We start from the raw sequence: 57,671 nt of genomic DNA, 5'->3' as shown, positions 1-57,671 counted from the left end.
TCTTACTCAAACATCTATTCTTTCCGATTTTGTAATTTCAGAGAGATTAAATGCGTATATTCAGAAGCGCAAAGGAATGGATACATGGAGATTGTTTCTATATATAGAAAATTATCAAGTATTAGGGTATTCTTTTTTGCACACACCTTTAAGTACAGAGTGGAATGATTCATTACCAACTTACAATAATGAGGCTAGAGAAAGTTCTACCTATGTAGAGTCGGTTGCTAGAGGGAGGGGTATTAGGGGTATTCTGCTTGCTTCTCAAAAAAAATATTGTTCTGAGCAAAATAAAAAGATGTGGTGTGTTATAGAGGCTGTAAATGAAGCTTCGATTAAATCTACAAAAAAATCTGGTGTAAACTACATAGAAAAAAATTATTTACTAAAGTTCTTTGGAAGGAATATTTTTTCAATATTGACCAATACACTGAGCTTTTTCTTTCTTTGGGGAGAAAAGCGTGCAACTAGGTAAAGAGATTTAAGAAGAATGATTTATTACATTTTACAGCCGTTTAGTGATCAGGCGATTGTAATAGCTAGATTCATTAAAGAAAACTCTTCTAAAAGGGTTGTCGGTGTTCTTTTACTTGATGAAAAGAAAGGAAAGAGCGATGAGGTATATGATGATATTATTACAGTGCGAACTTATGATGAAATTAATGATCTTGGAGTCATAGTACCAACTGGCGCACCATCTACAGAAGCATTATTAAGAAAAGGAGATGTTCAACTTGGAAAAATAAAAATGAAAAAAGAAAGTCTAGGTGTTTTTGATAAGGTAAACTTTTTAAATCATTGTCGACAGGTATCGTTACCTATTCCATTAATGTTAGAGTTTAATGAGCTAAAAAGCAGCTCTTTTCCATTGTTCTATAAGGAAAAAAATGAAAAAGGTGGTGGCTTAAGAGGGAAGGCTAACCGTTTTTCTGATGTAGAAAATCTTCCTCATGAAAATTTAATATTTCAAGAGCTAATTGATAGTAAGGGAACCTATGGCGTAGCTTTCTTGGCTAAGAACGGCAGAATTCTTACTTCCTTTTCTCACTTTGAAGAAGAAAGTTATCCTCGAACAGGAGGTTCGGCGACTATTATAAAAAAAATAGAAGATAGTCGATTGGATCAATTAACCCAAAAATTTGTTGAAACTTATAAGTATGATGGATGGGGGCTAGCTGAGTATAAATACTGTCATAAACGCCAAGATTTTGTATTCATGGAAGTAAATGCTAAGTTTTGGGCTTCTTGTTTATTTACATTTAAAAATAATCCAGAGTTTTTGGACATGCTCTTTGATATATCTATAGAAAAAGAAGATATTAATACAATGATCTATATTAATAGATTATTGAAAACAGGCTTATTGAATACATTGAAAGTATTATATAGTTATAAGGGTGCAAAAAAAATCATTCTAAAGCCTTTTATTAAGACTATTATTTTAGGTGTATTTATTGATTTAAAATTAGTTAAACTTTGATGGATTGGTTTTGGAGTTATATTATATATGTTTAATCAAAGCCAAATAGGTTGGTTAATTGGCCTTTTAAGAGAAAGATATTCAATTGACCTAAAAATTGACCTCTTAGGTGGGAATCTTTATCTTTACAATGAAAATATAACTTCTGCTATTGTTTTTGATAATCCCAATGAGGGTTTTCGTACATTTGGATATTCAAAACTGGGATGTAAACAATGGGATCCTAATGAAGAGGGTTTCATTGATCTATTGGGTTGTGGGATAAGTAGTCCAGGTTTAGGTGAGGGTGTTGTATTTGAGACTGTTGGCGGAAATACATACTGCCATTATGATATTTTAGGGCTGGCTTATTGGTGTTTAAACCGCTTAGAGGAAATTGGAGTAGAAACATTAGATAATCATGGTCGATATTTTTATAAAGAAAGTCATGCTTTTCGTTATGGTTATTTAGAATTTCCAATTGTTGATCAATGGTTGGATATATTAAGACAAGTAATTTTGAGAAGTTGGCCTGAAATTAAATTAAAAGAACATAAGTATGAGATGGTGGTAACACATGATGTTGATCGACCATCTCGTTATTTATTCTGTAAGAGTTTTAGCCAGTTTTTTAAGTTCGCACTTTATGATTTAAAAGTTGATAAAAATTTGCTGGCTTTTGTAAAAAGTTTTTGGTCATATGTGAATAAAGAGGAGCTTCACCCCTTTGATCCATATAATACTTTTGAATGGATAATGGATGTTTCAGAAAGAAATAACATTATAAGTCGTTTTTATTTTATTTGTGGAGGGGATACAATTTTAGATGCTGATTACAAAATAACAGACTCAGCAATTATTAGGTTAATTGAGCGTATAACTAATAGAAATCATGAAATAGGGTTACATCCAAGTTATGGAACATATCTAAGCAAGAATATGATTCATAATGAAATAAGAAATCTACGAGAAGTTCTGCCAGATTATAATCAAGATGTTGGTGGTCGTATGCATTATCTAAGATTTAAATATCCTGATACGTTAAGAAACTTGGAGGCTGCTGGTCTTGTATATGATAGCACTCTTGGTTATGCAGAACATATAGGCTTTAGATGTGGAACTAGTTTTGAATATGTGCCATTTGATCCTGTTGAAAATAGAATCATTAATATAAAGATCATACCTTTAATTTTTATGGATGTTACTTTGTATAGCTATATGGGGTTGAAATTAGATGAAACATCTTTGAGAAGAGTACAGGAGCTAAAAAGAAAGTGTTATATATTTGGCGGTAGGTTCACTATTTTATGGCATAACTCAAATTTTACAAAGTTGATGCAAAAAGAGTTTTATGAAAAACTTTTTAAATTATAGTTTTTGGGGACATATTAGAGTCATATATTTAATAGTAAGTAGGATTGAAACATTGCGATGAAGCCAATTAATTTGAAATTTTTATACCCGTCTCAGTTTTTTTTCTCTATTTTTATATTGACAGTTTTTATCACTTTAAATATAAGCGCGGCAATTTCCGGTGGTGGTAATACATATATCCCAATTTTATTATTGTTTATACTCTCTGCAGGTTTTTTTCTTCCTTTTAAAATTATTAATGGGACTTTTCGTGTTTATAAAAAATTTATATTTTTATTGATTTTTATCTTTTATTTTTTTCTTAAAGCTGTTTTTCAATATGATGATTTAAGTCGTTTTTTTGCATACACATTAGGAACATCGGGTGGAATAATACTTTTTTATATGATTGGGTGTCTAGTCTCAAATCTTTTTTTTAAGATATATGATTTGAAAAAATCCTTTCAAATTAATTTGCTTCTATTTTTGTTATTAATTTTTTTTAATCTATGTTTATATTATATATTTAAGTCTATATACTCTAATCTCCGGGTTGATATTCTTCTAATTTCTGACTTGGATGCAGGTTATCAACGCTCTGGGGATCTTATTACAATTTTGTTTGTAATAGGGAGTTTTATTGTTTATTATTTATTTGAGAGTATTAAGGGGCTTTATTTAAGTGTAGTGACGCTGGTTTTGTATTTGTTTATGTTATTTTTTGTGGTAATGAGCTCGCAATTAATAGGTTCTAATAAAGGTTTTGTTATTCCTTTAATAATATCAATTATTTTATTTTATTGTATTTTTTTTAAAGTTGAAATGGTAGATAAGGAAAAATTTAGATATTTTAAATTCTTAGCTATAGCTTTGCTATTGTCTGCTGTTTCGTATGTGGTGATAAATATAGATTTTGATGCATTACGATTTTCTGGTTATGGTAGTGGTGAAGAGTCGTCATTAACTAGCCGTATTCAGATTTTTAAAAATAACTTTTACACTCATTTTTCATATTCACCCTATATAGGCCACTTGGAGGTTGACTCAAAATTAACTGGGGCAGGAACGTATGTTCATAGTTTCTTGTTTTTCTGTTTAACTCATTTCGGTATAATAGGTTTGGGTATAATAGGTGTTTATTTAGTGCTTTGTTTTAATTTCTTAAGTGGTAATAGTAATATACAGGTTTTTAAACGATATGTTTTTGTTTTTATTTTGGCTTTTGCTGTAATTGCTACTTCTTTGTTTTGGCCTGTTATTTGGTTTGTTATAGGTTTGTTGTGCCCCGTATTTGTTTGTGCTAATAGTGAGATTAAAAAATGAAAAATGTTTTAAATATTGTTCTTAATAATTTCACTAATGATAGTAGAGTATTGAAAACAGCAATGACACTTAATGAATTAGGATATCCTACAACAGTAGTAGCATATCATGATGATGGATTACAAGAAGAAGAGCTTATTCAAGGTGTTAAGGTAAAGAGATTAAAACTAAAAACAAAAGAATGGGGTAAACATCCATTTATTCAACTCCTCAAATTTTTTGAATTTATTTTTTTTACAATTTTACTATCTAGACGATATGAAATTGCTCATGTTAATGATTTACAAGGATTAATAGTTGGTTTTTTTCTGAAAATCTTCAAACCTAGTTTAAGAATTGTTTATGATTCACATGAGTGGCAAATTGACCATGTTCCTTACCAGTCTGAAAGAAGAAGGCGGTTTTTGTATGTAATAGAAAAAATATTTATAAAAGTTGCTGATGTAATTATTGTAGTTAGTGATTCAATTGCTAATGAGTATGTAAAAGTTTATGGTGTTAAAAAGCCATATTTATTGTTAAATTGTCCTTATTATTCTAAGGTCTCTAAAACAGATATATATCGTGAAACCTTTGATATATCAGAAAATGTAAAGATATTTTTATATCAAGGTGCTTTGAAAAAAGGGCGTGGAATAGAGTCATTAATAGATGTTTTTAAATCTATGAGTGATGAACCAATTTGTATAATTTTTATGGGGTATGGTGATCTTGTACCATATATTAGACAAGCTGAAAAAGCATCAGAGAATATTTATTATCATGATGCAGTAAGTCCTGACGTTGTTTATCGCTATACAAGTGCTGCTGATGTAGGTATTTGCTTAATTGAAGATTGCTGCTTAAGTTATCGCTATTGTTTGCCAAATAAGCTCTTTGAATACACAATGGCAGGATTACCAGTTCTGGTTTCTGAGTTACCTGAGTTAAGTAGCTTTGTTCGATCAAATGGTAATGGAATGGCTGTGGATGCTAATAATATTGATCAAGTTCATCATGCTTTAAAAAAATTGAGTCAGGACTCATCTAGTTTACAAGAAATGACAGCTAATGCTAACGAATTAGCTAAAATTTATAACTGGAATCAGCAAGCGAAAGTTTTGGAAGAAATTTATCAAGACCTCTAACATGTTATCTGTTTGAAATTTTAGGAAATATAATATGATTTATGATGTTGTACATCTAACTACAGTTCATTCTAGAGGTGATACAAGGATCTTTGTAAAGCAATGTAGCTCATTAGCTAAATATTACAAGTTAGCATTACTAGTTGCAGATGGTCTAGGCAATGAAAATAAGAATAATATAGATATCATTGATATTGGTAAGTATTCTGGGCGTTTCAATCGTCTATATAAAGGAGCTAAAGATATTTATGAAAGAGCTTTGATGTTGGATGCTAGTGTTTATCATATTCATGATCCTGAACTAATTCCAATTGGAGTAAAGTTAGAAAAATCTGGAAAAAAAGTCATTTTTGATGCACATGAGGACTTTCCTAAACAAGTATTAACAAAGCCATATTTACCAATGTTTTTAAAGCGTATTGTGGGTTTTTTTGCTATTTTTGGTGAAAAAATTTATTGTTCAAAGTTGAGTGGTATAATTGGGGCGACGCCATATATAACGACAAAATTTTCTCGAATTAATAATAATGTTATCAATATCAATAATTTTCCTAGAATTGATGAATTGCAGACAATAAATAATCCTAGACGTAAAATTGGAACAGTATGCTACATCGGTGGTATTTCTGTTGAACGAGGGATTTTAGAAATTTTAGAAGCACTTTTATTAACAAAAAACAAAGCACGTTTAGCTTTAGCTGGAAAGTTTTATGACGCGCAGTTAGGTGTAGATATTAAAAAATTAATTGGATGGGATAGGACGGAATTTCTAGGCTTTGTTGGACGTAAAGAGATAACAGAATTACTATCTACTGTACAGGTTGGAATGGTTACTTTACACCCTACCCCCAATTATTTGGATTCACTGCCTGTAAAACTCTTCGAGTATATGTGTGCTGGTATACCTGTTATTGCATCTGATTTTCCATTATGGCAAGACATTGTCATAAAAAATAAGTGTGGGCTTTGTGTTGATCCAAAAAGTCCACAGGAGATAGCGGATGCAATAGACTATCTCATTGAAAATCCGACTATTGCAGATGAAATGGGAAGGAATGGTTTTCGAGCTATACAAAATGAATTTAATTGGGCTATTGAAGAACAGAAGTTACTCAAGTTTTATGAAAGCATTTTGAATGAGGATAAGACCAACTAAATTCTTTTACAGCTTAAGTGTAAGAAACTAATAGGTTCTTATGGAATGTAGGTTTGTCGACCAAAATATAGTTACTTTAAGTCCAGATAGTGTAAGTTTTTAGGTTTTAAGATAAGGGGACAAACCACATGATGATATTATTAATGGATTCGTTTGAAGGGTTGAGAGAGTGAAAAAGGTTTTATTGGTGTTTGGTACACGACCAGAAGCAATTAAAATGGCACCTTTAGTATTAAAATTAAAAGCCTTTAATCAGGATTTTGAAACCAAAGTGTGTGTAACTGGTCAACATCGTCAGATGTTAGATCAAGTTTTAGAGCTATTTAATTTGAAGCCTGATTTTGATCTTAATTTAATGAAGCCAAGGCAAACCTTATCTGATGTGACCTCTGGCGTTTTGAAAGGCCTCGAACAGGTTTTTGCAGAGTGGACGCCTGATCTGATTCTTGTTCATGGTGATACCGCAACAACATTTGCAGCCTCACTAGCGGGTTATTATCATAAAATTAAAATTGGTCATGTAGAAGCAGGCTTACGAACAGGGGATCTTTACTCACCTTGGCCAGAAGAGGCAAATCGTCAGCTTACAGGCGTTCTCGCAAATTATCACTTTGCGCCGACGCAATCTTCTTATCAGAATTTGATTAAAGAAAATGTTGATCCAACATCTGTAGTGGTTACAGGGAATACAGTAATAGATGCTTTACTACAAGTTAGAATCAAAGTGGAGCAAGAACAGAACCTTATTCAGAAGTTTGAGCAAGAGTTTAGTTTTTTAGATAAAAGTAAAAAATTAATTTTAGTCACGGGGCATCGTCGTGAGAACTTTGGGCAAGGTTTTCTCAATATTTGTACAGCTTTGGCAAACCTTGCAAAAAAATATCCAGATATTCAGATCGTTTACCCTGTTCATCTAAATCCAAATGTACAGCAACCTGTAAATGAGCTGCTAGCCAATATTGATAATGTTTTTCTGATCGCACCTCAGGATTATCTGCCATTTGTTTATTTGATGAATCGTAGCTATTTAATCTTAACTGATTCAGGTGGTATACAAGAAGAAGCTCCTTCTTTAGGCAAACCTGTTTTGGTAATGCGAGATACCACAGAACGACCTGAAGCTGTTGATGCGGGAACAGTACGTCTCGTGGGGACGGATGTGAATGCGATTGAAGGTGCCGTAAGTGAATTATTGGAGAGTACAACAGTCTACGCCAGCATGGCGGAAGCGCATAATCCTTATGGGGATGGAACGGCTTGCCAGCAAATTATTGATTTTCTGAAAGTGAATTTAATTTAATTTTTAACCATTTAATTTTAAAAGTATTGAATATGAGCAACTCATTTAAGCATATTTGTGTAATTGGACTAGGCTATATTGGTTTACCTACTGCAGCGACATTTGCAGCACATGGTGTAAAAGTAACAGGTGTTGATGTGAATCAACACGCAGTTGATATGATTAACCAAGGAAAAGTACACATCGTTGAGCCTGATCTAGATGCGTTGGTTCGTGATGTCGTAGCACAAGGAAAATTGTCGGCACAGATTACACCGACAGAAGCGGATGCTTATATTGTTGCTGTACCGACACCATTCAAAGATGATTATCAACCTGATCTAAAATATATTGAAGCTGCATCAAAAGCTTTGGCCCCATTTTTAAAGCCTGGTAACTTAGTGATTTTGGAATCCACTTCACCTGTAGAAGCAACTGAACAAATGTCGGAGTGGTTAAGTGAAGCTCGCCAAGATCTAACTTTCCCTCAAACTCATGGTGAGCAGGCAGATATTTTAGTTGCTCATTGTCCTGAGCGTGTATTACCAGGTAAGGTTTTACAAGAGTTGATCAGTAATGATCGTATTATTGGTGGAATGACACCACGTTGCTCAAAGGTAGCATGTGATTTGTACAAAACCTTTGTAAAAGGTGATTGCATTGAAACAAATGCCCGTACAGCGGAGATGTGTAAGCTAACAGAGAATTCTTTCCGTGATGTGAATATCGCTTTTGCAAATGAGCTTTCGATTATTTGTGATAAGTTAGATATCAATGTTTGGGAGTTGATTTCTTTAGCGAATCGACATCCGCGCGTAAATATTTTGCAACCAGGACCTGGTGTCGGCGGGCACTGTATTGCTGTTGATCCTTGGTTCATCGTTGCGAAAACGCCTGAACAAGCTCGTTTAATTCGTACTGCACGTGAAGTCAATGATGCTAAACCTGAATGGGTGATTGATCAGGTTAAGATTAAAATTGCTGAGTTTTTACAGGCGAATCCATCTAAGACAATTAAAGATGTAACTGTTGCATGCTATGGTTTAGCTTTTAAACCAGATATTGATGATTTGCGTGAAAGTCCAGCGCTAGAGATTACTAAAAAGTTAGCAGAACAGGGATTAAATATTTTAGCGATTGAGCCAAATATTGATGAATTACCTGCGAATATGTCTCTAAATGTTCAGTTGACTCAATTAGAAGAAAAGGGTAAAGCTGATATCCATTTAATTTTAGTTGACCATAGAGAGTTTAAAACCTCACTTTTTGTTAGTGACTCGTATGTTGTTGATACTAAGGGTTTATCTTTTTGATGTAGTTAACTAGGTAACTGTTTAGGAGTATGTAATAGTTGCCCATTATTTTAGATTATTTAAACACCGTCGAATTTTTAGGTGAGTTACTAATTGTCCTTTAATATTAGTATTTTTATGGAACTTAGAAGTAACGATTAATTGGAGCAGTAAATGAATTTGCTGATTATAAGTTTTTTCTATAAACCTGATTTATCAGCAGGTTCTTTTAGAACAACAGCTTTGGTTGAGAGTTTAAAAAGAAACTATCCAGATGCAAAAGTGGATGTTATTACGACTCTACCAAACCGTTATAGTGATTTTGCTGAAGAATGTAAAAAATTTGAATATGATGGAAATGTTACGATTTATCGAGCTGATGTGAGTACACGATTCTCTGGCATACTTGGTCAAATTATTAGCTTTTTTTTCTTCTTCTTCTTTACTCTAAAAATAATTATGGGGCGGAACTATACGCATATATATGCAACATCCTCTCGTCTCATGACAGCCTTTCTAGGCGCAATCGTTTCCTTTTTGAAAAAAGTTCCCCTATATTTAGATATACGAGACATTTTTATCGATACGGTAGAGGATGTTTTCCCAAAAAAAATGACGTTCTTGGTTCTGCCGATTCTCTCTATAATTGAGAAGTTTACGATCAATAGAGCTCAAATCGTAAATGTGGTTTCTCGAGGCTTTCTTCCTTATTTTGAAAAGAAGTATAAAAATAAAAATTATCGTTTTTTTACAAATGGAATCGATGCTATCTTTTTAGATCAATACAATAAATATACTTGCCATAAATGTAATGATCCCTTAGTGGTTGTTTATGCTGGTAATTTTGGTGATGGGCAAGGTCTGCATAAGATTATTCCTCAGTTAGCGAAGCGTTTAGAGGGACAGGTGTTGTTCCAGCTTATTGGTAATGGTGGAAGAAAGGGAGAGTTAGAGCAGACATTGAATAATTTAAATGTAAACAATGTACAACTTCTTCCACCAGTAAATCGTGCTGAATTACTAAAGTATTATGATCATGCAGATATTCTATTTCTTCATTTGAACGATTACGATGCTTTTAAAAAGGTAATACCTTCTAAGATTTTTGAATATGCTTGTTACAATAAACCAATTTGGGGTGGCTTGTCTGGATATATCGTCGATTTTATTGATGAAAATATGGAGTCCGCACATGTTTTTCATCCATGTGATGTCGATGATGCAATCAATAAATTCAATGAAATTGATTTTGAAGTGCGTCCACGCGAGGCATTTATTCATAAATATACACGCCGTAACATTATGGATGCATTAGCAGATGATCTTATTGAATTAAAACATTACTAATATTAAGAAGGCTGTTTATGATGTTGTTAAATAAAATATTAGTTACAGGCAGTAATGGTTTTCTTGGTAAATTCCTTTGTCAGTATTTATCTGATAAAGATTATTCTGTTATTGCGCATACACGTACTCCTCAGATTTTTAGTCATTCAAACATTGAAAATATTAATTTTGATTTAAATGAGAACTTAGAAGAATTTAATTTTAAAGGTTTTGAAGCAATCATACATTGTGCTGGTCGTGCCCATGTGATGAATGAAACTGAGGCTTCCCCTTTAGATGCATATCGACGGATTAATGTGGAGGGAACGTTGAACCTTGCCAAAAAGGCGGTTCAAAGTGGAGTAAAACGTTTTATTTATTTGAGCAGTATTAAGGTTAATGGCGAAGAGGCGACCGAGCAGAAACCTTTTACTGCTGATGATCCTATTTATACAGATGATCCCTATGGTTTGTCTAAATACGAAGCTGAACAAGCTTTATTGAAATTGGCAGAAGAAACTAGTTTAGATGTCATTATTATTCGACCCGTGCTGATTTATGGACCAAATGTAAAAGCTAATTTTAAAAGTATGGTTTCACTTGCTTCAACGAAGATTCCTTTACCGATAGGACTTTTAGATAATAAACGCAGTATGGTGAGTGTGTATAACCTAGCTGATCTAATACGTGTATGTCTCACGCATCCAGATGCAGCTGGGCAGGTTTTTTTAGCAAGCGATCAAGATGATATTTCAGTAAAGCAGCTGTTTGATCAACTGGCATCATGCCAAGGGAATAAGCTTATTAAAATACCTGTGCCGAAAAGCTTAATTTACTTGTTAGCAAGTCTGGTTGGTCGTTCTGCGGTGGCATCTCGATTGTGTTCTGAATTAGTCGTCGATACTTCAAAGAATACACAAGTTCTCGGTTGGAATGCACCATATTCGACAGAGCAAAGCTTGGCTAAAATGTTTAAAGAAATGGAACCGAATTGATATGTTTGTACTCGCTTTTTTTTTACTTGCTTTTGTGCTGACCTATCTCATGCGGATGTATGCACTTAAGCAAAATATTATCGATAGCCCCAACGAGCGAAGTTCGCACAGTATTCCAACACCACGAGGCGGAGGTGTGGCTGTCGTCATCAGCTATCTCCTGGGGATAGTGCTGCTTATCTATCTAGGAGACATATCTCAACATGTTGGCATCACTTTAACTTTAGCTGGTTTTGTTATCGCACTGCTGGGTTTTTTAGATGATCATGGTCATATCAATGCTTTGGTACGATTAGCGATCCACTTTCTAGTAGCAATTGGTGCTGTTGTATCATTGGGTGGTTTTTCTGAAGTTGCATTATTTAATGGCAGTGTTCAACTAGGATGGTTTGCGAATATTATTGCAGTGCTGTTTCTAGTGTGGTTGCTGAACCTGTATAACTTCATGGATGGTATTAATGGTATTGCAAGTATTGAGGTAATTACAGCGACAGTAAGCATGGGCGTAATCTATCTTCTATTTACATCTGAATTATCAAGTCAGTCACTGTTTTTATTAGCAGCTTGTGCAGCGGGTTTTCTACTATGGAACTTTCCCAAAGCTCGTATCTTTATGGGAGATGCATGTAGCGGCTTCTTAGGGTTAATTCTGGGTATTCTTGCATTAATAGCATTAAAACAAGATGCTGTTCTATTCTGCGCATGGATTATATGTTTAGGTGTATTTATTGTAGATGCTACTTTCACTTTAATTCGTCGGGTAATAAATGGTCACAAAATGTATGATGCACATCGAAGTCATGCATACCAATACGCATCTAGAAAATATAATAGTCATACCGTTGTGACACTTGGAGTGTTGGTAATTAATGTTTTATGGTTATTGCCGATTGCCTATTTAGCAACACAGCATTATTTAATGCCAGAGTTACTGATTTTAATTGCTTATATTCCATTGATTGTTTTAGCCATATATTTTGGTGCAGGTAAAACAGAAAATGCTTAAGCAAGATGTTTTGTTGATTTTAGGTGCTGGTGGTCATGGTAGATCTGTTGCAGAAGCAGCATTGTTATCGGGTCAATGGGGTAGCATTGTATTTGCGGATGATAGTTGGCCGCAAAGAGTGGAAGTTGCTGGTTTCCCGATTGTAGCTAATATAGATACAATTCCAACGCTTATCTCTACGATTACTGCAGCAATTCCTGCAGTGGGCAATAATCAGGTTAGGCAGGCTTGGTTTCAGAAGCTAAAAGATTTGGGAATTCCTATAGCCACAATTATGCATCCATCAGCGATAATTGGCTCTAGAGCTATGGTAGGAGAAGGTGTTTGTATTCTCGCAGGATGTATTGTGGGGGTTGATGTTAAAGTGGAAGATGGCGTAATTGTTAATTTAACATCTGCCATTGATCATGACTGTAAAATAGGAATGTTTTCCCATCTCAGTGTTGGCGTTAAAATTACAGGAAATAAAGAGGTTGCACCTTTTACTTTTCTAGAGGCGGGCTCAATTATTGCACATTAAAAGTGTAATAGGATTGAAAACAAAATCAAAGAATACTAGAGGATATGAGACCTATATCCTACTATTTTAACTATTGCGTATTTGATGTGTAAAAGTTATTTTCAGTTACACTAGAAGTGCGTATAAAGATCGAACTGAATGTAGGATGATTAGAAGATCACTGTGAAAAAGATTATTCATCAATTTGCCTCAGCGCCAAGATTATATAAACAACTTTTCCTCGTTTTTTTGGATATTTTAGCCTTTCCTATTATCTTATGGTTATGTTATTCGATTCGTCTGTTTGATATTGGTGCTAAAGTCATCCCTGGTATTGATCATGGTATTTTTCTTGTTAGTTTGATTGCAATTTTGAGTTTAGGCCTTACAGGAGTGTACCGGTTTATCGTATGCACCTTTGATGAGGTCTTTATTGTTAAATTGGCGATTGCTGTAGCTCTTACCATGATTGCTTTATATGTATTAAATGCATGTACTCAAGCTTATGTTCCAATGTCGATCCCATTCATGTTCGGTTTTATGATGTTTGCGTGGGTTTGGGCGAGTCGTGCATTTATTCGTTTTGTAGTGAAAGCATCTTTCTATTCTGAACTTGGACGTAAACGAATCGCTATTTATGGTGCGGGTGATGCTGGTCAACAAATTGCAGCTGCATTAAATCGTTCTGATGATCATTTATCGGTGTTCTTTATTGATGATTATGCATCATTACAAGGGCAAATTGTTGGTGGCTTAAAGGTTTATTCTGTAGAAAAGGCGTTACAACGGTTTGAGAAAGATCATATTGATGAAATCCTATTAGCGCTTCCTTCAGTTGGTCGGGTACGTAAAACTGAGATTATTCAACAATTCGAGTCAGCACGTCTTAAAATTACTGAGCTGCCAGGGTTAACCCAGTTAGTGGATGGTGAAATACGTGTCTCTGATATTCAGGAAGTGGATATTATTGATTTACTGGGACGTGATCCCGTACCGCCGATTGCACATTTGCTTGTTAAAAATATTCAAAATAAAGTTGTGATGGTGACAGGGGCGGGTGGTTCAATTGGCTCAGAGTTATGTCGCCAAATTATTAAAAATCAACCCAAACTTTTGGTGTTATATGAACTAACAGAGTTTGCACTTTATGATATTGATAAAGAACTGCGACGAACTGCAAATTGTGAGATTGTGCCCATTTTAGGAACGGTACAAGATCAGCAAAAGCTAGAGCGCATTATTGAACAATATCAAGTACAAACTGTATATCATGCAGCTGCATATAAACATGTGCCTCTAGTTGAATGTAATCCAATTGCGGGCTTAAAAAATAATGCGATTGGTACTGCAAATAGTTTGAATGCCGCAGTGAAAAAAGGTGTAGAAACCTTTGTTTTAATTTCAACAGATAAGGCGGTCCGTCCAACCAATGTGATGGGGGCTTCTAAACGTATGGCTGAGCTTTATTGTCAGGCTGTTGCTGAGACAAAGCCAAATACACAAATCAGTATTGTTCGTTTTGGTAATGTCTTGGGTTCCTCTGGTTCTGTTGTACCGTTGTTTAAGCAACAAATTGCTGCAGGTGGTCCAATTACGGTGACCCATCCAGATGTAACACGTTATTTTATGACCATTCCTGAAGCATCACAGTTAGTAATTCAGGCTGGTGCATTAGGTTCAGGTGGTGATGTGTTTTTATTGGATATGGGAGAGCCGGTTCGCATTCAAGACCTTGCCCGCCAAATGATTAAACTCAGTGGTTTAAAAGTACGTGAAGCAGGCTCTTTAGATGGTGATATTGAAATTGCTTATAGTGGTTTAAGGCCTGGTGAAAAATTGTATGAAGAGTTACTAATTGATCAGGAAAATACAGAATATACGCAGCATACGCGAATCCTTCGTTCTTTTGAAAAGCATTATCCTTTAGAAGAAATTCAAGAAATTTTTGCTAGAATTAATCAAATGACAGCGATTGATCATGATGTTGATTGGGCATTGACCCAACTTGAACATTATGTTGATGGTTATATGCGTAGTGGCGAAGTCAGAGTAAATTAATTTGAGAAAAGTTATGATTAAAAGAGCAATTTTACCAGTTGCAGGATTAGGAACGCGTTTTTTACCAGCGAGTAAGTCGATACCTAAAGAGATGGTAACGGTGGTAGATCGTCCAGCAATTGAATATGTGGTGCGTGAAGCCGTTGAAGCGGGGATTGAGCAGATTATTTTAGTCACCCACTCATCTAAAGCATCAATTGAAAATTATTTTGATCGTAATTTTGAGCTTGAAACCACGTTAGAGCAAAAAAAGAAATTTGATTTACTCAAAGAAATCACTGATATTCTGCCAAAACATGTCAGCGTCGTGAGTGTGCGTCAACCACAGCCTTTAGGGCTTGGGCATGCAGTGCTTTGCGCAAAAGATATTGTCGGTGATGAAGCTTTTGCTGTTTTGCTACCTGATGTGTTGGTTAAAGATACTGCGACAGAAAATGATTTATCGCTTATGATTCAACGCTTTGAACAGTCGCAAGCTGCGCAAATTATGGTGGAAGCAGTGCCTGACCATTTGGTGGATCAATACGGTATCGTAGATGTGGCAAGCTCTCCGAATGAAGGTGAGAGTACTGTTATGCAAGGAATTGTAGAGAAACCTGCGGTGGGAACAGCGCCTTCGAATTTATCTGTTGTGGGGCGTTATATCTTACCTGCTAAAATTATGGCAATGTTAGAGAATACGCCGCGTGGAGCGGGTAATGAGATTCAATTGACAGATGCTATTGCAAGCCTACAACAACTTGAATCTGTTGAAGCCTACCGAATGAAGGGGCAGACCTTTGATTGTGGTAGTAAGATTGGTTATCTTAAAGCTGTATTACACTATGGTATTGATCATCCAAAGCTGGGTGAAGATTTTAAGGGCTTAATTCGTGAGTTAGCCCTATAGATTTAGGGTTAACAGTTATGAAAATCGCAGTTTTTGGTAATACCTTATATGCTGGGGTAATGTCTGCGCTATTATCTGAATCTGGGCACTTTGTTTATTGGTGTTCCGATACTCAGAAACAAGAGAATGATTTGCAATATGCATTTCATGATGAAAATGTTAGCCGCTTATTAGAAAAACAGTTGAAAAGTGGTTTCCTTAAATATGCTGCTCTTCAAAATCTCCCTCTAGATATCGATGGATATTTATTTAGCTTTAATCAAACTCAAGAAGCTTTTGTCTTTGAGCTTTTAGAGACTCTTAAGCAAAGAACCATTATTCATCCTAAGTTGATGATCAATGCTTCTACCTTTGGTTTGCATGGCACTGAAAAAATGCAGCAGATCCTTTCAGAGGATGATTGGGTTTATTTACCAGATACGATTCAGGAAGGTAATGCCTTACAAAGTTTAACCCAAGCGAAGCAATTAATTGTTGGGTGTTTGGATAGTCAAGTCCAGAGCAAAGTCAAAGAGTTATTACGACCTTTCTTTCCATTAGAGCAACAGTATTTATTCATGCCAATTTTGGATGCGGAGTTTACCAAACTCAGTATTTCAGGCATGTTAGCAACACGAATTAGCTATATTAATGATTTAGCGGTGGTTGCTGAAAAACTCGGTATTGATATCGCTTCGGTTAGACAGGGTATGGCTGCGGATAATCGAATTGGTGCTGCCTATTTGTATCCTGGCGCAGGCTTTGGCGGGGAGAATTTTTCTCATGATGTTTTAACACTTGCTAGTACTGTGGCTAATACGGGAGTCAAAAGCCAATTACTCGCGCAAGTTTGGGACATTAATGAGCAACAAAAAGAAATTCTATTTCGTAAGTTGTGGAATTATTATCACGGTGATTTGCAAGGTAAAACCATTGCAATATGGGGAGCTTCCTTTAAGGAAAATACCTCAAGTATTCAACAATCACCCATACATCAGATGTTAAAAGCATTGTGGGCACAAGGCGTGACAGTTCGTTTACATGATCCACAGGCTTTAGATGAAGTCGCCATGATTTATGGTCAAAGATCAGATTTAGTCCTCTGTGCAGACCAATATGATGCAGTTTGTCATGCTCATGGTTTGTGTGCTTTAACTGCATGGAAGCAATATTGGAGTCCAGACTTTAAACAATTAACTCAGTTGATGGAACATCCTTTGATTTTAGATGGGCGTAATATTTATGATCCGCGTTATGTAAAAGCACAAGGTTTTGCTTATATGGGAGTGGGGCGCTAAGTATGATTAAACATACACAACCTTTCCTCATCGCGGAGGGCGCTTCTGTATATGAAGAGTTATCCACGTTAAAAGAACATTTCATAGATATTCACCTAAATACGCTATTTACATCAGATACGTCACGTTTTCAGCATTTTTCTGTTGAATATGATGAGGTTTTCTTTGATTTTAGTAAGCATCGGATTGATCAGCAGATTTTGGATAGATTGGTTGATTTGGCGCATGCACAGAACTTGGGTCAATGGATTAATAAACTGTTTTCAGCTGAAAAGATTAATTATACTGAGCAACGCGCAGCGATGCATTGGGCATTACGTTTACCCCAAGAGACATCTTTACAGCCTGAAATAACTGCACAAGTACATTCTCAGCTTGACCATATGTATGCTTTAGTTGAGAAAATACACGCTGGACAATACCGTGGTGCTACGGGCGAAGTGATCCAAGATGTGGTTAATATTGGGGTTGGTGGGTCAGACCTTGGCCCATTGATGGTGACCCATGCGTTGTCTGATTTTAAAGTGCCAACAGCTAAACCTTTAGCAGTGCATTTTGTTTCCACGATGGATGGGAGTCAGTTATCTGATTTATTACATCAGTTACGGCCAGAAACAACACTTTTTATTATTTCATCAAAGTCATTTGGCACCATCGATACGCTCTCTAATGCGCAAACAGTTCGTCAGTGGTTAGAGAAAGCTTTAGGTAGCAATGATAAAATTCTGAAAAATCATTTTATTGGGGTTTCGACTAAACCTGAAAAAATGACGGAATGGGGCATTGCCACTGACAAGCAACTGCTACTCTGGGATTGGGTGGGTGGCCGCTATTCACTTTGGTCATGTATTGGTTTACCAATTGCATTAACCATCGGTGTGGATGGTTTTAAACAATTGCTCGCGGGTGCACACGCCATAGACCAGCATTTTCAAACCGCTCCATTTCATCAAAATATTCCAGTTTTAATGGGCTTGTTAGGCGCATGGAATAACAACTTCCTTGATATTCAGACACATGCTGTATTGCCCTATGATGGGCGTTTAAAATATTTTGCTGCATATTTACAGCAGTTGGAAATGGAGTCGAATGGTAAATCGACCCAGCGAAATGGTGAAAAGGTTAACTCCGCAACTTGCCCAATTGTGTGGGGTGAGGTTGGTCCTAATGCACAACATGCATTTTATCAACTATTACACCAAGGCACACACTCTGTGAGCTGTGATTTTATTGCACCTGTGAAACGTTATAATGCTAATCAATTTACTTATGTAGAAAATGCAGCTGCATTGGTTGAGCAACATCATTTGGCATTATCCAATTGTTTAGCACAATCACGCTTGTTGGCGTTTGGTAATCAGGCACTTGCTGCCAATGAGCTGCAAGATCTTCCAACTTATAAGCAATATGATGGTAATCAGCCTAGCTCAACGATTTTGCTGAAAGAGCTAAATCCTTATAGTTTGGGGATGTTGATTGCAATGTATGAGCATAAAGTATTTGTGCAATCTGTGTTGTGGAATATCAACCCTTTCGATCAATGGGGCGTTGAAAAAGGTAAGGAAATTGCCAATCAGCTATTACCGATTCTTAACCGTGAGCAAGAGGATTTATCTACATTTGATGCCTCAACACAAGGTTTGCTTAAAATATTGTTAGGAAAGACGGATGGCTAATATTTTAGTCACAGGTGGCGCGGGTTATATTGGTTCACATACCTGTTTAGAATTACTGAATGCAGGCCATGAAGTGATTGTTTTTGATAATCTGTCGAATGGTTCTGGAGAGTCTTTACGCCGTGTAGAAAAACTGGCGAATAACAGTTTGGATTTTGTACAAGGTGATATCCGTTGTCAGGATGAACTTGATCGGGTTTTTCAAAATTATCAGATCGATGCTGTGATCCATTTTGCAGGCTTAAAAGCTGTGGGTGAGAGTCAACAAATACCCTTAACATATTTTGATCATAATATTGCAGGGAGTATACAACTCTTCAAATCGATGCAAAAAGCAGGTGTTTTTAGCTTGGTCTTTAGTTCCTCTGCAACAGTATACGGTGAGTTAAATCCTTCACCTTATCAGGAAGACATGCCTCTGAGCTTGCCGAATAACAATTATGGTTATACCAAATTGGTTATTGAGCAGATGCTAGAAAAAATGGCGCTGGCAGATGCAAGATGGTCAATTGCTTTACTTCGTTATTTTAATCCTGTCGGTGCGCATAAAAGTGGGCAGATAGGTGAAGATCCTCGAGGAATCCCGAATAATTTAATGCCTTATGTGACTCAAGTTGCTATAGGACGTCGTGAAAAACTATCTATTTTTGGTCATGATTATCCAACTAAAGATGGTACTTGTGAGCGGGACTTTATTCATGTGGTAGATTTGGCGAAAGCCCATGTGCTGGCGTTGTCTAATCGTCTAAATAATCAAGGCTGCCGAGCCTGGAATATTGGAACAGGCGCTCCAATATCTGTTTTGCAAATTAAAGAAACGTTTGAGAAAGTGAATGGGGTTCAGATTCCGACAGAATTTGCTGAACGGAGATCTGGTGACTTACCCGCATTTTATGCGGATGCTTCGCGAGCTAAAAACGAGCTTGGTTGGCAGCCCCAATATACGCTGGAAGATATGCTGGCAGATAGCTGGAACTGGCAGAAACACAATCCTAACGGTTTTAGCTGATTCTCGTCAGTCATAAAAAAGGAGCTTTGAGCTCCTTTTTTATGACTTGGAATTAACCTTGGATCAAAGTCGTTAATTCATCAACATAGTGTTGCATCGGTTGTGGATTTTTATCTGCACGGCTCTCGATATTAAGTCGAAGTAATGGCTCTGTATTTGACGCACGTACATTCAAGCGCCAAGCACCGAAATCCAGACTCACCCCATCAGTACGGTCTACTTGAGGATTCTGATTTGCATAATGGTCAAAAATCTTTTGTACTGTCGCTTGGGTATCTGCCACTTTAAAATTGATTTCACCACTACATGGGAATTTGGCAATCATGTTCTCCACCAGCGTTGAAAGCGACTGTCCTGTTTCTGAAAGTAATGCAATGGTGAGTAACCACGGAATCATGCCACTATCGCAATAAGCAAAATCACGGAAATAATGGTGGGCACTCATTTCACCGCCGTAAACTGCATTGTGTTCACGCATCACATCTTTAATAAAAGCATGCCCAGATTTTGATTGTACCGCAACGCCTTGATATTGATTGACAATATCAAAGGTATTCCAGACTAGACGTGGGTCATGCACGATTTTCTCGCCTGATTGCTTGATCAGGAAGGCCTGTGCCAATAAACCGACGATGTAATAGCCTTCGATAAACTGCCCTTTTTCATCAAACAGGAAACAACGATCAAAGTCACCATCCCAAGCAATGCCCATATCGGCTTGATGTTGCAGTACGGCATTACGGGTGCTGTCACGGTTTTCAATCAGAATCGGATTCGGAATACCATTTGGGAAAGTACCGTCTGCTTCATGATGAATTTTAATAAATTCAACTGGAATATTGAGTTGCTCGAATTTTTGTTCAATCGCATCGATCACATGACCTGCTGCGCCATTACCTGCATTCACCACTAGTTTGAGTGGTTTAATTTTTTGTGGGTCAATATAAGTGAGTAGGTGATCAACGAACTCAGGCAAAATATTATAGTGTTGAGTTTTTCCTTTTTGTGCTACTTCGGTGAATTGACCTGATTCAGCTAGTGTTTGAATTTCTTTGAGACCTGTATCTGCACTAATCGGACGAGCATTTTCACGGACCAGTTTCATTCCATTGTAATCCATTGGATTGTGACTGGCGGTGATTTCGATTCCCCCTTGTACATCAAGGTGGAAAGCGCCGAAATATACTTCTTCCGTGCCTGTCATCCCTAGATCAAGGACATCGATACCTGCATCATTTAAACCACGAATCGTTGCTTGTTTTAAACCTTCGCTGCTGAGGCGGATATCACAACCGACTACAACTTTATTAGGTTGGTAGATTTGCCCATAGGCACGACCAATGTTATAGGCAATCTCTTCATTGAGTTCTGTACCGAGTTTGCCGCGAATATCATAGGCTTTAAAGCAAGTCAGTTGAGTCATATTGTTCAATTCATAGTGATGTGATTTGAGTTGTGAACACATTATACAGATATCACCAAGAAGTCATATTTATAGTTCTTTATCCGCTAATTTAAATTGAGCTTGATTTTGAATAGTTGTCGTGAAGCTAAAGGTTTTATAAGACTTTAGTCGGATAATGGAGAAGAACAACATCAGAAAAGTATTGATTTGGTTTAATTATTATTGGTAATACCAATTTTGTTGTAGTGGTGGGGTTGATCCTTTTAATTCATATAATTAAGATGCATAAAGATTGTGGTTAGGCAGTATTCTCTTATTTTTAAATTATTGGTCATACCAATGATAAGAAGATTCGTTAAATATCGAAGTGAAAACAAAATGACGCCGAGCATTTCAAGGAGATGAGAATGCTAAATGTGTGGCAACAAATTTATGATCCTTTAAATAATATTTGGTTATCTAGTGCAGTTGCGCTGATTCCGATTATTTTCTTCTTTTTGGCTTTAGCCGTATTTCGTTTAAAAGGCAGTGTTGCGGGAACTTGTACCGTCATTATTGCAATATTGATTGCTTTATTCTTTTATCAAATGCCAGTTGAAATGGCATTTGCTTCGGTTATTTATGGCTTTATTTACGGTTTATGGCCAATTTCGTGGATTATTATCGGGGCAGTGTTCCTGTATAAAATTTCAGTCAAAACTGGGCAGTTTGATGTCATTCGCTCTAGTATTTTATCGATTACCGAAGATCAGCGTTTACAAATGCTATTGGTCGGTTTTGCCTTCGGTACTTTCCTTGAGGGGGCTGCTGGCTTTGGAGCTCCTGTCGCAATTACTGCTGCACTCTTGGTGGGTTTAGGCTTTAAACCGCTTTATGCTGCGGGACTTTGCTTGATCGTGAATACCGCTCCTGTGGCTTTTGGTGCCATGGGTATTCCAATTATTGTGGCGGGACAGGTTTCAGGTGTGGACACCATGGAAATCAGTCAGATGGTAGGGCGTCAATTGCCGTTTTTAGTCATCATTGTCTTGTTTTGGATCATGGCGATCATGGATGGCTGGCGTGGTGTGAAAGAAACTTGGCCTGCAGTTCTTGTAGGTGGGAGTTCCTTTGCCATTGCACAATATCTAACTTCGAATTTCTTAGGTCCAGAACTTCCTGATATTACTGCTGCGATTGCTTCATTGGTGAGCTTAACTTTGTTATTCCGAGTGTGGAAACCGAAACATATTTTCCGTTTTGATGGTGTCGAGCAACAACGTGCAGCATCAGCAGAAAGTGCGCCACAGCGCTATAGCATGGTGCAGATTGCCAAAGCATGGTCGCCATTTATGATTTTAACTGTCATGGTGACGATTTGGAGTATTCAACCATTTAAGGCTTTATTTGCTAAAGAGGGTGCCTTAGCAGACTGGATTTTTAAAATCGAAGTACCTTATCTACATAAGTTGGTCGAAAAAATGACGCCGATTGTGCCTGAAACCACCGCTTATGAGGCGATTTATAAGTTTGATTGGTTCTCTGCGACAGGTACGGCTATTTTTATTGCTGCGATTATCACCATCATTTTCTTAAAAATGAAAACACGTGAGGCTGTTGCAACCTTTGGTGAAACATTAAATGAATTAAAAACACCGATTTATTCGATTGGGATGGTGTTGGCCTTTGCCTTTATTGCCAATTACTCTGGTCTGTCTGCGACCTTGGCTTTAGCATTATCACATACTGGTCATGCCTTTACTTTCTTCTCACCTTTCTTGGGCTGGTTGGGTGTATTTCTGACGGGGTCCGATACCTCATCCAATGCATTGTTTTCGGCCTTGCAAGCGACCACTGCTCAGCAAATTGGGATTCCAGAAGTATTGCTGGTGGCAGCCAATACCAGTGGCGGTGTAACTGGCAAGATGATTTCACCCCAATCGATTGCGATTGCCTGTGCAGCAGTGGGTTTGGTTGGAAAGGAGTCAGACTTATTCCGTTTCACGGTAAAACATAGCATCATATTTACAGTTTTTGTTGGCATCATCGTCACGGTTCAGGCTTATCTGGTGCCGTGGATGATTCCATAACTCTAATTAAGGAAATGTGATGAGAATCTCCGATCAAGTGGTCATGAAATTACAGGCACTCATTGAGCAGCGCCAAATGAAAAAAGGTGATCGTTTGCCAGCCGAGCGCCAGCTTGCGATCAGTTTGGGGGTGTCTCGTCCGTCCTTACGTGAAGCGATCCAACAGTTAAATAGTCAAGGCGTGCTCAGTAGTCGTCGTGGTGATGGCACCTATATTCAGCAATTGCCAGAGCAGTGGCCACAACAATTGATTGTGAATCCAATCAGTCATTTGATTGAAGAAGATCCGCTGTACCGTTTTGATGTGCAGGAGGCGAGGTTGTTGTTGGAAGGTGGAACTGCATGGTATGCGGCACTACGTTCGACACCAGAAGATCGCGCCAAAATCCATCATTATTTTGATGAGATTAGTCGTTATCAAAATGCAGGCGATTCAGCTCAGGCGGCAGTGGCGGATGCTGAGTTCCACTTAGCGATTGCCGAGGCCTCACACAATATTGTGCTGATCCAGATGATGCGTAGTCTGTTTGACTTATTGCAATACAACGTCTTACTGGGACGCAAGAAAGTTTATAACGATCCTGTGAATGGTGACTTATTGAGTGAGCAGCATTTTCAGGTGATGGATGCGATTGATCGTAAAGATCCAGAGGCTGCACGCCGAGCGGTGTGTGGTCATATTGAATTTGTGATTAATCATGTACGTGCTCTGGACGAAGATGAAGCTCGTCAGAAACGTGCAACACGTTTACCAAGAGTTGATTCAAAATGATTATTTCTTCTGGCAATGATTATCGTGCTGCGGCACAACGTCGTTTACCGCCCTTTTTATTTCACTATATCGACGGTGGTGCCTATTCGGAATATACCTTAAAACGCAATGTACAAGATCTTTCGGAGATTGCTTTGCGCCAACGAGTGCTGAATGACATGTCAGCCTTGAGTCTGGAAACCAAACTGTTTAATGAAACATTATCAATGCCAGTGGCTTTGGCACCTGTCGGTTTAACCGGCATGTATGCACGTCGAGGTGAAGTTCAGGCAGCTGTGGCAGCGGATAAAAAGGGTATTCCATTTACGCTCTCAACAGTCTCGGTCTGTCCGATTGAAGAAGTGGTACCAGCGATTCAGCGTCCAATGTGGTTTCAGCTTTATGTATTGCGTGACCGTGGTTTTATGCGTAATGCCTTGGAACGTGCCAAAGCCGCAGGTTGTTCGACTTTGGTGTTTACGGTGGATATGCCAGTGCCGGGTGCACGCTATCGTGATGCCCATTCAGGCATGAGTGGGCCAAATGCGGCGATGCGTCGTTATTTGCAATCGATGTTTCATCCGCATTGGGCATGGAATGTGGGGATGTGTGGTCGTCCACATGACTTAGGCAATATCTCAAAATATTTAGGTAAACCGACAGGGCTTGAGGATTATATTGGCTGGTTAGGCTCTAACTTTGATCCATCGATTTCATGGAAAGACCTCGAGTGGATTCGTGAGTTTTGGGATGGCCCAATGGTCATTAAAGGGATTCTGGATCCTGAAGATGCTAAAGATGCTGTGCGTTTTGGTGCAGATGGCATTGTGGTGTCGAATCATGGTGGTCGTCAGCTGGATGGTGTGATGTCTTCTGCGCGTGCTTTGCCTGCGATTGCTGATGCCGTCAAAGGTGATTTAGCGATTTTGGCAGACTCTGGCATTCGTAATGGTTTAGATGTGGTGCGGATGTTAGCCCTAGGTGCAGATACGGTGTTATTGGGCCGTGCTTTTGTGTATGCCTTGGCGGCAGCAGGCGGGCAAGGGGTGTCGAATTTACTGGATTTGATTGATAAGGAAATGCGGGTGGCAATGACGTTGACGGGTGCTAAGTCGATTCAGGAGATTAATAGGGATTGTTTGGTACAGGCAAGTAAATTGGGTGTGTCACTGGCAGAACAGGCGTAGCTTAAGCGAGATAAAGTAATAACCCCTGTTTTAGTTACTGCCTCATAATGGGGTGACTTGCTTATGTCTGATGTATAGGCATTTGTCACTTTTGAAGGATCAAAAGTAACCAAAAATCCTCTATTCCGATGACGGTACTTCCCTGCTACCGCATCGGAACAGGCGGCATCCTTGCCGCCAATCGCGATAGTATCTGTAAGGGATTTAAATTTTAAAATTGTATTTTTTAATATAATTTTCAGTGCATTACGTGGATGATCCAAAGGAGCCATCATGCAAACATTTTCTCCCAAAGTGGTGATTGACCGTTTACAGCAGATTGTTGGGCGGCAACATGTGTTGAGTGATGATCAAAGTACCCGCCAGTATCGTCAAGGTCGCCGTTTTGGGGAGGGCAAAGTCTTTGCTGTGGTCATTCCTGGTACTTTGTTGGAACAATGGAAAGTGCTGCAAGCTGCTATCGAAGCAGATTGTATTGTGATTATGCAAGCTGCCAATACGGGGCTGACCGGCGGTTCAACACCGTATGGCGATGATTATGACCGTCCGGTGTTGGTGATGAGTACGCGCCGTTTAAAGGGCATTCAGGTCATCCATGAGGGTAAGCAGGTAATTTGCTTACCGGGTGCTACGTTGGACAATCTAGAACATGTGCTCAAAGGTTATGATCGGGAGCCGCATTCGGTGATCGGTTCTTCCTGTATTGGCGCATCGGTGCTGGGTGGTGTCTGTAATAACTCTGGCGGTGCCTTGGTACGTCGAGGCCCTGCCTATACAGAACTGGCGCTGTATGCACAGGTTAATTCTGCTGGCCAATTAGAACTGGTGAATCACTTAGGGGTGAATTTAGGCACAACTCCTGAGGAGATCCTGACCCGTTTAGAGCAGCAGCACTATCAGGTGACAGATATTTTAGACGATCCCGATAAACAGGCATCCGATCAGCGTTATGCACACGATGTGACTCAAGTTGATGAAGATACGCCAGCGCGTTTTAACGCAGACCCATCACGTCTGTTTGAAGCCTCGGGCTCGGCAGGTAAAGTCTGTGTGTTTGCGGTACGTCTCGATACCTATGAAAAAGTAGAAAGTAGTGTATTTTATATTGGATCGAACGATGCTGATGATCTGACTGCAATTCGCCGTTATTTACTGACCTCATTGCCCAGTTTGCCGATTGCAGGGGAATATATTCACCGCGATGCCTATCATATTGGCGAAAAATATGGGAAAGACACTTTCCTGTTTATTGAAAAATTTGGCACAGCCTATGTACCGAAAGCCTTTGCACTCAAGGATAAGGTCGATGGCTTCTTAGAAAGGTTGAAGATCACAGGATTGACTGATCATATTTTACAAGTGATGACTTCCTTGTTGCCGAGTCATTTACCCAAGCGCATGACCGAGTATCGAGATCGCTACGAGCATCACCTGATGTTGCGAGTCGAAAACAATTGCAAAGCACAGACCGAGCAATTTTTACAACACTATTTTGCAGTACATGCCTCAGGCAACTTCTTTCTTTGTGATGCGGAGGAAGGACGTAAAGCCTTTTTACATCGTTTTGCGGTGGCCGGTGCAGCGATTCGTTATCGTGATACCCATCGAGATGAAGTCGAAGACATTGTGGCACTAGATATTGCATTGCGCCGTAATGATCATGAATGGGTCGAGCAATTGCCTGCGGAGATGGAACAGCAGATTATTCATAAACTTTATTATGGACACTTTTTTTGTCATGTTTTCCATCAGGACTATATTCTTAAAAAGGGCAATGATCCATTGGAAATGGAACATCAAATGTGGAAATTACTGGATGTACGTCGTGCGGAATATCCTGCTGAGCACAATGTCGGGCATTTGTATATTGCCAAGCCTGCATTGGCAAATTTCTATCAAAAGCTTGATCCGAATAATTGTTTTAATGTCGGGATTGGTCAGACTTCAAAATTAAAATATTGGGGTAAGCTAAAGTCCTAGTCTCAAAATAGGCAATAAAAAAGGTGCCGAGGCACCTTTTTTCAATCCTCACAATTTAAGCTGATTTTGCTAGAACTTCAGCCATTGCTTTGGCAACTTTATACACATTGTTCATGTTGAGACCTGCAACGCAGATACGACCACTGCGCACAAGGTAAATGGCATACTCTTCACGCAGCGTATCGACTTGTTCGCCTGTCAAACCTGTGTAGCTGAACATGCCTTTTTGGTTTACAAGGTAGCTAAAGTCACGGTCAGGAAGTGCTTTGCTCAACTCATCTTTTAAGATGCTACGCATTTTGATAATACGCTCACGCATCTCTTTGACTTCACCTTGCCATTGTTGATTTAGATCAGCGTCATTTAATACTTGATCAACCAACCATGCACCAGTTGTTGGTGGGCTAGAGTAGATACGACGTACAGTTGCTTTTAACTGACCAAATGTGCATTTTGCTGCTTCAGCGTCATCACATACGAAAGTTAAACCACCAACACGCTCACCATAAAGTGAGAAGATTTTAGAGAACGAGTTGCTGACGATGAAGTTCAAACCTGCTTGGTCTAAAGCACGAATCGCATAAGCATCTTGTTCCATACCATCGCCAAAACCTTGGTAAGCGATGTCGAGGAATGGGATGAGGTTACGCTCTTTTAATACCGCAATCACTTGATCCCACTGTGCTGGATTTAAATCCGCACCTGTCGGGTTGTGGCAGCATGGGTGTAACAACACGATGCTTTGTTCTGGCAAAGTTTTTAGTGTTGATAACATACCATCAAAATCAACGCCGCGTGTTTCTGCATCGAAGTATGGGTAGAAGTTGCTCTTGATGCCAGCACCGTTAAAGATTGCCACATGGTTGTCCCATGTTGGTTGGCTCACCCAAACTTCTGAATTTGGGAAATAGGTTTTTAAAAAGTCTGCACCCACTTTTAATGCACCTGAACCACCCAGCGTTTGAATGGTAGCAACACGACCTTGTTGAATTGCAGGGCTATTTGAACCAAACAATAACGCTTGAATCGCATCACGGTAAGGTTTGAAACCTTCCATTGGAAGATAAAGTTTGGTTTGAGTATTTTTAGGTGCAATACGTTTTTGAGCTTCGATAATGGTATCGAGCTGTGGAACGATACTGTCCTCGTTGTAATACAAACCAATACTTAGATTAACCTTTTCAGCGCGTGAATCAGCATTAAACTGTTCCATTAACGAGAGGATTGGATCGCCTGCATAAGGTGGGATATGTTGAAACATTAACAATGTCCTTTTATTCAACAAGGTGCATGGATGTGTCTTGTGGAGCATGACTCCAGATGCCCAATAATGTACCAATAAAGCGATGATGAAGCACGCTGTTATTTACATTTCTAGTGTAGGGTCTGTTGACATTTCACAGATGCTTGCGACAGAGGACATTTTTTAGACGGTACAAGGCATGTTTAGCGAAATTTAGTTATTCTAAATGAGCGAAACATAACGTAGTAACGGCAAAAAATGTTCCTGTCCCGCAGGGTTATGGCTAAAACCTCCCTAAACTGCGTTATGAAACTTGACAAGGGAAGGCCATTGCCTGCGTTTCATGCCTTGTTTATGTTGTTTTAGCCGATAACGCAATGCATGGCTGAAATATCAACAGACCCTATTATTTACTTACAAAAATTCGTAGCAAAGTGCTCGATTATAAGGATTGTCTACAATCAAGGTGTCATACCATAGTCGTAGCATGTATCGTACAAATAAGCTGGAAGATACATTCGAGAAGGTATGTAAAGCCTATTTATGCACACTAAAGATTTGTTTTATTTGTATTTTATTAGGTTTGTTTGATGGTTGTGAATGGATCTGGTCAGAATGATGAGAATCTCAGACTGACTGAGTAGGTCTGTTTATTGTCGACAATCCTATTGCATTATTTGTATTATCTCGTTATAAAATCATCAAAACTGTAGAGATTGTCGACAATATGCAAGATACCCTAGTTCCACAAGATATAAGCACGAGTCAGGGAAGAACACTGACGGAACACGTATTTAAGCAAATCCAATCGGCGATAGTTTTAGGAAAAATTCCTGCGGGCAGTAAAATATCTGAACCTGAACTGGCGCGGATTTACGGTATCAGTCGTGGTCCATTGCGTGAAGCCATTCATCGTCTGGAAGGGCAGAAACTGGTGGAGCGTACTGCGCATGTGGGCGCGCGCGTAGTGTCACTGTCGTTACAACAGTTTCAAGAACTCTATCAAATTCGTGCTTCACTTGAGGGTTTAGCCTGCAAATTAGCAGCACAGCATATCGATAAAAAACAAATTTTGGCATTGCGTGATGTACTGCGAATGCATGCTGAAGATGAAAATTTTAAAGCAGGTAAGGGCTATTACCTACAAGAAGGTCAAGACGATTTCCATTACTGCATTATTAAAAGCAGCGGTAATAAAACCTTAGAAAAAATGTTATGTGATGAGTTGTATCACCTCATTCGTATGTATCGAATTCAATTTTCAAATACCCCTGATCGTCCGAGCAAAGCTTGGGACGAACATATCCGCATTTTAGATGCGATTGCAGAAGGTGACGGTGAACTTGCCGAAATGCTCATGCATCGTCATATCAATGCATCCTACAAAATTGTTGAGCAAACATTGCTGCAAACCCAAGGAGAACATCAACATGGCTAAATCTGCTGGTCAGCTATTCCGCGACGCGGTCGCAAATGAAAAACCATTACAAGTGGTTGGTGCGATTAACGCTAACCATGCGTTATTGGCAAAACGTGCAGGCTATAAAGCAATTTATTTGTCAGGTGGTGGTGTTGCCGCAGGTTCATTAGGTTTACCTGATTTAGGGATTAGTAACCTTGATGATGTATTGACGGATGTACGCCGTATTACCGATGTGTGTGACCTGCCACTTTTGGTTGATGTAGATACAGGTTTTGGTGCTTCAGCATTCAATATTGCACGTACCACTAAATCAATGATTAAGTTTGGTGCGGCAGCGATGCATATCGAAGACCAAGTGGGTGCAAAGCGTTGTGGACACCGTCCGAACAAAGCGATCGTGACGCAACAAGAAATGGTTGATCGTATCAAAGCGGCAGTGGATGCACGTACCGATGAAAACTTTGTGATCATGGCGCGTACTGATGCACTTGCAGTTGAAGGCTTACAAGCAGCAATTGATCGTGCAGGCGCTTACATCGAAGCAGGTGCGGATATGTTATTCCCTGAAGCGATTACTGAATTGGCAATGTATAAGCAATTTGCAAATGCAACCAAAGTACCTATATTAGCAAATATTACTGAGTTTGGTTCTACACCATTATTCACGACTGAAGAATTGGCTTCTGCGGATGTGAGCATTGCGTTGTACCCACTTTCAGCATTCCGTGCGATGAATAAAGCAGCGGAAAATGTGTATGTGACTTTGCGTCAAGAAGGCACACAGAAGAACGTTGTTGACACCATGCAAACCCGTCAAGAATTGTATGAACGTATTAATTACCATGCGTTTGAACAGTATCTTGATGGAACTTTTGCGAAGAATAAATAGTTTAGCTTTTCTAACCTCTCCCAGAAAGAGAGGGATTTCACGAATTAAAGACTTTCTAGTGGAGATAAAAAGAGTATTTTATCAGTTTCATGAAAGTCTCAATGATCGTGAAGGCGGCATGGATGCCGCCACGTTGGACTGCGGTAGCAAGGAGGTACCGTCAGGCCAACAAAGGATTTTTGCTTACTTTTGATCCATCAAAAGTAAGTCCAACCGAAGGCTTATCCTCAAATCAGATGAGAGTTCGGTACGACACCGCTAAGAAATTCACCCCAAAGATATAAAAAAGGACAATCTTATGAGCAGTAATGAAACTCCAACAGGCTTCAAACCAAAAAAATCAGTTGCGTTAAGTGGTCAAGTTGCAGGTAACACAGCACTTTGTACCGTAGGTCGTAGTGGTAATGACTTGCACTACCGTGGTTATGACATTCTTGACCTTGCAGTGGGTAGCGAATTCGAAGAAGTTGCACACTTGCTTGTACATGGCAAACTTCCAAACAAAGCTGAGTTGAAAGCTTATAAAGCAAAACTGAAAGCGCTTCGTGGCTTACCAGCAGCATTGAAAACTGCACTTGAGCAGTTACCACCATCTGCACATCCAATGGACGTGATGCGTACGGGCGTTTCAGTTCTAGGTTGTTTAACGCCTGAACATGAAGACCATAATGAAGCAGGTGCGAAAGACATCGCTGATAAATTGATGGCAAGCTTAGGTTCAATGTTGTTGTATTGGTACCACTTCAGCAACAACGGTCGTCGTATCGAAGTTGAAACCAATGATGACTCAATCGCTGCGCATTTCCTCCATTTACTTCATGGCGAAGCGCCATCTGAAGAATGGATTCAAGCCATGCATACGTCTTTGATTCTGTATGCAGAGCATGAATTTAATGCTTCAACCTTTACTTCACGTGTGGTTGCAGGTACAGGTTCAGACATGTATTCAGCAATTACAGGTGGTATTGGTGCGCTACGTGGTCCAAAACACGGTGGTGCGAACGAAGTTGCATTCGTGATTCAACAACGTTATGACAATGCTGACGAAGCAGAAGCAGATATTCGTAGCCGTGTAGAGAAGAAAGAAGTGATTATCGGCTTTGGACACCCAGTTTATACGATCTCAGATCCACGTAACGAAGTGATCAAGAAAGTGGCGCATGACTTGGCTGAGGCTCAAGAGAACACCAAAATGTATCTCATTGCTGAACGTTTAGAGTCAGTGATGAAAGAAGTGAAAAACATGTTCCCGAACCTCGATTGGTTCAGTGCGGTGAGCTATCACTTGATGGGTGTTCCAACAGCAATGTTCACACCATTATTCGTGATTGCACGTACAGCTGGTTGGTCTGCACACGTGATTGAACAACGTCAAGACGGTAAGATCATTCGTCCAAGCGCGAATTATACTGGCCCTGAAAACTTAGAATTTAAACCATTGGCGGAGCGTGGTTAATGACAAATCAATACCGTAAACCGCTGGCAGATACCCAGCTCGAATACTATGACGTGCGTCAAGCCGTTGAAGATATTCAGCCAGGCGCATATGAAACTTTGCCATACACATCTAAAGTGTTGGCAGAGCAGCTTGTACGTAAAGCTGATGCAGAAAACTTAACTGATTATTTAAAGCAATTGATTGAACGCCGTCAGGATATGGATTTTCCTTGGTATCCTGCGCGTGTAGTTTGTCATGACATTTTGGGTCAAACCGCACTTGTCGACCTAGCTGGTTTACGTGATGCGATTGCTGACAAAGGTGGCGATCCTTCTAAAGTGAACCCAGTAGTTCCTACGCAGTTGATCGTGGATCACTCTTTGGCAGTGGAATATGGCGGCTTTGATCCTGACGCGTTTGAAAAAAACCGTGCAATCGAAGATCGTCGTAACGAAGACCGTTTCCACTTTATCGAGTGGACGAAAACCGCATTTAAAAATGTCGACGTGATCCCTGCGGGTAACGGCATCATGCATCAGATCAACTTGGAGAAAATGTCTCCAGTGATTCAAAATCGTGATGGCTTAGCGTTCCCAGATACATGTGTAGGTACAGACTCACATACACCACATACGGATGCACTTGGTGTGATCTCAGTGGGTGTGGGTGGTTTAGAAGCTGAAAACGTGATGTTGGGTCGTGCATCTTGGATGCGTCTTCCAGACATTATCGGTGTTGAGCTTGTCGGTCAGCGTCAAGCAGGCATCACAGCGACGGATATCGTATTGGCACTTACTGAATTCTTACGTAAAGAACGTGTGGTGGGTGCATATCTTGAGTTCTTCGGTGAAGGTGCAGACACCATGTCGATTGGTGACCGTGCAACCATCTCGAACATGACACCTGAATACGGTGCAACGGCTGCGATGTTCTATATCGACCAAAACACCATTGATTATTTACGCCTGACAGGTCGTGAAGATGCACAAGTGGCATTGGTTGAGCAATATGCAAAAGAAATCGGTCTTTGGGCATCGGATATGACCAAAGCGCAGTATCCACGTGTACTTCGTTTTGATCTTTCAACCGTCACTCGTAACATTGCAGGTCCATCAAATCCACATGCACGTGTATCGACTGCTGACTTGAAAGAAAAAGGTATTGCAGGTGTTGTTGAAAATCGTACTGACGGTTTAATGCCTGATGGCGCGATCATCATTGCTGCGATCACGTCTTGTACCAATACCTCAAACCCACGTAACACCGTGGCAGCAGGTCTATTGGCACGTAAAGCCAATGAACTTGGTTTAGTGCGTAAACCTTGGGTGAAATCTTCATTTGCACCAGGTTCTAAAGCGGCTGCACTTTATCTTGAAGAAGCTGGCGTACTCAAAGACCTAGAGAAACTTGGTTTTGGTATCGTGGCGTATGCATGTACGACGTGTAATGGTATGTCAGGTGCGCTTGATCCAGTGATTCAACAAGAAATCATTGACCGTGATTTGTATGCGACAGCGGTACTTTCGGGTAACCGTAACTTCGATGGTCGTATCCATCCTTATGCAAAACAAGCGTTCTTGGCATCGCCTCCACTTGTTGTAGCCTATGCGATTGCAGGGACAATTCGTTTTGACATCGAAAAAGATGCACTGGGTACAGACAAAGACGGTAATCCAATTTACCTGAAAGACATCTGGCCATCTGATGCTGAAATTGATGCACTGGTCAAAGAAGCTGTGAAGCCTGAACAATTCCGTAAAGTCTACATTCCTATGTTTGACCTCGGTGAAGTTGAGCAAGCGGAAAGCCCACTTTACGACTGGCGTCCAATGAGTACTTACATCCGTCGTCCGCCGTATTGGGAAGGGGCGTTGGCTGCACCACGTACGTTGACCAACATGCGTCCGCTTGCAATTTTGGGTGATAACATCACCACTGACCATTTATCGCCTTCAAATGCGATCATGATGGATTCGGCTGCGGGTGAATACCTACACAAAATGGGCGTACCTGAAGAAGACTTCAACTCGTACGCAACGCACCGTGGTGACCATTTAACTGCACAACGTGCAACCTTTGCCAACCCGAAACTGTTTAATGAAATGGTGGTTCGTTCAGACGGCACGATTAAACAAGGTTCAAAAGCGCGTGTCGAGCCTGAAGGCGAAGTGATGCGTATGTGGGAAGCGATTGAAACTTATATGAACCGTAAGCAACCGTTGATCATTGTTGCGGGTGCGGATTATGGTCAAGGTTCAAGCCGTGACTGGGCAGCGAAAGGTGTTCGTCTTGCTGGTGTTGAAGCAATCGTGGCTGAAGGTTTTGAGCGTATTCACCGTACTAATCTAGTGGGTATGGGCGTGTTACCGCTTGAGTTTAAACCAGGTGTGAACCGTAAAACGTTGAAGTTAGATGGTACTGAGCTTTATAGCGTGATTGGTAATATCTCACCGCGTTCGACTTTGACTTTAGTGATTGAGCGTTCAACTGCTGATGGTAAAGAAGAAATTCTTGAAGTGCCTGTGACTTGTCGTTTAGATACGGAAGAAGAAGTTTCTGTATATGAAGCTGGCGGTGTATTACAGCGTTTTGCGCAAGACTTTTTAGAAGGTCAAGTGGCTTGATACTTTAGTTAAATATTATTGATATTGTTTGAAAAATACCCTATTTTAAAAATGGGGTATTTTTTTGGAAAGTTATATGGATTTTGATATATTAATCTGTGATGATTTTAAAAATATATGTACGAATGAAAAAATTGCAGTTATAGAAAATAAAAAAGTGATATCTTTTTTAAATGATTTTGAAGATGGTAAATGGAGAACTAGTAAATTTAATAATTTTATATGGGATAATATTGCAGATACTGCATTAAACTATCAAGAGCGACAAGCATTATTTGATAAAAGTCATCAAAAGCTTGTTGCAGCAGCGAAAAGCTTAAGATTTGCAAATGAAAGTGATGAAATAGGACGTGGAAGTGAAGTAGCAGAAATTATGCTTTACGCAATAATGAATAATTATTACAAAGCACTACCCGTTGTACCAAAAATTTATTATAAACAAAATAGTCAAGATAATGCTAAAGGAGCCGATAGTGTTCATATAGTAGTTGATGGAGAAGAGTATAGTCTTTGGTTTGGCGAAGCAAAATTTTTTAATAGCTTGAACGATAGTAATTTTTATCAAATAACTAATTCATTGTATAATGCATTACAAACAGATAAATTGAAAAAAGAAAATTCTCTAATTTTAGGTGTAAGTGACCTTCAGTATTTGGGGTTAAGTGAGAATGTCGTTGAAAAAATAAGAAAAGATTTATCCCCAAGGAGTAGTATTGATGCTATAAAGCCATTAATAAATGTACCTATAATGGTTTTACATGAATGTGAAATAACAAATAATACTACTATTTATAGTAAGGAATACTGTGATAGTATTAAAGAAATGTATAGTGATAAAATTAACTCTTATTTTTATAAGCAATATAATAAATTAAAAGATTTGCATTTATATAGTAATATTAAATTTCATTTAATATTGTTTCCAGTTCCAAATAAAGAGCAAATTGTTAATAAATTTTTAAAAGCTGTTGAATTCTATAAAGATGGGGCAATAGACTAATGAGTAGCTTTGAAACTTTACATATAATAAATAACTTATTAATAGAGGGTAAGGAAAATGCAGCAAGAGAAACAATAATTCGTTTAATTGACAGTCTTAGTGATGATGAAATAAATTATATACGTCTACCATTAAATGATTTAATCAGAAAAGTTGGGCTTTACCCTTATATGGATAAAGCTACTGCAAATTGGCAAGAGAAGTTCTTATTAGAAGCCTTTACTGTAAATATTGGAGATAAGGAGGTTGTTCTTCATAGAGAACAATCAAAACTATTGTCAGGCTTACTAGAGGGGAAAAACTTAGCGGTAAGCGCTCCAACAAGTTTCGGCAAAAGTTTTATTATTGATGCTTATATTAATTTAATAAAACCAAAAAATATAATGATAATAGTTCCAACTATTGCTTTAGCTGATGAAATTAGAAGAAGGCTACAAAATAAATTCAAAGAAGATTATAAAATTATCACAACTACGGATATCACGTTAGCAGAAAAAAATATTTTAATTCTTCCTCAGGAGAGAGCATTAAATTATCAAGATAAAATTACAGAAATTGATTTACTTGTTATTGATGAGTTTTATAAAGCAAGTAAAAATGAAAAAGATACTAGAAGTATCAGCTTGCAAAGAGCAATGCTTGAGTTTCAGAAAATTGCTAAACAAAGGTATTATTTGGCTCCTAATATTAGCGATCTTACCGAAAATATATTTACTAAAGGTATAGAGTTTATAAGTTTTGATTGTAATACTGTAGCATTAAATATTGAAAAGACATATGATAAAATAAATAAAAACTATAGTAAAACACAGGCCTTTATTGATGTGTTAAATAAAGTTAATGGAAAAACATTGGTTTATGTAAACTCTCATGTTTCTTTAAGTGGAGTGTGTACAATACTGTTTGAAAATGAAAAAAATAAAAATAATATTTTTTTAAAAGATTTTTTAGATTGGATTAGGAAAAATTACTCTAGTACATGGTATTTGAGCTTTATTGTTGAAAGAGGGGTTGCTACTTATAATAGTAGTTTACATAGATCTTTAACTCAAATTCAATTGAATATATATGAAAGTGAAATGCCACTAAATATTATAGTTTCGACTTCTTCTATTATTGAAGGTGTAAATACGTGTACAAAAAATATAATACTTTGGAGTAATAGAATTAGTAATTCTATGCTTAGTTTTTTTACTTATCGAAATATAGTGGGTAGAACTGGAAGAATGTTTAAGTACTTTGTGGGAGAAGCATTTCTTCTAGAAAGGCCACCTGAAGAAGAAGCCGTAGTACTTGACCTAGAACTTCAAGAAGAAGCTTCATTATTATTGGATGAGGATGAGTTTGCGAATGAGTTAAGTTCAGATGAGTTAAGTCGGATTATTAATTTTAAAAGTAAAATGGCTGATCTTCTAGGGGTAAAATATTCCGAATTAAAGAATATTCAGGAGTTAGATGCTTCTGAATCATCTAATTTACAGAGAATTGCTTATGCTGTTCTGTCTAATCCTTCAAAGTTTGCAAACGTAAATTTACTAAATGCAGAATATAAATATTGGGAGAGACAATTAAATAATATCTTTTATTCAATAAAGCCAACAAATTTGGGTGCAAAATATTCAGATATTCTTAAAGTTCTTTTAGTTATCAGAAATAACTGGATAAAAGAAATACCTGAAATTATTACTGAATTAGAGGATTTTGATCTTAATATAGATGATTTTTTTAAGATTGAGCGTTTAATATCTCATAATCTGGCAAATTTCCTTAAATCTTTTGAAATAATTTATAATAAGAGAGTTTCTTATAAACCTATAAATATAAATACATTTATTGAAAAAATATCTCATTCATTTCTACCTAAAAATGTGTTTTATTTAGAGGAATTTGGTCTGCCACGTTTTATTTCACGCAAGATTCATCTTTCACAGCTAATTGATTTAGAAAATAATGAAAGAGAAGTAAATGATGTTATAAATGCCTTCCTAGAAATTGGTTTTGATAATCTGATACAGCAAGTGAATGATTTAGATACTTTCGATAAATATGTGATTGGTATCTTTTATAAAGGTATTGGGGGATAAAACTCAAAATATAAAAAAAGCCCGACATCCTGTTGGGCTTTTTCGTATTTAGTTGCTGGATATGACTCCTGTCGTATCTCACGATCCTGATTCTTGAATCTATTCTTGAGGTTTGGTGTTTTGAATAATCTATTCCTATTATGGAAAAGTAGAGAATTTCCGCTCCTCAAAATTTTTATAATTGTCTAAGCAAAATATCTAAATTCCATCTTTAACTTTTCCGCCATCACCATTCGTCAGAAAGGTCAATAAATAATCAAAACTATCACGCTATAGTATATATACCATTTCTAAAATCTATGGAGAACAAAGATGGTTACTGCTGGCGAAAGACCTGGAACTGGCTTCTATTTTTGTGTCCAATGCGGACATCGCGTTTATTTAGAAATTGGTACTGATCGTTTACCTCCGTGTACCAAATGCCTTGGCAATCAATTTAACAGTAAGATTGCTTAAGCCGCAGACACCAAACAGTTATCCGCTGTTTTGAAGAAAGCCCTATCACTCGATAGGGCTTTTTTGTGAGCGAAAATAAGAGAGCGAGCTATACCAGCAAATAATTTATTCAATGCAAAGCTCGAAAAATTACAATGAAACGAGTAAATTACATGCATATTTTGAATGTGCATTTGTCGTTATGACTTTTACTTGGATTTTATTTACCTTGATGGCTGCATTTATGCAGGCATGGCGCAATGCATTTCAAAAACAACTCAGTACCACAGTCGATGTTTATGGCACGACACTGGCAAGATTTCTATTTGCACCGATTTTTGCCTTTGGTTATTTGGCTTTTCTCTATAACCAACAACCTGTGACGAGCGAAGTCAGCTTCACCCATAAATTTTGGTTCTATGTGGTGATTGCTGGGGTGAGCCAAATCTATGCAACCGCTTTAATGGTCAAATTATTTCAACAAAAGAACTATGCTATCGGAGTTGGACTTGCCAAAAGTGAAGCCATCTTAGCGGCATTGGTCGGGGTGTTGTTCTTACAAGAGCATTTAACCGCTTGGGGATGGGTGGGCGTTTCGATTGGTGCAGTGGCAGTATTTTTACTGAGTAAAGGACGGCAACACACCGAACTTTCAATCAAAACACTCATGATTGGCTTAGGCAGTGGTTTATGTTTTGCGATTACCTCATTGTTAGTCCGTGAAGCCAGTTTAGAACTCGGCATGTTGCCATTTCTCCATCGTGCGGCATGGGTACTGTGTAGCCTGATCAGCTTCCAGTGCATCATTATGTTGATATATCTCGGGATTTTTAGCCGTCAGACCTTATATAAAATGTGGCAACGATTGGGACTCACCTTCAAGGTAAGTGTTTGCAGTTTCCTTGCTTCATTGGGTTGGTTCAGTGCAATGAGTATGCAAAGCGTTGCAATCGTGAAAACGCTCGGTCAGATTGAGATTTTATTTAGCTTACTGATCTCAGCATTTTTCTTTAAAGAAAAATTAGCAAGAACAGATCATTTGGGCTTATGGCTGGTGATCGTTGCTGCGATTATGGTGATTTGGGCATAATTTTTATGCCTAAATGAAAAAATACACATGTAAATTTGAATATATCGGAATATAAATCTCATATTTTTATTAGCTGTGGGAAATATTTCCAATATTTAAGCATTGATCAGAAATTGTTTCTAAAAACATAAAAAATCTTTTGGTTTTTAGCAAAACAATCCCACCTCGATCTGCCTAAACTATGTCTCAAGGGTGTGAAAGGGATCGAAAAGAGTAGCATGCACCGATGCTTACAAAGCAAGTGTGTACGAACCCAAAAGGTCTCGATTCGGCTTAGGACGCTATAGATCAAAAGTTTATAGGCAAAGGTTATGGCTTACAAAGTCATAGGTGTTGAAGTAAACAACATGTTTTCCCTTGATACCCTCAAAATTCTGAAACTAAAAACTAAAAACTAAAAACTAAAAACTAAAAACTAAAAACTAAAAACTAAAAACTAAAAACTAAACCTCCCTTCATTCTAATTTCTCCATCTTTGTTCAATATAAATCATTGATTATACAAAACTTATGTTGGCTACATATAATGTGACACTTTAATAAGTTTATTATTTTCAAATAGTTATATTATATAGATTGATTTTTAACATGCTTTACTTGATTGACAGTGTCAAACTGAGTTGCTAGTTTGAGCCTGACTTTGGTGTTTTGGAGGGTATTTACACAATTTATGAGATGAATCTTGGTATCTGATAAATCTCGATTGGGGGATGTTGGGAAGCCCTCAAATGCATGAAAGGACAATTCAAATGAAAGTGGGTATTATTGGCTTTGGTAAAACAGGCCGTGCAGTTGCATCAGTATTATTAGAGTCGAAAAAGACCAATTTACAATGGGTTATCCGTCAATCAAAACAGTTGGAACAACAGTCGGTTGCTGATTTCTTGGGAATAGAATCCGATGAACCTAGCCATATTTTTTCAAAAGATGAATATTCTATAGCTGCACTTTTAGATCGTTATCCAGTTGATATTATTGTTGATTTTTCCTCGGAAAATGGCTTGGATTACTATGCTGAGGAAGCGGCGAGACGCGGTATCACGATTATCAGTGCGGTATCTCAATATCCTGAACAGCGAATTCAACAACTCAAACAGCTTGCAACCCAAACTTGTGTCTTACATTCACCTAATATTACCCTTGGGATCAATTTTGTCATTCTTGCAGCAAAGATTTTGAAAAATATTGCACCTGAGACCGATATTGATGTGATTGAAGAACATTTTAAAGCTAAACCTGAGGTTTCAGGTACAGCCAGAGTCATCACACGAGAACTTGATCTGCCTGAAGACAGCATTAAATCAGTACGTGCAGGTGGGATTGTGGGGGTGCATGAAATTTTATTCGGTTTTCCATTTCAAACGGTGCGACTCAAACACGAATCCATCACCCGTGAAGCTTTTGGCAACGGTATTTTATTTGCCATCGAAAACCTAAAAGATAAACCGAAAGGGTTTTATAATATGGAGGCATTATTATTGCCTTTTTTCAAATTGGATGAGCAACAAGAGGCGCATATTTTGGCACCATAACCTCTGCTTGAGTTGAATCTAGGTGCTGATGTTTCACGTGAAACATAAGTCACACTTTTATTAATTATGGCTGAAATGCTTTTGCTGTATTGCCTAAATTTCTTTATGATTTGCGCTGATTTTCTCTTTGACTATTTTGATCTACATGGCGCTAAACGACAATTTTATTTACACACCACCGCAGCAACCATTAGAAATCCTCTATGAAGATGATGATTTGGTTGTGGTGAATAAACCAGCGGGTTTGTTGTCGGTTATGGGACGCTTACCAGAGCATCAAGATAGTGCTTATTTACGTGTGTTAGAAAAATATCCATCTGCCAAAGTGACGCATCGTTTGGATATGGCAACATCAGGTTTATTGATGTTTGCCAAACATCGTGATGCGGAAGTGGCAGTCAGCAAAATGTTTCAGGCACGGACAGTCAAAAAATATTATGAGGCATTGGTACAGGGAAAGATTCAAGCTGAGGGCAGTGTCGAGGTGCCACTGATTACCGATTGGGAGAATCGCCCACGTCAGATGGTTCATTTTGAATTGGGCAAACCAGCGAAGACCCTATACCAATCGTTGCATTACGATGCAGAAACGGATCAGAGCCGCGTTCGTTTAGAGCCAGTGACAGGACGCTCACATCAGCTACGCGTTCATATGATGCATATTGGACACCCGATTATGGGGGATAAATTGTATCATCCCGAACCTGCCAAATTTCATTTGAAGCGAATGGCCCTCCATGCGGCGTATCTGGCTTTTCAACATCCTTTTCATCAGCAAAACATAGAAATTCATGCTGAGGTAAGGTTTTAAGCTTCCGCAGAAAGGAGCAATTATGTATCCAGTCCAACGTCTTACATGGCTTGAGTTGTCAGAGCTGCAACAAGCACAGCTTAAGTCGCTTTTGTTTGCAGCAGATCCTGATTGGGCTGTGATCTCGACTTATCTGTTGCAGGCAGATATTTTTGTGATGATAAATGAGCAAGATCAAATTATTGCTCAGCTTTGTTTGATTCAAAATGCAGATCAAGCCGAAATAAAAAATCTTGCGGTTGATTCAAGTCAGCAGGGACAAGGTTTAGCCAAGACCTTGATTTTGTATGTGGTTGGCGCTTTTCAGCAGTCTAGCATTCACACTTTATGGATAAAAACGGGCAACTCTAGCCTTGATCAATTGGCGCTGTATCAAAAATGTGGTTTTCGTATGTCCCATATCGAACGCAATGTCTTTCAAAACTATCCCGAACCTATTTTTGAAAACGGTATTCGATGCTTGGATCAAGTGGTGCTGTCAATCGAATATGATCTTCAGACAAACTAATTTATGGGGATCATTTGGCGGGGGCGTTCGCTACAATTATTATATTGATGCGTCTAAAAACTGACATAAAAATAGGTTAATCTATAGCCAAATATTAAACCAAATATTAACTAGACAACATAACAAAGGATATTCTTATGACACGCGATTATGACCAATTTCCAGATGATGATAATGGCAATGTACTGTGGCAAATGGTTGAAGATGGGAATGACCTAAGTGAGCCGCATGAGGTTGAATTTTCAATCGTGTTTGAAAAACAAGAACAGGTTGAAAAATGTGCCCTGCATCTTTTACACCAAGAACAAAAAATCTCCCTCTATCAAGAAGAGCTACATTCAGATGGTTCCGATATGTGGGTGTTAAATGTACACGTCAATATGATGCTGGAATATGAAGATATTGCTGATCTAGAAGAGTGGATGGTGCGTATCGCACAAGAGTTTTCAGGTGAGTACGATGGGTGGGGTTGTATGAGCTATATCTATGATGAAGATGAATAAGCATAGATAAAATGTGACTCAGCCCTCAGTGGGCTGAGCCATATCGATTAAAACTTGAATTGTGCCGATACTGAGGCATTCAAAGGTTCACCCGGTTGAACCCATACATCACTATAACTCGAAACATAATAGGTCTTATCAAACAGATTGTTCAGGTTGAACTGATAACGCTGACGATCTGATGGGGCGTAATAGGCATTTAAATTTACCAAGGTATAACTCGGTAAATTAAATCCATTATCCAGATTATGACCACTACGCTCACCGACATAGCTTAGGTTGGCACCGACACCTGCTTTCACTGCACCTTGTTGTAAAAACTCATAGTTGGTACTGATTGAACCTTGGTGTTTAGGAATATTGCTCAAGCGCGCGCCTTTGACCAAATCTTGGTCTTTCTCGATCTTGGCATCGGTATAGCTATAATTGGCATTGAGTGACCAGCGATCTGTGAATTGGCTGTTGAAGTCCAGTTCAACACCTTGGCTGCTGACTTCACCTGCAGCAGTTTGAAAACCATTGTCGATTGGATCTGTGGTCAGCACGTTCTGCTTTTGCATTTTAAATAAGGCAACACTCAGCAGGCTGTGGTCATTGATTCGATATTTACTTCCAATTTCATAGCTTTGACCTTTTTCTGGGGCAAAGTTCTCGCCATTGCGATCCATACCACTGTTCATCGCAAATGAACGACCATAGTTACTATAGAATGACCAGTGGTCTGATGCTTTGAAATTGACACCAAGGCGTGGACTGGCTTGGTTAAGGTTTTGCTTGTGTTGAGTTTGTTTTAGGTGATTTTCAAAGTTTTGTTCGACTCGATCAAAGCGAGTACCGACCAAGATGCTCCATTGATCATCAAAGAACATCTGATCTTGTAGATTAATGGCGAAATAGCGTTGTCGCTCATCGGTATTGGTAAAGCTCGCGAGACTTGGCAGAGATTGCCCATAGTGAGGCTGATAAATATCAATAGTATTTGGGTGATCCGCACTATGGTTACGACGTAATTGATATTGGCGGTAATCCAATTGTCCTAATTCTGTAGAAACCACGACTTCATGACGTGCCCATGGCGTGTCTAATTTTCCAAGTAATTCGGTTTGTGCCAGTACATCTTCGCTTTGATAATCACGATAGCGCCGTTGGCGCTCCAAAGTACGTCCATCGGTTTGCATACGGCGGGGTTCAGTCGAGAAACCGACCATTTGCGCATCTTTATAACTGATTGCGCTGTTGAGTTTCCATGCATCATTAAATTCATGGCTTAAACGCAATTGATAAAAATGGTCTTTTACCCGCATGTCACCATCCCGTGGCTCACCTGTGAAGGTTTTAGGATTCATCACAAACTGTTTCTGAACAGTACTTACTCCGCGATCAAATGTACCTAAATGTTGGGTAAATTCGCTGTCAAAATCGAGTTGGGTCTGGTCTGAGATTTTCCAGGTGAGTTGGGGTGAAAAGAACCAACGTTCACTACTAACATGATCACGAAAACTTTGATTGTCTTCATGGGCGACGGCAAAACGATAAGCAAGCACATCATTGATTGGTGCCGTATGTTCAAGGCTAATGCGATATTGTTCTTGGCTATTGGCGCGAAGGTTGATCTGGCTTTGGCTTTCCCATTCAGGCTTTTTACTGTTGATATTGAGTAATCCACCTGTTTCTCCACGACCGTAGAGTGCAGCCATCGGTCCTTTGAGGAAATCCAATGATTCGATATTGACCATATCTTTCGGTGCACTTACCCCGCGATTGACACTTAAACCATTGCGAATGGTTGCAGCCCCCAGATTTGGATCACTACTAAAACCTCGAAAGGAGTAATTATCCCAAAATCCGCCACCGTAATTATTTTGATGAAATACACCACTGACCAAGGTTAAGGCATCATCTATGCGTTGCACATCTTGTTGTTCGATCACCTGTTGAGAAAGAAATGAACGGTTAAAGGGAATGTCGAGGACATCGTGGGAGAATTTGGTTCCGCTACTATTCTGCTGAAGATCTTGTTGTGTTGTATCTGCTTGAATACGAATGGTTTCAAGTACTGTAGTACGATCATCTGCCCATGTGATTGTTGAGAAAAAACTAAACCCCAAACAAGACCAAAATCCAAGTGTACGTTGCATAAATCATCAACCAAAGAAAGACAAAAAAATAATTATGTAATGGTATAACATTACATTGAATTTTGAATCTTTTTTTAAGCGTTCTTAGAAAAAATATGTCAGCGGTTACAGTTCATGAACGCCGTACGTACTTTATGGGTTGGATGCGTGGGCTTTACTTGCTTACATCTAAATAGAAACTTTCCTTGACCTCTTCCATGACCACATAGCTATGTGAGGATGCTGAAGCAGGTAGTTTTTTTAATAAATCACCTAATAGTCGGCGATAAGCACTCATTTCTTTGAGTCGTGCTTTCACTAGATAGTCAAATTCACCAGAGATGAGATGGCACTCAAGCACTTCTGGAATATCAACTAAATCGCGTGCGACTTGATCAAATACATCACCTGACTTGGCTGAGAGTTTAATTTCTAAAAATACCAATAAGCTACGCTCGACATGAGCGGGATTGAGTCGAGCATAATAGCCCATGATGATGCCTTCACGTTCTAATCGCTTTACACGCTCAGAACAGGGCGTGGTAGACAGATTGACACGCGAAGCTAACTCACTAATTGCAATCCGTCCTTCGCGTTGCAATATATCTAAAATCAAGCGATCAATACGGTCTAATTTACGCATAGATTATTTCCTTTTATTTTAATTTTTTCGCGACAAATTGATTAAATTACCTAGATTATACCCATAAAAACAGTCAAAAAAACTATTGAAGCAAAAATATACTAGTTAAATAAACTAGTGGGCGAGAGGGACCTATTATGCGCGTTATCGTTTTAGGAAGTGGTGTGATTGGTGTAGCAAGTGCTTACTATCTTGCGCAACAAGGTGCCCAAGTGACTGTGCTTGATCGTCAGTCTGGTCCAGCAAAAGAAACCAGCTTTGGTAATGCAGGACAAATCTCGCCAGGATATTCAACCCCATGGGCAGCACCGGGTATTCCATTTAAAGCCGTGAAATGGATGTTTCAACATCATGCACCGCTTGCCATTAATATCGATGGCAGTATGTGGCAGTTACAGTGGATGGCACAAATGCTGAAAAACTGTAATCCACAAAGTTATGCAGTCAACAAAGAGCGCATGATGCGTGTGGCTGAATATAGCCGCGATTGTTTACGCCAACTGAGAACTGAAACGGGTATCAACTACGAGAATCGTTCTAAAGGCACTTTGCAGGTGTTTCGTAATGATGCACAACTTGAAGCGGTGCAGCGTGATATCCAAGTCCTGAAAGAATGTGGTGTCGATTTTAATTTATTGAATGCAGAAGAACTCGGCAGCGTTGAACCTGCACTGGCACACACTGATAAATTGGTGGGTGGATTGCATTTGCCAAATGATGAAACAGGCGACTGTTATTTATTTACCAATGCTTTGGCAAAAGTGGCGCAAGATTTAGGTGTCGAATTTAAATTCGATCAAAATGTTGAGCAATTGATTGTTGAAGGTGATGAAATCAAAGGTGTGCTGGTCAATGGTGTGGTTTTAACAGCTGATCGTTTCGTGCTTGCCTTTGGTAGTTATTCACGTGATTTCTTAAAACCATTGCAATTGAATCTTCCTGTTTATCCTGTCAAAGGTTATTCATTGACGATTCCAATTGTTGAGCCAAAATTTGCACCGCAATCAACGGTTTTGGATGAAACGTATAAAGTTGCGATTACGCGTTTTGACCAACGTATCCGTGTTGGAGGAATGGCGGAATTAAGCGGCTTTAATTTGGGCTTAAATGATGATCGCCGTGCAACTTTGGAAATGGTGACCCAAGATTTATTCCCAGGTGGTGATTTACAACAAGCTTCATTCTGGACAGGTTTACGTCCAATGACGCCAGACAGTACACCGATTATTGGTGCAACCAAATATAAAAACCTGTTCTTAAATACGGGTCATGGCACTTTAGGTTGGACCATGGCATGTGGTTCAGGAAAATTGATCAGCGATCTAGTGATGAATCATCGTACCGAGATTAGTACCGACGGTTTATCGATCCAGCGTTATTCACACGCGGCATAATTTTAAGCTACAAGGAAGTTGATTATGCCTCGTCCAATTACTGCGATCATTCATACTCAGGCTTTACGCCAAAATCTTGAACTATTGAGAACGACTGTCCCAAATAGCAAGGTGTTTGCGGTGGTCAAAGCCAATGCCTATGGGCATGGTATCGAACGCGTCTATGATGCCTTTAAAACAGCGGATGGCTTCGCCTTACTCGATATTGAGGAAGCCAAACGTCTGCGTGCATTGGGTTGGACAGGTCCAATCCTGTTACTGGAAGGGATTTTTTCACCCCAAGATTTATTTGATTGTGCTCAATACCAGCTCAGTTTCACGGTGCATAGTGAACATCAGCTGGAGTGGTTACAACAACATATTTATCCAGCTCAGTTTGATATTTTTCTTAAAATGAACAGTGGTATGAATCGTTTAGGGTTCAAGCCACAACAATATCGCCAAGTGTGGCGACATCTTCAGCGTCTTAATAATGTCGCGAAAATCACCCATATGATGCATTTCTCCGATGCGGATGGGCAGCGCTTTGGTCAAGCGGGCGTGGACTATCAACTGGCAGAATTTGAGACGCATATTCAAGATTTACCTGGTGAAAGATCGGTCAGTAATAGCGCAGCCATCCTCAGATATCCGACACAACTGCATTCCGATTATGTCCGTGGCGGCATTATGCTGTATGGCAGCTCGCCTGATTTCCCTCAGCACAGTATCCAAGATTGGGGACTTGCGCCAACCATGAGTTTGCGTAGTGAACTGATCGCAATCCAGCAGCTAAAAACCAATGAAAGTGTGGGGTATGGCTCAAGTTTTGTTGCTGAACATGCCATGAGCGTCGGCATCGTCGCTTGTGGTTATGCCGATGGTTATCAACGCATCTCTCCTACAGGAACCCCGATACTGGTCAATGGAATTCGTACCCGTACCATTGGGCGAGTCAGTATGGATATGTTGGCAGTGGATTTAACACCTGTACCGAATGCTGAAATTGGTAGCGAAGTTGTGCTTTGGGGGACCTCAAAAACAGGAAGTATTTTACCCATTGATGATGTTGCAGCAGCCTCAGGCACCGTCGGTTATGAACTGATGTGTGGGGTGACCGCACGTGTCAAATTTATCAATCAAGACGAAGGAAATCATCATGTCACATTCTGATATTCAGAAAATCAACTCGACCGAAGTGATGAGTGCAGTCACTGTTTTTAACAAAGTGGTGTATTTATCAGGACAAGTCCCTAAAAATCCAGACCTCGATATTGAAGGGCAGACTCGAGATATTCTCGCAACGATTGAGCAGCTTCTCGATTCGGCAAATACCGATAAATCACGTCTATTGTCTGTTCAACTGTTTCTAAAAGATCTCTCAGATTTTCCAACGGTCAATGCGATCTATGTCGATTGGTTAAAAGGCTGTGTTGCACCGTCGCGTGCCACGATTCAAGCGGATTTGGTCAATCCAAATTGGCTGATTGAGATTGCAGTGATTGCAGCACAAAAATAAAGCAAACAGAGATCGTTTTGCTTAAATAATATAAAAAAAGATGAAAAGTAACGTATTTGTTGTAGATAAAACAGCAGTAGATGCGTATTTTCTTGCAATGAATATGCGTCCGCCATTTTAAAAGAGAGCGAATTTTCGCAACAAAATAAAAAGGCTGGCGCATATACGAATAAGAAAAAGGGAACTTTTTTATGACGGTTATGCAACAGCATCCAAATGATCAACACGCGCCAAATGATTTACAACGCAAACTTTCCAATCGCCATTTACAACTGATCGCCATTGGTGGTGCGATTGGAACGGGCTTGTTTATGGGTTCAGGAAAAACCATTTCCTTGGCAGGTCCTTCGATTCTGTTTATTTACATGATCATCGGGACCATGTTTTTCTTTTTGATGCGGGCACTGGGTGAGTTGTTGCTTGCCAATTTACAGTATAAATCTTTTGTGGATATGGCGCATGATTTGATCGGACCATGGGCAGGCTACTATATTGGCTGGACCTATTGGTTGGGTTGGGTACTGGTCGGAATTGCGGATTTGGCCGCAGTCATTAATTATCTTGGTTTCTGGTTACCTGAAGGTGTGTCATTTACGCCGATGGGACAAGCATTGATTAGTGCGGGTTGTGTGCTGTTTGTGCTGGGACTTAATTTGTTGACGGTACGTTTATTTGGTGAGATTGAGTTTTGGTTTGCCTTGATTAAAATTTTAGCGATCATTGCCTTGATCGGCGTCGGTGGCTATATGATTTTTAGTCACTTCCAAGCGCCTGAAGGTGCGGTAGCATCATTAAGTAATGTTTGGTCGCATGGCGGCATGTTCCCTAAAGGTTTGGATGGCTTCTTGGCTGGTTTCCAAATTGCGGTTTTTGCCTTTGTGGGGGTAGAGTTAGTGGGAACCACTGCGGCTGAAACCAAAGATCCGCATAAGAATCTTCCAAAAGCCATTAATGCGATTCCGATTCGAATCATTTTGTTCTATGTTTTGGCCTTATTGGTAGTGATGGCTGTTACGCCGTGGGATAGTATTCGTGCTGATAAAAGCCCATTCGTGGAATTATTCCTGAATGCAGGGATTGTTACTTCTGCAATTATTATGAATTTGGTGGTGTTATCGTCGGTGATGTCATCCATGAACAGTGGTGTATTTTCGACCAGCCGAATGTTGTTTGGTTTATCTAAAGATGGTCAAGCACCTGCGGCATTAGGACGTTTATCGAAGAAAGCGGTACCTGCCAATGGACTGTTTTTTTCCTGCGTTTTTATTATGGGGGGTGCAGTACTCCAATATTTCGTACCGAATACACTGGAAGCATTTACCTTGGCGAGTGCTCTGTGCGTGATTTTATTCATCAGTGTATGGAGTCTGATTATGGTGTGCTATATCCGCTACCGTAAATTGCGCCCTGAATTACATGTGCAGTCGAATTTTAAAATGCCGGGTGGCGTTTGGATGTCCTATCTGGTGATTCTCTTCTTGCTATTTGCCTTGGTGATCTTGGCACTTGAACCTGATACCTTGAAAGCATTGTATGTCAGTCCATTGTGGTTGTTGATTCTGGCTGCAACATATCAGTTGGTGTACAAACCACGATTACGGAAACTTCAACGAGAACTGGTATAAAACAGTCTCAAATCCTAGATGTTAAGAGCTAGTCTACGAGACTGGCTCTTTTTATATCTGTCATTTGAATCGTTAATCAATGAGTAAATGTTGGTATTGATCAGCTTGTTTGCGTAAGTAATCCCAAACCAGTTTAATTCGTGGCTCATGTTGTAAATCAACGAATGTCAGCATCCAAAAGGTATGGTTGAAACGAACTTGTTCAGCTAAAACGGTTTCAAGCTCAGGTTTATCATCTGCTAGAAACTTGGGTAATATGGCTAACCCTGCGCCAGCACTGACCGCAATTTGCTGTGCCAAAATGCTACTACTGCGAAAATTTGCAGTGAGTTTTAAGGGTAAGCGTTCTAGACAATACAGCTCAGGGCTATAGACCAAATCATCAATATAATTGACAAAACGATGTTGGGTTAAATCTTCTAAACGACGAATGGGGGGAGTGTTGGCTAGATAATTTTTACTGCCGTAAATTTTTAAACAATAATCTGACAAGCGCGTGATGATATAAGGACCAGATGTGGGACGTTCAATCGAGACCACAATATCGGCTTCACGATGCGAAAGCTTAATCATTTTCGGCACCGGAATTAGGTCGATGGTGAGCAGAGGATATCGAATCGAAAACTCCGCCAGCAGTCGTGCAAGAAATGCCGTACCAAAGCCTTCAGGTGTGCCAATTCGCACACGACCTTGCAAGGGTTGATGTGGTTTTTCAATCTGAAGAAAGGCTTGTTCCATTTGCTCTACCTGAGGAACGAGTGCTAAACCTTCAAATGTCAGTTCATAGCCAGAAGCTTCTCGTTTGAATAAAGTCGTCCCTAAAGCCAGCTCCAATGCCTGAATTCGTCGAGCAACCGTACTGTGCTCGACGCCAATGATGCGTGCCGCACTGGTTAAGGTTTTGGTTCGTGCCAGAACCAGAAAAAACTGTAGATGATCCCAATCCACTTTCATTGTTATTGTATCCCTTGTGCATATTTGCACACCAATCGTGCATTAATTTGCGTTGGTGGTCAAAGATTTGTTTGCTAGTCTCAACCAAAGGTTAAAAAAAGAAAATACGACGAATCGCTATTTTCAAACATCTGAACACAATAAAAATAGGGCCTATGGAGAGGTTATGAATACAATCCAGAAAATCGAGCTGGAAACAGCCAAATTATTGATCAATGGACAATTTGTCGAGTCTGAAACTGAGCAATGGCAAGATATTGTCAATCCTGCGACGCAGGAAGTGATTGGTCGTGTGCCTTTTGCAACGGTTCAAGAGGTTGATGCTGCGATTCAAGCCGCACAAGATGCTTTTGCCACTTGGCGTCAAACGCCGATTCAAGCACGTATGCGCATCATGCTGAAGTTGCAAGATTTGATTCGTGCCAACATGAAAGAGATCGCGAAAGTACTGACCGCTGAGCAAGGCAAAACCTTAGCCGATGCAGAAGGCGATATCCAACGTGGCTTAGAAGTGGTCGAACATGCCTGCTCTGTCGGTACTTTACAAATGGGTGAGTACATCGAAGGCGTGGCGCGTGGTGTGGATACCTATACCTTGCAACAGCCGTTAGGTGTCTGTGCGGGCATCACTCCATTTAATTTCCCAGCCATGATTCCATTGTGGATGTTCCCGATGGCGATTGTTTGTGGCAATACCTTTGTACTTAAACCCTCTGAACAAGACCCATTAACCACGATGATGTTGGTCGAACTTGCGATTCAAGCAGGTGTACCTGCTGGCGTGCTGAACGTGGTTCATGGTGGCAAAGAAGTAGTCGATCGTCTCTGTACACATCCACACATTAAAGCGATTTCCTTTGTCGGTTCAACTGCGGTGGGTACCCATGTGTATAACCTCGCAGGGCAACATGGCAAACGTGTGCAATCGATGATGGGGGCGAAAAACCATGTGGTGGTGATGCCTGATGCCAACAAAGAACAAACCCTCAATGCTTTAGTCGGTGCGGCTTTTGGTGCTGCAGGACAGCGTTGCATGGCACTTTCAGTTGCTGTGATGGTGGGTGAAAGTAAGCAATGGGTTCAAGAGTTGGTTGAAAAAGCCAAAACCTTGAAAGTTAATGCAGGACATGAGCCGAATACAGATATCGGACCTGTCATTTCTCAACGTGCCAAAGCGCGTGTGATTGATTTGATCAATAGTGGTGTCGAGCAAGGCGCAGAGCTGTTACTCGATGGTCGTGATGTGCAAGTTAAAGGTTATGAGTCAGGTAACTTTGTTGGAGCGACCATTTTTAATGGCGTGACCACAGATATGCGTATCTATAAAGAAGAAATCTTTGGTCCTGTATTGGCAATTATTTCTGTTGATACTTTGGAAGAAGCGATTGAGCTGATCAATGCCAATCCATTTGGTAATGGTGTTGGACTCTTTACTCAAAGTGGTGCGACAGCACGTACCTTCCAAAACTTAATTGATATTGGTCAAGTGGGGATCAATATTCCAATTCCTGTGCCAGTGCCATTCTTTAGCTTTACAGGTTCGCGTGGTTCAAAGCTAGGTGATTTAGGCCCTTATGGTAAGCAAGCGGTACAGTTCTATACGCAGACCAAAACCATTACCAGTCGTTGGTTTGAAGATAGCCATGAAGTTGGCGGTGTAAATACCACCATTAGTTTACGTTAAGGGGGAATCAGGGATGAATATCGCCTTTATCGGTCTTGGAAATATGGGTGGCAGAATGGCCCATAACCTGCTCAAAGCAGGACTTACAGTCTATGGTTATGATCTCAGTGAAGTGGCGAATCAGCACTTTGCTGAAGCGGGTGGTGTGGTCTGCGACAGTCCACAAGCAGCAGCCCAACAAGCAGATGTGGTGATCACCATGTTACCAGCAGCCAAGCATGTCAAAGAGGTTTACCTCGGTGAGGAGGGCGTGCTGGAAGTCTTGAAGGCAGGGGCATTGTGCATTGATAGCAGTACCATTGATCCACAGACCATCAAAGATATCGCTGCGCTTGCGCAAAGTAAAAATATTCACATCTGTGATGCGCCTGTGTCGGGTGGCACTATTGGCGCGCAAGCAGGTACTCTCACTTTTATGGTGGGTGCCAATGATCAGACCTTTGAGGAAGTCAAACCTGTGCTCAGCCACATGGGCAAGAATGTCATTCATTGTGGCGAGGTTGGTGCAGGACAAATTGCCAAGATTTGCAATAACTTAATTCTTGGAATCTCGATGGCTGCTGTGGCAGAGGGCATGGCATTGGGTGCGAAACTGGGGATTGATCCGCAAGCATTGGCAGGTGTGGTGAACACCTCAAGTGGTCGTTGCTGGAGTTCAGAGATTTGTAATCCATGGCCACATATCAATGAAAATGCACCTGCTTCACGTGGCTATCAAGATGGTTTTGCGACACAACTAATGCTGAAAGATTTAGGTCTCGCAGTCGAAGCAGCGGGTCAGGTCAAACAGCCTATTTTGTTAGGTGGTATGGTGCAGCAGCTATATCAGCAGATGTGCATGCGTGGAAATGCGCATTTGGATTTCTCCAGCATTATCCAGCAATATCTTCCAGAACAAGTTTAAACATCAAGCCATTGGATGGCTTGTAAACTCATAAATGCAACTCTGTCGTGAATAACTACAAATCCAGACTGAGGGAATAGAAATGTTGAATTATAACGATGTGGCACAGACATTTAATTTTGAAAATACGGCTCAACACATGTTGTCAGGTTCGTTGGATGCACTCAATGCATGCTTTGAGTGTTGTGACCGACATGTAGACGGTGAAAAAGTTGCTTTGTACTGGCAAGGCAAAGATGGACGTAAGGAGCAATATAGCTTTGCTCAACTAAAACAGTGGTCCAGTCAATTTGCCAATTTTCTAAAATCACGAGGTGTACAGGCAGGCGATCGTATTTCGGGTTTATTACCACGAACGCCTGAACTGATCGTGACGATTTTAGCCGCATGGCGAATTGGAGCGGTATATCAACCGCTGTTTACGGCCTTTGGGCCAAAAGCGATTGAGCATCGCATTCAACTTGCACAAAGTAAGTTAGTGGTGACGGATGTGGGCAATCGCAGCAAGCTCGATGAAGTTGAACAATGTCCAGCTATCGTGACCGTTGCTGATGCAGAAGGTTCAGCGCTCAAGGCCAGCGATTTTAATTTTTGGCAGGAGCTGAATCAGCAGTCTGATCAATGCGAATTAGTCATGCGGAATTTGCATGATCCGTTCTTATTGATGTTTACCTCAGGAACCACTGGACCTGCCAAACCGCTCGAAGTTCCACTAAAAGCCTTGATTGCATTTGGTCGCTATATGCAAGATGCGATTGGCTTAACTGAAGATGATGCCTTTTGGAATATTGCTGATCCGGGTTGGGCATATGGTTTGTACTATGCGATTACTGGGCCGTTATTCTTGGGACATGCGACATTGTTCTATGAAGGTGGATTCAGTACAGATAGTTTGTGTCAAATCGTCAAGGATTATCAAATCACCAACTTGGCAGGTGCACCAACGGCCTATCGTATGATGATGGCAGCTGATCCAGCACAAATGGCGCCGTTAAAAGGACAATTCCGTGTGGTCAGTAGTGCAGGTGAGCCGCTGAATCCAGAAGTGATTCGCTGGTTTAAACAAGTTTTAGATGCACCGATTTATGATCATTACGGACAAACTGAAGTGGGTATGGTGGTGTGTAACCATCACGGTTTAAGCCATGAAATACGTGCAGGTGCAGCAGGTTTTCCAAGTCCGGGCTATCGGGTTGCCGTGGTCAATGAGCAAGGCGAAGAGCTTCCGCCAGACACCGCTGGAATTTTAGCGGTGGATATCAGCCAGTCGCCAATGATGTGGTTTGGGGGGTATAAAGAAAGCCGTAAATCACCTTTTGTTGGCAATTATTACTTAACAGGTGACACTGCTGAATTACACAGCGATGGCAGTATGAGTTTTGTGGGACGTAGCGATGATGTGATCACCACATCGGGTTATCGCATCGGTCCATTTGATGTTGAAAGTGCTTTGCTTGAACATGATGCGGTAATTGAAGCTGCGGTGATTGGTGTGCCTGACCCAGATCGTACCGAACTGGTCAAAGCCTTTGTGATTTTAGCGGCAGGCGTACAGTCTACGGTTGCTTTGGCAGAAGAATTAAGCCAATTTGTGAAAAAACGTCTTTCTGCGCATGCATATCCGCGTTTGATTGAGTTTGTCACAGAGTTACCGAAGACGCCGAGTGGTAAAATCCAACGTTTTTTATTGCGTAATCAGGAAATTGCGAAACAACAAGCAAAAGCAGGGTAAGGGAAATAACGATGCAATTTACCGAAGAACAATTGTTAATTCGTGATATGGCGAAAAGCTTCGCCCAAGAACAAATTAAACCGAATGCCAGTGATTGGGATCGAGATGGCACCTTTCCCAAAGCTGCGTTAGCCCAGATGGGGCAGCTTGGTTTTATGGGGATGCTAGTCCCAGAGCAATGGGGTGGGTCAGATACGGGCAATTTGGCTTATGTACTGGCACTCGAAGAAGTCGCAGCAGCAGATGGTGCGACCTCGACCATTATGAGCGTGCATAATTCGGTGGGCTGTGTACCTATTTTAAAGTTTGGTAATGACGAGCAAAAAGAACGCTTTTTAAAGCCCTTAGCTCAAGGCGAAATGATCGGCGCATTTGCTTTAACAGAACCCCATACCGGTTCAGATGCAGCAGCCATCAAAACCCGCGCGGTGAAAGACGGTGATGATTATATTCTCAATGGTGCAAAGCAGTTTATTACTTCTGGTCATAATGCAGGGGTGATTATCGTCTTTGCTGTGACTGACCCAAGCGCAGGTAAAAAGGGTATTAGTGCCTTTCTCGTGCCACGTGATACACCGGGGTATGAGGTCATTCGTGTCGAAGAGAAATTAGGTTTACATGCTTCAGATACCTGTCAAATTGCTTTGACCGATGTGCGTGTGCATAAAAGTTTGATGTTGGGTAAAGAAGGCGAGGGTCTGAAAATTGCACTTGCCAATTTAGAAGGTGGCCGTATCGGGATTGCGGCACAGGCAGTGGGATTAGCACGTGCAGCTTTAGAAGAAGCCACGCACTATGCCAAAGAACGTCTGACATTTGGTAAACCAATTTTCGAGCATCAAGCGATTGCCTTCCGCCTTGCCAGTATGGCAACAGAGATCGAAGCTGCACGACAACTGGTTCATTATGCTGCACGTCTCAAAGAAGCGGGTCAGCCTTGTTTGAATGAAGCATCGATGGCGAAATTATTTGCTTCTGAAATGTCAGAGCGTGTTTGTTCAAGTGCCTTACAGGTCTTTGGTGGTTATGGCTATCTGAAAGATTTTCCAATCGAGCGAATTTATCGTGATGCACGAATTTGTCAGATTTATGAAGGTACTAGCGATATTCAACGTTTAGTGATCGCACGTAGTCTATAAAACTCAAACAAGGATTGAATGATGCAGTGGCAAACTATTTTATTAGAAAAGCGTAATGGTGTTGGGTTAATTACCCTCAATCGTCCTAAAGCTTTAAATGCGCTAAACAGTGAATTGATCAGTGAAGTGAATCAAGCTCTCGACCAACTGGAAAAGGATCGTGAGATTGGTTGTATCGTGTTGGCAGGTTCAGAAAAAGCTTTTGCAGCCGGCGCGGATATTAAGGAAATGGCGCAGCTGAATTTTCCTGATATTTATTTTGATGATTTTTTCCATCTTGCTGATCGTATTGCCCAACGCCGTAAACCTTTGATTGCTGCGGTGAGTGGCTATGCTTTGGGTGGTGGCTGTGAATTGGCACTGATGTGTGACTTTATCTACTGCGCTGATAATGCCAAGTTCGGCTTACCTGAAGTGACTTTGGGCGTAATTCCAGGCATTGGTGGAACACAACGTTTAACCCATGCGATTGGTAAAGCCAAAGCCATGGAAATGTGTTTGACTGCGAGGCAAATGGGTGCTGTCGAAGCAGAGCAAAGCGGTTTAGTTGCACGTGTATTCAACAAAGAAGAGTTACTTGAACAAACCTTACAAGCCGCTGAACAAATTGCGACACGCTCACTTACTGCAAATATGATGTTGAAAGAAACGATTAACCGTGCGTTCGAGGTCAATCTAACCGAAGGATTAAGATTCGAACGACGTATGTTCCATTCTATTTTTGCCACTGCGGACCAAAAAGAAGGCATGCAAGCGTTTGTAGAGAAACGGCAAGCCAATTTTAAAAATAAATAAGAGATCTATAAAAATGAATACAGTACATCACTTAATGATTGAGCAACAAGGTGGTCTGGGCATGATCACATTAGATCGAGTGACACACCTGAATGCATTATCGCTAGAGATGATAGAGGGGATTCAAACTCAACTTGAACTTTGGCGAGATGATGTTGCTATCCAAGCGATTTTAATCAAATCGAACAGCCCGAAAGCCTTTTGTTCAGGAGGCGATATTCGCTATCTGTATGACAGTTATAAACTGGGCACGACAGATCATCAGGGTTATTTTAGTGCTGAATATAAGATGCTTACCACCATACGTGAGTACCAAAAACCTGTTATCGTTCTGCTCGATGGTTATGTGCTTGGTGGTGGTTTTGGCTTAGCGCAAGCCTGCCACATCATTGTGAGTAGTGAAAAATCACGCTTTGCCATGCCTGAAACAGCGATTGGTTTTTTCCCAGATGTCGGTGCTACCCATTTCCTATCGCGTTTGGATGACATAG

General features: G+C 39.8%; 48 protein-coding genes (2 of these 48 cut by a window edge). 43 read left to right on the top strand and 5 right to left on the bottom strand.

What is annotated here, in order from left to right:
* From F2A31_RS15315 to galE, 17 genes are all read left to right on the top strand, one after another.
* Positions 1 to 475, top strand: the 3' portion of a protein-coding gene (locus F2A31_RS15315) for a GNAT family N-acetyltransferase (RefSeq protein ID WP_150027433.1). The gene continues 113 nt to the left of window position 1, outside the view; the window shows 475 of its 588 coding nt (coding positions 114–588); its start codon lies off the left edge, out of view; the stop codon is at positions 473 to 475.
* Positions 476 to 490: 15 nt separating this feature from the next.
* Positions 491 to 1,480 carry a hypothetical protein gene (locus tag F2A31_RS15310; protein WP_150027431.1) on the top strand — a complete coding sequence of 330 codons (990 nt, stop codon included), beginning with the start codon at positions 491 to 493 and terminating at the stop codon, positions 1,478 to 1,480.
* Positions 1,481 to 1,507: 27 nt separating this feature from the next.
* Positions 1,508 to 2,833, top strand: a complete 1,326-nt coding sequence (locus tag F2A31_RS15305) for a polysaccharide deacetylase family protein (protein ID WP_215899258.1) — start codon at positions 1,508 to 1,510, stop codon at positions 2,831 to 2,833.
* Between the two features lie 57 nt (positions 2,834 to 2,890).
* Positions 2,891 to 4,135, top strand: coding sequence for a hypothetical protein (locus tag F2A31_RS15300; protein WP_150027429.1), 1,245 nt, complete (start codon positions 2,891 to 2,893; stop codon positions 4,133 to 4,135).
* A complete protein-coding gene (locus F2A31_RS15295) occupies positions 4,132 to 5,262 on the top strand; it encodes a glycosyltransferase (protein ID WP_150027427.1) in 1,131 nt (376 codons plus the stop codon). Before F2A31_RS15300 ends, F2A31_RS15295 begins: the two co-directional genes overlap by 4 nt.
* A 34-nt stretch (positions 5,263 to 5,296) precedes the next feature.
* On the top strand, positions 5,297 to 6,418 hold the full coding sequence (locus F2A31_RS15290) for a glycosyltransferase (protein ID WP_171490609.1): 1,122 nt from the start codon (positions 5,297 to 5,299) through the stop codon (positions 6,416 to 6,418).
* Between the two features lie 169 nt (positions 6,419 to 6,587).
* Positions 6,588 to 7,718 (top strand): non-hydrolyzing UDP-N-acetylglucosamine 2-epimerase, encoded by a 1,131-nt coding sequence (gene wecB / locus F2A31_RS15285; protein ID WP_150027425.1) that lies wholly within the window; start codon positions 6,588 to 6,590, stop codon positions 7,716 to 7,718.
* A gap of 32 nt (positions 7,719 to 7,750) precedes the next feature.
* Positions 7,751 to 9,010, top strand: a complete 1,260-nt coding sequence (wecC, locus tag F2A31_RS15280) for a UDP-N-acetyl-D-mannosamine dehydrogenase (protein WP_150027423.1) — start codon at positions 7,751 to 7,753, stop codon at positions 9,008 to 9,010.
* Between the two features lie 153 nt (positions 9,011 to 9,163).
* Complete coding sequence (locus tag F2A31_RS15275) at positions 9,164 to 10,336, top strand: glycosyltransferase (protein ID WP_150027421.1); 1,173 nt, start codon at positions 9,164 to 9,166, stop codon at positions 10,334 to 10,336.
* Positions 10,337 to 10,356: 20 nt separating this feature from the next.
* Positions 10,357 to 11,310, top strand: coding sequence for an NAD-dependent epimerase/dehydratase family protein (locus tag F2A31_RS15270; protein ID WP_150027840.1), 954 nt, complete (start codon positions 10,357 to 10,359; stop codon positions 11,308 to 11,310).
* A gap of 1 nt (position 11,311) precedes the next feature.
* Entirely contained in the window at positions 11,312 to 12,316 is a 1,005-nt protein-coding gene (locus F2A31_RS15265; RefSeq protein ID WP_150027418.1) for an MraY family glycosyltransferase, read from the top strand.
* Positions 12,309 to 12,836: a PglD-related sugar-binding protein gene (locus F2A31_RS15260; protein WP_150027417.1), complete on the top strand. Its 528-nt coding sequence runs from the start codon at positions 12,309 to 12,311 to the stop codon at positions 12,834 to 12,836. The genes F2A31_RS15265 and F2A31_RS15260 overlap by 8 nt, the downstream gene beginning before the upstream one ends.
* A 162-nt stretch (positions 12,837 to 12,998) precedes the next feature.
* Positions 12,999 to 14,873, top strand: coding sequence for a polysaccharide biosynthesis protein (locus tag F2A31_RS15255; protein ID WP_150027415.1), 1,875 nt, complete (start codon positions 12,999 to 13,001; stop codon positions 14,871 to 14,873).
* A 13-nt stretch (positions 14,874 to 14,886) separates the two neighbouring features.
* On the top strand, positions 14,887 to 15,762 hold the full coding sequence (gene galU / locus F2A31_RS15250; protein ID WP_150027413.1) for a UTP--glucose-1-phosphate uridylyltransferase GalU: 876 nt from the start codon (positions 14,887 to 14,889) through the stop codon (positions 15,760 to 15,762).
* Positions 15,763 to 15,779: 17 nt separating this feature from the next.
* The gene (locus F2A31_RS15245; protein ID WP_150027411.1) at positions 15,780 to 17,039 is read left to right on the top strand and encodes a nucleotide sugar dehydrogenase; all 1,260 of its coding nucleotides are present in this window, start codon (positions 15,780 to 15,782) and stop codon (positions 17,037 to 17,039) included.
* Positions 17,040 to 17,041: 2 nt separating this feature from the next.
* On the top strand, positions 17,042 to 18,715 hold the full coding sequence (gene pgi / locus F2A31_RS15240) for a glucose-6-phosphate isomerase (protein ID WP_150027409.1): 1,674 nt from the start codon (positions 17,042 to 17,044) through the stop codon (positions 18,713 to 18,715).
* Positions 18,708 to 19,724 carry a UDP-glucose 4-epimerase GalE gene (gene galE / locus F2A31_RS15235; RefSeq protein ID WP_150027407.1) on the top strand — a complete coding sequence of 339 codons (1,017 nt, stop codon included), beginning with the start codon at positions 18,708 to 18,710 and terminating at the stop codon, positions 19,722 to 19,724. Before pgi ends, galE begins: the two co-directional genes overlap by 8 nt.
* Before the next feature lie 52 nt (positions 19,725 to 19,776).
* Here the strand turns inward: galE and F2A31_RS15230 are convergent, their stop codons facing one another.
* Positions 19,777 to 21,147, bottom strand: coding sequence for a phosphohexomutase domain-containing protein (locus F2A31_RS15230; protein WP_150027405.1), 1,371 nt, complete (start codon positions 21,145 to 21,147; stop codon positions 19,777 to 19,779).
* A gap of 383 nt (positions 21,148 to 21,530) precedes the next feature.
* Between F2A31_RS15230 and lldP the strand changes: the two genes are divergently transcribed.
* The 4 genes from lldP to dld all read left to right on the top strand — a co-directional run bounded on the left by lldP (position 21,531) and on the right by dld (position 27,116).
* Positions 21,531 to 23,198 (top strand): L-lactate permease, encoded by a 1,668-nt coding sequence (gene lldP, locus F2A31_RS15225; RefSeq protein ID WP_171490608.1) that lies wholly within the window; start codon positions 21,531 to 21,533, stop codon positions 23,196 to 23,198.
* Positions 23,199 to 23,217: 19 nt separating this feature from the next.
* Positions 23,218 to 23,970: a transcriptional regulator LldR gene (lldR, locus tag F2A31_RS15220; RefSeq protein WP_150027401.1), complete on the top strand. Its 753-nt coding sequence runs from the start codon at positions 23,218 to 23,220 to the stop codon at positions 23,968 to 23,970.
* Positions 23,967 to 25,136, top strand: coding sequence for an FMN-dependent L-lactate dehydrogenase LldD (gene lldD, locus F2A31_RS15215; protein ID WP_150027399.1), 1,170 nt, complete (start codon positions 23,967 to 23,969; stop codon positions 25,134 to 25,136). The genes lldR and lldD overlap by 4 nt, the downstream gene beginning before the upstream one ends.
* 273 nt (positions 25,137 to 25,409) lie before the next feature.
* On the top strand, positions 25,410 to 27,116 hold the full coding sequence (gene dld, locus F2A31_RS15205) for a D-lactate dehydrogenase (RefSeq protein ID WP_150027394.1): 1,707 nt from the start codon (positions 25,410 to 25,412) through the stop codon (positions 27,114 to 27,116).
* A gap of 55 nt (positions 27,117 to 27,171) precedes the next feature.
* Here the strand turns inward: dld and F2A31_RS15200 are convergent, their stop codons facing one another.
* Positions 27,172 to 28,377, bottom strand: coding sequence for an amino acid aminotransferase (locus F2A31_RS15200; RefSeq protein ID WP_150027392.1), 1,206 nt, complete (start codon positions 28,375 to 28,377; stop codon positions 27,172 to 27,174).
* Positions 28,378 to 29,086: 709 nt separating this feature from the next.
* On the opposite strand from F2A31_RS15200, the gene F2A31_RS15195 reads away from it, so the two are divergent.
* The 12 genes from F2A31_RS15195 to F2A31_RS15130 all read left to right on the top strand — a co-directional run bounded on the left by F2A31_RS15195 (position 29,087) and on the right by F2A31_RS15130 (position 42,695).
* Positions 29,087 to 29,797: a GntR family transcriptional regulator gene (locus F2A31_RS15195; RefSeq protein ID WP_004637419.1), complete on the top strand. Its 711-nt coding sequence runs from the start codon at positions 29,087 to 29,089 to the stop codon at positions 29,795 to 29,797.
* Positions 29,790 to 30,671, top strand: a complete 882-nt coding sequence (gene prpB / locus F2A31_RS15190; protein ID WP_150027390.1) for a methylisocitrate lyase — start codon at positions 29,790 to 29,792, stop codon at positions 30,669 to 30,671. The genes F2A31_RS15195 and prpB overlap by 8 nt, the downstream gene beginning before the upstream one ends.
* A gap of 298 nt (positions 30,672 to 30,969) precedes the next feature.
* Entirely contained in the window at positions 30,970 to 32,127 is a 1,158-nt protein-coding gene (gene prpC, locus F2A31_RS15175) for a bifunctional 2-methylcitrate synthase/citrate synthase (protein WP_005163494.1), read from the top strand.
* Positions 32,127 to 34,733, top strand: a complete 2,607-nt coding sequence (gene acnD, locus F2A31_RS15170) for a Fe/S-dependent 2-methylisocitrate dehydratase AcnD (protein WP_150027386.1) — start codon at positions 32,127 to 32,129, stop codon at positions 34,731 to 34,733. The genes prpC and acnD overlap by 1 nt, the downstream gene beginning before the upstream one ends.
* A gap of 76 nt (positions 34,734 to 34,809) precedes the next feature.
* Positions 34,810 to 35,733: a HamA C-terminal domain-containing protein gene (locus tag F2A31_RS15165; RefSeq protein WP_150027384.1), complete on the top strand. Its 924-nt coding sequence runs from the start codon at positions 34,810 to 34,812 to the stop codon at positions 35,731 to 35,733.
* The gene (locus F2A31_RS15160) at positions 35,733 to 37,817 is read left to right on the top strand and encodes a DEAD/DEAH box helicase (RefSeq protein ID WP_150027382.1); all 2,085 of its coding nucleotides are present in this window, start codon (positions 35,733 to 35,735) and stop codon (positions 37,815 to 37,817) included. The genes F2A31_RS15165 and F2A31_RS15160 overlap by 1 nt, the downstream gene beginning before the upstream one ends.
* A 312-nt stretch (positions 37,818 to 38,129) precedes the next feature.
* Positions 38,130 to 38,273 carry a zinc ribbon-containing protein gene (locus F2A31_RS15155; RefSeq protein ID WP_150027380.1) on the top strand — a complete coding sequence of 48 codons (144 nt, stop codon included), beginning with the start codon at positions 38,130 to 38,132 and terminating at the stop codon, positions 38,271 to 38,273.
* Positions 38,274 to 38,454: 181 nt separating this feature from the next.
* On the top strand, positions 38,455 to 39,342 hold the full coding sequence (locus tag F2A31_RS15150; RefSeq protein WP_150027378.1) for a DMT family transporter: 888 nt from the start codon (positions 38,455 to 38,457) through the stop codon (positions 39,340 to 39,342).
* A 748-nt stretch (positions 39,343 to 40,090) separates the two neighbouring features.
* The gene (locus tag F2A31_RS15145; protein WP_150027838.1) at positions 40,091 to 40,873 is read left to right on the top strand and encodes a 4-hydroxy-tetrahydrodipicolinate reductase; all 783 of its coding nucleotides are present in this window, start codon (positions 40,091 to 40,093) and stop codon (positions 40,871 to 40,873) included.
* Between the two features lie 145 nt (positions 40,874 to 41,018).
* Complete coding sequence (locus F2A31_RS15140) at positions 41,019 to 41,684, top strand: RluA family pseudouridine synthase (protein WP_004637427.1); 666 nt, start codon at positions 41,019 to 41,021, stop codon at positions 41,682 to 41,684.
* A 22-nt stretch (positions 41,685 to 41,706) separates the two neighbouring features.
* Positions 41,707 to 42,192 (top strand): GNAT family N-acetyltransferase, encoded by a 486-nt coding sequence (locus F2A31_RS15135; RefSeq protein WP_150027376.1) that lies wholly within the window; start codon positions 41,707 to 41,709, stop codon positions 42,190 to 42,192.
* A gap of 137 nt (positions 42,193 to 42,329) precedes the next feature.
* Positions 42,330 to 42,695: a ribonuclease E inhibitor RraB gene (locus tag F2A31_RS15130; protein WP_004637429.1), complete on the top strand. Its 366-nt coding sequence runs from the start codon at positions 42,330 to 42,332 to the stop codon at positions 42,693 to 42,695.
* A 47-nt stretch (positions 42,696 to 42,742) separates the two neighbouring features.
* Here the strand turns inward: F2A31_RS15130 and F2A31_RS15125 are convergent, their stop codons facing one another.
* Together F2A31_RS15125 and F2A31_RS15120 are read right to left on the bottom strand one after the other, a co-directional pair.
* Entirely contained in the window at positions 42,743 to 44,833 is a 2,091-nt protein-coding gene (locus F2A31_RS15125; RefSeq protein WP_150027374.1) for a TonB-dependent receptor, read from the bottom strand.
* Positions 44,834 to 44,987: 154 nt separating this feature from the next.
* Positions 44,988 to 45,455: an Lrp/AsnC ligand binding domain-containing protein gene (locus F2A31_RS15120; protein ID WP_004637431.1), complete on the bottom strand. Its 468-nt coding sequence runs from the start codon at positions 45,453 to 45,455 to the stop codon at positions 44,988 to 44,990.
* Positions 45,456 to 45,592: 137 nt separating this feature from the next.
* Here F2A31_RS15120 and F2A31_RS15115 point away from each other — a divergent pair, with 137 nt between their 5' ends.
* The 4 genes from F2A31_RS15115 (at position 45,593) to F2A31_RS15100 (ending at position 49,972) form a co-directional block, all read left to right on the top strand.
* The gene (locus tag F2A31_RS15115) at positions 45,593 to 46,849 is read left to right on the top strand and encodes a D-amino acid dehydrogenase (RefSeq protein WP_005085790.1); all 1,257 of its coding nucleotides are present in this window, start codon (positions 45,593 to 45,595) and stop codon (positions 46,847 to 46,849) included.
* 24 nt (positions 46,850 to 46,873) lie between these two features.
* On the top strand, positions 46,874 to 48,001 hold the full coding sequence (gene alr, locus F2A31_RS15110) for an alanine racemase (RefSeq protein ID WP_150027372.1): 1,128 nt from the start codon (positions 46,874 to 46,876) through the stop codon (positions 47,999 to 48,001).
* Entirely contained in the window at positions 47,988 to 48,347 is a 360-nt protein-coding gene (locus F2A31_RS15105) for a RidA family protein (RefSeq protein WP_004637434.1), read from the top strand. Before alr ends, F2A31_RS15105 begins: the two co-directional genes overlap by 14 nt.
* Before the next feature lie 200 nt (positions 48,348 to 48,547).
* Positions 48,548 to 49,972, top strand: a complete 1,425-nt coding sequence (locus tag F2A31_RS15100) for an amino acid permease (protein ID WP_171057124.1) — start codon at positions 48,548 to 48,550, stop codon at positions 49,970 to 49,972.
* 72 nt (positions 49,973 to 50,044) lie between these two features.
* Here F2A31_RS15100 and F2A31_RS15095 read toward each other — a convergent pair whose 3' ends face one another.
* Positions 50,045 to 50,926: a LysR family transcriptional regulator gene (locus tag F2A31_RS15095; protein ID WP_004637436.1), complete on the bottom strand. Its 882-nt coding sequence runs from the start codon at positions 50,924 to 50,926 to the stop codon at positions 50,045 to 50,047.
* A gap of 166 nt (positions 50,927 to 51,092) precedes the next feature.
* On the opposite strand from F2A31_RS15095, the gene F2A31_RS15090 reads away from it, so the two are divergent.
* The 6 genes from F2A31_RS15090 to F2A31_RS15065 all read left to right on the top strand — a co-directional run.
* Entirely contained in the window at positions 51,093 to 52,610 is a 1,518-nt protein-coding gene (locus F2A31_RS15090; protein ID WP_150027370.1) for a CoA-acylating methylmalonate-semialdehyde dehydrogenase, read from the top strand.
* Positions 52,611 to 52,623: 13 nt separating this feature from the next.
* Positions 52,624 to 53,514 (top strand): 3-hydroxyisobutyrate dehydrogenase, encoded by an 891-nt coding sequence (gene mmsB / locus F2A31_RS15085; protein ID WP_150027368.1) that lies wholly within the window; start codon positions 52,624 to 52,626, stop codon positions 53,512 to 53,514.
* A gap of 82 nt (positions 53,515 to 53,596) precedes the next feature.
* Positions 53,597 to 55,246, top strand: coding sequence for an AMP-binding protein (locus F2A31_RS15080; protein WP_150027366.1), 1,650 nt, complete (start codon positions 53,597 to 53,599; stop codon positions 55,244 to 55,246).
* Positions 55,247 to 55,257: 11 nt separating this feature from the next.
* On the top strand, positions 55,258 to 56,385 hold the full coding sequence (locus F2A31_RS15075; RefSeq protein ID WP_004956740.1) for an acyl-CoA dehydrogenase family protein: 1,128 nt from the start codon (positions 55,258 to 55,260) through the stop codon (positions 56,383 to 56,385).
* Between the two features lie 21 nt (positions 56,386 to 56,406).
* Positions 56,407 to 57,180, top strand: a complete 774-nt coding sequence (locus F2A31_RS15070) for an enoyl-CoA hydratase (protein WP_150027836.1) — start codon at positions 56,407 to 56,409, stop codon at positions 57,178 to 57,180.
* 13 nt (positions 57,181 to 57,193) lie between these two features.
* Positions 57,194 to 57,671: the 5' portion of an enoyl-CoA hydratase/isomerase family protein gene (locus F2A31_RS15065; protein WP_150027365.1), read on the top strand. 548 nt of this gene lie beyond the right edge of the window; only the first 478 of its 1,026 coding nucleotides appear in the window; it begins with the start codon at positions 57,194 to 57,196; the stop codon falls past the right edge of the window.

The sequence above is a fragment of the Acinetobacter suaedae genome, assembly GCF_008630915.1.
Lineage (GTDB): Bacteria > Pseudomonadota > Gammaproteobacteria > Pseudomonadales > Moraxellaceae > Acinetobacter > Acinetobacter suaedae.
Note: the sequence above shows the minus strand (reverse complement) of the source record. Positions and strands in the feature narration are given on the sequence as shown.

Coding starts and splice junctions, on each gene's coding strand:
- galU (WP_150027413.1), top strand. CDS start 14,887: ATGATTAAAAGAGCAATTTTACCAGTTGCAGGATTAGGAACGCGTTTT.
- F2A31_RS15295 (WP_150027427.1), top strand. CDS start 4,132: ATGAAAAATGTTTTAAATATTGTTCTTAATAATTTCACTAATGATAGT.
- F2A31_RS15230 (WP_150027405.1), bottom strand. CDS start 21,147: ATGACTCAACTGACTTGCTTTAAAGCCTATGATATTCGCGGCAAACTC.
- galE (WP_150027407.1), top strand. CDS start 18,708: ATGGCTAATATTTTAGTCACAGGTGGCGCGGGTTATATTGGTTCACAT.
- F2A31_RS15270 (WP_150027840.1), top strand. CDS start 10,357: ATGTTGTTAAATAAAATATTAGTTACAGGCAGTAATGGTTTTCTTGGT.
- prpB (WP_150027390.1), top strand. CDS start 29,790: ATGGCTAAATCTGCTGGTCAGCTATTCCGCGACGCGGTCGCAAATGAA.
- F2A31_RS15245 (WP_150027411.1), top strand. CDS start 15,780: ATGAAAATCGCAGTTTTTGGTAATACCTTATATGCTGGGGTAATGTCT.
- lldR (WP_150027401.1), top strand. CDS start 23,218: ATGAGAATCTCCGATCAAGTGGTCATGAAATTACAGGCACTCATTGAG.
- F2A31_RS15150 (WP_150027378.1), top strand. CDS start 38,455: ATGACTTTTACTTGGATTTTATTTACCTTGATGGCTGCATTTATGCAG.
- wecC (WP_150027423.1), top strand. CDS start 7,751: ATGAGCAACTCATTTAAGCATATTTGTGTAATTGGACTAGGCTATATT.
- F2A31_RS15195 (WP_004637419.1), top strand. CDS start 29,087: ATGCAAGATACCCTAGTTCCACAAGATATAAGCACGAGTCAGGGAAGA.
- lldP (WP_171490608.1), top strand. CDS start 21,531: ATGAGAATGCTAAATGTGTGGCAACAAATTTATGATCCTTTAAATAAT.
- F2A31_RS15155 (WP_150027380.1), top strand. CDS start 38,130: ATGGTTACTGCTGGCGAAAGACCTGGAACTGGCTTCTATTTTTGTGTC.
- prpC (WP_005163494.1), top strand. CDS start 30,970: ATGAGCAGTAATGAAACTCCAACAGGCTTCAAACCAAAAAAATCAGTT.
- F2A31_RS15080 (WP_150027366.1), top strand. CDS start 53,597: ATGTTGAATTATAACGATGTGGCACAGACATTTAATTTTGAAAATACG.
- F2A31_RS15305 (WP_215899258.1), top strand. CDS start 1,508: ATGTTTAATCAAAGCCAAATAGGTTGGTTAATTGGCCTTTTAAGAGAA.
- F2A31_RS15290 (WP_171490609.1), top strand. CDS start 5,297: ATGATTTATGATGTTGTACATCTAACTACAGTTCATTCTAGAGGTGAT.
- F2A31_RS15265 (WP_150027418.1), top strand. CDS start 11,312: ATGTTTGTACTCGCTTTTTTTTTACTTGCTTTTGTGCTGACCTATCTC.
- F2A31_RS15135 (WP_150027376.1), top strand. CDS start 41,707: ATGTATCCAGTCCAACGTCTTACATGGCTTGAGTTGTCAGAGCTGCAA.
- F2A31_RS15165 (WP_150027384.1), top strand. CDS start 34,810: ATGGATTTTGATATATTAATCTGTGATGATTTTAAAAATATATGTACG.
- F2A31_RS15200 (WP_150027392.1), bottom strand. CDS start 28,377: ATGTTTCAACATATCCCACCTTATGCAGGCGATCCAATCCTCTCGTTA.
- F2A31_RS15070 (WP_150027836.1), top strand. CDS start 56,407: ATGCAGTGGCAAACTATTTTATTAGAAAAGCGTAATGGTGTTGGGTTA.
- F2A31_RS15140 (WP_004637427.1), top strand. CDS start 41,019: ATGGCGCTAAACGACAATTTTATTTACACACCACCGCAGCAACCATTA.
- lldD (WP_150027399.1), top strand. CDS start 23,967: ATGATTATTTCTTCTGGCAATGATTATCGTGCTGCGGCACAACGTCGT.
- F2A31_RS15095 (WP_004637436.1), bottom strand. CDS start 50,926: ATGAAAGTGGATTGGGATCATCTACAGTTTTTTCTGGTTCTGGCACGA.
- pgi (WP_150027409.1), top strand. CDS start 17,042: ATGATTAAACATACACAACCTTTCCTCATCGCGGAGGGCGCTTCTGTA.
- F2A31_RS15120 (WP_004637431.1), bottom strand. CDS start 45,455: ATGCGTAAATTAGACCGTATTGATCGCTTGATTTTAGATATATTGCAA.
- mmsB (WP_150027368.1), top strand. CDS start 52,624: ATGAATATCGCCTTTATCGGTCTTGGAAATATGGGTGGCAGAATGGCC.
- F2A31_RS15100 (WP_171057124.1), top strand. CDS start 48,548: ATGCAACAGCATCCAAATGATCAACACGCGCCAAATGATTTACAACGC.
- dld (WP_150027394.1), top strand. CDS start 25,410: ATGCAAACATTTTCTCCCAAAGTGGTGATTGACCGTTTACAGCAGATT.
- alr (WP_150027372.1), top strand. CDS start 46,874: ATGCCTCGTCCAATTACTGCGATCATTCATACTCAGGCTTTACGCCAA.
- F2A31_RS15075 (WP_004956740.1), top strand. CDS start 55,258: ATGCAATTTACCGAAGAACAATTGTTAATTCGTGATATGGCGAAAAGC.
- F2A31_RS15115 (WP_005085790.1), top strand. CDS start 45,593: ATGCGCGTTATCGTTTTAGGAAGTGGTGTGATTGGTGTAGCAAGTGCT.
- acnD (WP_150027386.1), top strand. CDS start 32,127: ATGACAAATCAATACCGTAAACCGCTGGCAGATACCCAGCTCGAATAC.
- F2A31_RS15275 (WP_150027421.1), top strand. CDS start 9,164: ATGAATTTGCTGATTATAAGTTTTTTCTATAAACCTGATTTATCAGCA.
- F2A31_RS15310 (WP_150027431.1), top strand. CDS start 491: ATGATTTATTACATTTTACAGCCGTTTAGTGATCAGGCGATTGTAATA.
- F2A31_RS15105 (WP_004637434.1), top strand. CDS start 47,988: ATGTCACATTCTGATATTCAGAAAATCAACTCGACCGAAGTGATGAGT.
- F2A31_RS15090 (WP_150027370.1), top strand. CDS start 51,093: ATGAATACAATCCAGAAAATCGAGCTGGAAACAGCCAAATTATTGATC.
- F2A31_RS15125 (WP_150027374.1), bottom strand. CDS start 44,833: ATGCAACGTACACTTGGATTTTGGTCTTGTTTGGGGTTTAGTTTTTTC.
- F2A31_RS15260 (WP_150027417.1), top strand. CDS start 12,309: ATGCTTAAGCAAGATGTTTTGTTGATTTTAGGTGCTGGTGGTCATGGT.
- F2A31_RS15145 (WP_150027838.1), top strand. CDS start 40,091: ATGAAAGTGGGTATTATTGGCTTTGGTAAAACAGGCCGTGCAGTTGCA.
- F2A31_RS15130 (WP_004637429.1), top strand. CDS start 42,330: ATGACACGCGATTATGACCAATTTCCAGATGATGATAATGGCAATGTA.
- F2A31_RS15160 (WP_150027382.1), top strand. CDS start 35,733: ATGAGTAGCTTTGAAACTTTACATATAATAAATAACTTATTAATAGAG.
- F2A31_RS15300 (WP_150027429.1), top strand. CDS start 2,891: ATGAAGCCAATTAATTTGAAATTTTTATACCCGTCTCAGTTTTTTTTC.